We start from the raw sequence: 56245 nt of genomic DNA on the forward strand, positions 1-56245 counted from the left end.
GTGCGTAACGCGAAGGCGGCCGTCGAGGAGGGCATCGTGCCCGGCGGTGGTGTGGCGCTGCTGCAGGCCGGTACCAAGGCGTTCGACAAGCTGGAGCTGTCGGGCGATGAGGCGACCGGTGCGGCGATCGTGAAGAAGGCGCTGGAGGAGCCGCTGAAGCAGATCGCGGTCAACGCCGGTCTCGAAGGCGGCGTCGTGGTCGAGCGCGTGCGCAACCTCACCCCCGGTGAGGGCCTGAACGCGGCCAGCGGCGAGTACGTCAACATGTTCGACGCGGGCATCCTCGACCCGGCCAAGGTCACCCGCTCGGCGCTGCAGAACGCCGCCTCCATCGCGGCGCTGTTCCTGACCACCGAGGCCGTCATCGCCGAGAAGCCGGAGAAGAACCCGGCCGCCCCGGCTGGTGGCATGCCCGGCGGCGACATGGACTTCTAAGTCCAGCCATTTCGCAAAGAGGGCGTCTCCCGGTTCGGGGGCGCCCTTTTCGCGTACGCGGGGCAAGGTGCTCCGCTTCGCGCTCCTTCCTTTCGAGCTCGCGCCCACGGAAGGCGGGTGTCCGGCCTTGACCCAGGCTGAGATCCTGGAACGGTGAACGAGCCGATCAGCCAGGCACTGGTCGTCTACCTGGGCGGCGGCGCCGCCTGGCCACGTAAGGACCCGGCCGCCCTGGCGGGGGCCCTGGGCTCGGAGCAGGCGGCCGAGATGCTCCCCACCCTGGACGCACTGGCCGACGAGATGCTGCGCGTCCCGGTGGACTGGACCGGCCACACCCTCCAGTCAGGCACCGCCGCGGCCGTGGCCGAGATGCGGGCCCGCCACCCCGGTCTCACCGACGCGGCCCTCAGGCAACTGGGCAGGTACTTCGGCTACACCTGGAAGTAGGTGTTTCACCCAGCGTCCCCACTCGGGCTGACGGGTGTAGCCGGCGGCCGACCAGGCGTGGTGGGCGAGGGTGTTGTCGTGCAGGACCATGGCGTCGGCGCGGAAGGCACCGAAGGCGGCGAAGCGGGCCTCGGCGGCGGCGAGCAGCGTGGTGCCGATCCCCCTGCGGCGGTAGGACGGGTGCACGGCCAGCCGGTACAGATGGGCGCGCCAGCCGTCCCATCCGGCGATGAGGGTGCCGACCAGCTTGCCGTCCAGCTCGGCCAGCAGCAGGGACTCGGGGTCGCGGGCGATCAGGGCTCCGACCTTGGCGGGGGAGTCGTGGCGGTCGGTGCCTTCCGCGGCCTCTACCCAGAAGCCCAGGACATCCTTGATGTCTGATTTATTGCCGTTTCTTACTTTTACCCCGAATTCGGCCATGGCTCTGGAAGATATCAGGCGCGCAGGCCCGACAGCAGGGTGGCCGCGATGGCGTCAGCCTCGGCGCGGGCGGCGGCGGGGTCGCCGGCCTCCGCGACGGCCAGGGCCAGCTCGGTGATGGCGCCGAACAGGGCGCGGCCGAGCATCTCCACGGGGCGGCGGGTGAGGTAGCCCTCGTCCATCAGCGTGGTCAGCGCGTCGCGGAGCAGGCCGCCGAAGTGGCGTACGTCGAGCTCCTGCCAGCGTTCGTGGCCCAGGGCGATCGGGCCCTGCTTCAGCACGATCTCCCGGAACTCGGGCTGCCCGCAGGCGTCCAGGTAGGCGGCCAGCCCGGCCCGCGCGCGGGTGGCGGGGTCGCCGGCTGCCATCGCCGTGGTGACCGCGCGGGCGGCGGCGTCCTCCAGCTCTTCGAAGACGGCCTCGAACAGGCCCTGCTTGCCGTCGAAGTGGTGGTACAGGGCGCCGCGGGTCAGGCCGGCCTGGCGTACCAGCTCCTCTGCCGAGACGGCGGTGTAGCCGCGTTCGGCGAAGACGCGGCGGCCGACGTCGATGAGCGCCTGGCGGGTGGTCTCCGCGTAGAGCTCGCGCCGGGTCTTGACGGATGCCATGCGTCATGGATATCACATACAGCATGAATGTCAGATACAGCGTGGATGTGGCTGTCGTCGGCGCCGGGCTGGCGGGGCTGGTGGCCGCGCGGGATCTGGTGCGCGCCGGGCACGACGTGGTGGTGCTGGAAGCGCGGGAGCGGGTCGGCGGGCGTACCCTCAACGGCGAACTGCCGGGCGGCGCGGCGATCGAGCTCGGCGGGCAGTGGGTGGGGCCCGGGCAGGACCGGGTGCTCGCGCTCATCGCCGAGCTCGGGCTGACCACCTTCCCCACCCATCACCAGGGCCGGCGGGTGGCCGAGCTGGTGGGGCGGCGTGTGGAGTACACGGGGCGCGTTCCGCGGATCGGGACGCTGGCGCTGGCCGACCTCGGGCGGGCACAGCTCGCCCTGGACCGGGCGGCCCGCCGTATCCCGCTGGAGGCGCCCTGGACGGCGCCCGGCGCCCGCGAGCTCGACGCGCAGACGTTCGAGGCCTGGATGCGCGCCCGCACCCGCACCAAGGGCGGCCGGGCGATGGTCAGGCTGGTCACCGAGGCGATCTTCTCGGCCGAGCCGGAGGAGATCTCAGCCCTGTGGGCGCTGTACTACTTCGGCTCGGGCGGCGGCTTCGACGCGCTGACCGAGGTCAGGGGCGGGGCGCAACAGGACCGCGTCGCGGGCGGCTCGCAGCGCGTCGCGCTCGCCGTCGCCGCGGAACTCGGCGACCGGGTACGGCGGGCGCAACCCGTCACCGACATCGCCTGGGACGACGACCAGGTCGTGCTCCGCACCCCTGGCACCGAGACCCGCGCCAGGCGCGCGATCGTCGCGGTGCCGCCGCCGCTCGCCGGCCGGATCAGGTACAACCCCGGGCTGCCCGGCGACCGTGACCAGCTCACCCAGCGGATGCCGATGGGCCGGGTCATCAAGGTGCATCTCGTCTACGGGGACCCGTTCTGGCGCGAGGCGGGTTACTCCGGGGAGGCCAACAGCGACGTCCGCGCGCTGGGCACCGTCCTGGACAGTACCCCGAGGGAGGAAGGCGGCCCCGGGGTGCTCACGGGCTTCTTCGAGGGCGCGCACGCCGACGCGGCGGCCCGCCTGAGCGTCGCCGAGCGGCGCGGCCGGGCCGTGGACGACCTGACCGTCTACTTCGGCCCCGTGGCCCGCTACGCGATCGACTACATCGAGCTCGACTGGGCCGCGGAGGAGTGGAGCCGGGGGTGTTACGGCGCCTTCGCCGCACCCGGGACCCTGACCCGGTTCGGCCCCGCCCTGCGCACGCCCGTGGGGCCGCTGCACTGGGCGGGGACCGAGACCGCCGTCCGCTGGGCGGGCTACATGGATGGTGCCGTCGAGTCGGGTCACCGGGCCGCGGCGGAGGTCGCCAAGGCCCTGGGCGGCGACCAGGTCGCCTGAGCGGCGGGAGGGGCTAGATCGCCAGAGCGGCGGGGAGCGGCTTGTCGTGCAGGACGGTCAGCGAGGTGACCGCGCGGGTGAGCACGACGTACAGGCGGGCCAGGCCCCTGGGCTCGGCGGCGACGATGTCCGCCGGCTCGACCACGATCACGTGGTCGTACTCCAGGCCCTTGGCCAGGGTCGCGGGGATGATGAGCAGCCGGTGTTCCTGGTCGGCGGCGTCGGGGTCGAGGACGGCGTGGGCGATGCCCTCCAGCGAACCGGAGACCCGCCGCACCAGCGCGTCCGGCACGATCACGCCGATCGAGCCCTCCCTGGACAGGGCCGCGCCGACCGCCTCGGCGAGCGCGGCGCCCGGCCGGACCGACAGCGAGCCGAGCCCGGGGCGCAGCGAGCGCGGCGGGGCCAGCCCGGGGGCGATGGACGGCAGCAGGCGGGCGGCGTAGTCGAGCACCTCGCGCGGCACACGGAAGCCGAGGGTCAGCTCGGTGACCTCGCCGGAGTCCTGGCCGAGGTGCCGGAGGACGGCTTCCCACGAGGTGGTGGACCAGGGCGTGGTGCCCTGCGCGAGGTCGCCCAGGACGGTGGCCGAGCCGTTGCGGCAGCGGCGGCCGAGGGCGCGCAACTGCATCTCCGACAGGTCCTGCGCCTCGTCCACGACGAGGTGGCCGAGCGAGGAGGTGCGTTCGATGAGGTCGCCGAGCTCGTCGAGGAGCGCGGCATCGGCCGCCGACCACTTCGCGGACTTCCATCCACGGTACGGCTTCCGCCAAAGCAGCATTTCCTGCTCGTCAGGCGAGATATCGGACTTGGCGCAGGCCTTGGCCAGGAACCCGGCGTCCGACAGCAGCCTGAACAGCACCTGGGCGGGCGTCACCTTGGGCCAGACGGCGTCCACGAGCTGCTTGACCGGCTTGGACCGCGCGACCGCGTCCTGCACCCGGTCGTCGGGGGAGTCGCCGCGCTGCTCCATGCGGACGAGCACCTGGTGGGCGAGGCGCTGCGCGAGCGCCGCGCGGCCGGGGCCGTAGCGGGTGGTGCCGCGCAGGGAGGCGACGATCTCGCGCACCTCGTAGTCGGCCACGCGGAAGCGGTGGACGCCGCGGGTGTAGACGAGGCCCTCCTCCGGCTTGCTGATGTGCAGCCAGAGCGCCCGCTCCAGCACCGCTGCCATCCGGGCGTCGCCCTTGATCGCGGCGACCTCCGGCTCCTCCGGGGTGTCGTAGGCGCCCAGCAGGTCGGCGACGGTGGTCTGGTCGACCTTGACCTCGCCGAGGGCGGGAAGGACGGAGGAGATGTAGGACAGGAACGCGCGGTTCGGCCCGACGATCATGACGCCGGAGCGGGCCAGCCGCTCGCGATGGGTGAACAGCAGGTAGGCGGCCCGGTGCAGGCCCACCGCGGTCTTCCCGGTGCCGGGCGCCCCCTGCACGCACACGGTCTGGGTCAGCGCGGCACGGACGATCTCGTCCTGGTCGGGCTGGATGGTGGCGACGATGTCGCGCATCGGGCCGGTGCGCGGGCGCTCGATCTCGTCGGTGAGGATCTTCGAGGGGCCCAGCTCGCCGCCCTGGTCGAGCGGCTCGTCCTCGTAGGCGGTCAGCGCGCCGCCGTGGTAGCCGAAGCGGCGGCGCCGTACGACGTCCATGGGGTCTGACGGGCTGGCCTGGTAGAACGGGCGCGAGACCGGAGCGCGCCAGTCGATCACCAGCGCGCGGCTGGCGCCGTCGTGGACGTGCCTGCGCCCGACGTAGATGATGCCGGGCAGATCGTCGTGTTCATGGTCGTGACCGCTGCGCTCCTCGTCGGCATCGCTCCGCTCGCTCTCTCGTCGCGCGACCCTTCGCTCGGGGGCGCTCCGGTCGAGACGGCCGAAGAACAGCGGCGTGTCCGGATGGTCGGCGAGGGCCGCGACGCGCTGGTCGAGCAGCGACTGGAGGACCTGCCGCGAGACCCAGTCGCCGGCCGCGTCGGCCGACAGCGACTGCGCGTGCGCGCGCATCGCCTGCAGGGCCTTGCGGGATTCGGCCAGGTGGGACTGCTCGGCGGACAGAACGTCGGCTGGGTCGTCGGATATGTCGGGTGCCAGCTGGTGTGCGGGCATGCGAAAGCGCCCCCTGTCGGAGTGGTAACCGGTAGCGAATCGGCCAGTCTAATCGGGGAAGCGGGAGGCATCCAAAGCATTTACGCGGGGTAGAGGGAGACCGTGGCACGTGTGCGGTTCGGCGTCTCCCCGATCGTCCCCACCATCGCGAGCTTCCTGCTCGCTGCGCTGTGGGGCCTGTCGGTCTTCGCGGGCTGGGGGACCGCGGCCTTCTGCGCGAACGGCGACGCCACGCAGTGCGGCCAGCGCCTGGACGCCGTCGCGGGATTGTCCGGGTTGTTCGCGATGCTCGCGGCGATCTGCACGGCCGCCGCCTGGATCCTGCCCGCCGCCAGGAAGGACCAGCGGACCTTCAACCTGTACATGGGCTCGGCCGTGGCCGCATGGGTGGTCGCCGAGGGTGTGCTCTTCCTGGGCGGCCTTCTCGTTGGCTAACTAAATCGCCAAAAATTCGGGCATTTCAGGTGGGAATGGGGGATCATCGGGTATGTCGCAGCTGGCGTGAAGTAGGCGACAGCGCGCAGGTGAGGGGGGTGGTTCGATTGTCGACGGCCCGCGGAGTTTCGTGGACCTGAGGTTTTGGGCAAGGCCCGGCTGCCGGAGCGGCCGGGCCTTCATACCTCCAGGACGTCGTCGGCGTCGATGATCTGGTACGCGTAGCCCTGCTCGGCCAGGAACCGCTGGCGGTGCGCCGCGAACTCCTGGTCGACGGTGTCCCGGCTGACCACGGTGTAGAAGCGGGCGCCGCCCCCGTCGGCCTTGGGCCGCAGCACGCGGCCGAGCCGCTGCGCCTCCTCCTGCCGCGAGCCGAACGTGCCCGACACCTGGATGGCGATCGCCGCCTCCGGCAGGTCGATGGAGAAGTTTGCCACCTTGGAGACCACGAGGACCTGGATCTCCTTGTCGCGGAAGGCCTGGTAGAGGCGCTCGCGCTCCTTCACCCGGGTCTCGCCCTTGATGACCGGCGCGTTGAGGTGCTCGCCCAGCTCGTCGAGCTGGTCGATGTACTGGCCGATGACCAGCACCTGCTCGCCCAGATGCTTCCTGACCAGCGCCTCGGTGACGGTCGTCTTGGACGGCGTGGTGGCGGCGAAGCGGTATTTCTCGTCGGACTCGGCCATCGCGTAGGCCAGCCGTTCCTCGTCGGAGAGCGTGACCCGGACCTCGACGCAGTCGGCGGGCGCGATCCAGCCCTGGTTCTCCATCTCCTTCCAGGGCGCGTCATAACGCTTGGGCCCGATGAGGGAGAACACGTCGCCCTCGCGGCCGTCCTCGCGCACCAGCGTCGCGGTCAGCCCCACGCGGCGGCGGGCCTGCAGGTCGGCGGTCATGCGGAAGATGGGCGCGGGCAGCAGGTGCACCTCGTCGTAGACGATCAGGCCCCAGTCGCGCGCGTCGAACAGCTCCAGGTGGGCGTAGACGCCCTTCCGCTTGGTCGTCATCACCTGGTAGGTGGCGATGGTGACGGGGCGGATCTCCTTCTTGGTGCCGGAGTACTCGCCGATCTCGTTCTCGGTCAGCGACGTGCGCTTGATCAGCTCGGTCTTCCACTGGTGGGCGCTGACCGTGTTGGTGACCAGGATCAGCGTGGTCGCCTGGGCCTGGGCCATCGCGGCCGCCCCGACGATCGTCTTGCCGGCGCCGCAGGGCAGCACGACCACCCCGGAGCCGCCGTGCCAGAAGGCCTCGGCCGCGTCCTTCTGGTAGGTGCGCAGTGACCAGCCGTCCTCCAGCAGCGAGATCGGGTGCGCCTCGCCGTCGACGTAGCCCGCGAGGTCCTCGGCCGGCCAGCCCAGCTTGAGCAGCGCCTGCTTCACGTTGCCGCGGTCGCTCGGGTGCACCACGACCGAGTCGGCGCCCAAGCGTTCGCCCAGCATCGGCTGGATCTTCGTCGAGCGCAGCACCTCTTCGAGCACGGCCCGGTCGGTCGAGGTCAGGACCAGGCCGTTGACCGGGTCCTTCTCCAGCCGGAGCCGGCCGTAGCGAGCCATGGTCTCGGCGACGTCGACCAGCAGCGCGTGGGGGACCGGGTAGCGGCTGTGGCTGATGAGCGCGTCGATGACCTGCTCGGCGTCGTGACCGGCGGCCCGCGCGTTCCACAGCGCCAGCGGCGTGACGCGGTAGGTGTGCACGTGCTCGGGCGCGCGCTCCAGCTCGGCGAACGGCGCGATGGCCTTGCGACACGCGTCCGCGTTGGCGTGGTCGACCTCGAGCAGCAGCGTCTTGTCGGATTGGACGATGAGCGGGCCGTCGTTCACTGGTCCCCCTTCGATGGCTACCGCCTATCCAACACAAAGAAGCGGCGGAACAGTCCCCGAACTGGGAATCAGTCGTTGTCGTCCAGGTATCCGGCGAAGCCCAGGAACAGGAAGCCGCCGATCGTCACCAGGAATCCCGCGCCGAACAGGACCCACGCCCAGACCAGCTTGCTCCGGGCGTTCTCCGGCTCGGTGTCCACCTTGCTCAGGCCCAGGCCGGCCATGACGGCGCCGGCGATGGCCACGAAGTTGCAGCAGGCGACGATCGAGATGAGGTTGAGGACGAGCGCGACGATGGCGTTGGTACGCAGGCCGTCGTTGCGCGGCTGATGGGGCGGCGGGTAACCGGGTCCGTACCCGTAGCCGGGAGGTGGCTGTTCGCCGTATGGCGCGCCGTACGGCTGATAGGGATCGCTCATAGCACTCCAGATTTATCACGATGTCGCCATAGATCTGGTCCCTTGGACGCATCTAGAGAGGCGAGACATGAGGAGGGCAGGTGCATCCGGATGATCGCCGAGGCTTCACCCAGTTCGTCGCAGCACGCTCCGACAGCCTGATCCGGCTGGCCTACGTGCTCACCGGCGACCAGCACTCCGCCGAGGACCTCCTGCAGACGGCGCTGATCAAGACGGCCGGCCGGTGGCGCGGCATCCGCGGCGACCCGGAGGCGTACGTCCGCCGGGTGATGTACCGCGAACAGGTGAGCGTCTGGCGCAGCGCGCGCTGGGGACGCGAGCGCGTGGTCGAGAAGCCGCCGGAACGCGCGAGCGGCGACGCCACCGCCGAGGTGGACGAACGGCTCGCGCTGGAGCACGCCTTACGGCAACTGCCGCCGCGCAAGCGCGTGGTCCTGGTGCTGCGCTACTTCGAGGACCTGCCCGAGTCGGAGGTCGCGCGGATCATGGGCTGCTCGGTGGGCACCGTGCGCAGCCAGTCGCACCAGGCCGTCAAGCGCCTGCGGGCCCTCGTCGGCGACCGTGTCAACCAGGAGGCCTGAACGATGGCAGTGGACGAACGCACGATCGGCGAGGGCCTGCGCCGCATGGCCGGGCGGGCGGAGCCGGTGGACGGGGAGATGGTGGCCGCCCTGGTGCTGCGCTCGGCGGGGCGGCGGCGCCGTACCGGATGGGCGGTGGGGGTCGCCGGGACGGCGGCGGCGCTCGCCTTCGGCGCGGTGGCGGTGACGAACCTCCCCGATCCGGGCGACCGGACGGCCGCCGAGGTCGACCCGACCTTCACCGGGCTGACCCTGCCGCCCACACCGCCCCTGCCCACGGCGCCGCCGATCGAGGGGCTGCCGGCCAACACGCCCGAGCAGTTCCGCCAGGTGCGCGACTGCATGCCGCAGGGCGGGCCCGTGCACGGCATGGACGGCGAGCGGCGCATCCCGCACCACGGGGTCGCCGAGGACTTCAGGCTGCTGGCCGAGTCGCGCGACAAGCTGGGCGTGACCCAGCTCATGGGCAGCAGGAAGGGGCTGGTGCTGTGCACGCCGGGCGTGCTCGACGTCAGCTACCCCGAGCGGCCGATCTTCACCTACTGGGGGCGTGAGGAGCCGGGGAGCCTGGCCTTCGACGGGCCGCTGTCGGTGGACGTCCACGACACGCAGACGCAGTCGGAGGTGAATCCGGGCACGGACGGCGACCCGTTCTTCATGGTGGTGGCCGGGCGGGCGGCCCAGCAGGTACGCCGGGTCGAGATCGCCTGGGCCAGCGGGCAGCGGATGGAGGCGAGCCTCACCGGCGGCTTCTTCATCGCCAGGACGCGGGTTGCGGCAAAGGGGTTCAAGCTCCCGAAGGTGGACGTCACGGCCTACGACGCCGACGGGAAGGTGCTCGCCGAGCGGAAAGGGCTGGAGAACCTGTTCGCCGGCGCCCTCGACGTGGACGACTAGAGCCTGGTCCGCAGCTCCTTCCGGTCGATCTTGAGCACGCTGGTGACCGGGATCGTGTCGACGAAGTGCACCTCGCGCGGGTACTTCACCCGGCCGACCCGGTCGCGTACCCACGCGATGAGCTCCTCCTCCGCGATCTCGGCGCCGGGACGGAGCTGGACGAACGCGACGACCTCCTCGCCGTGGCGCGGGTCGGGGCGGCCGACCACCCCGGACATGACCACGTCCGGGTGCCGGTTGAGCGTGTCCTCGACGTCGCGCGGGAAGACGTTGAAGCCGCCGCGGATGATGAGGTCCTTCTTACGGTCCACGACGTAGAGGTAGCCGTCGTCGTCGAGGCAGCCGATGTCGCCGGTACGCAGTTCGCCGTCCACGATCGGGGAGCTGAGGCCGCCCCAGTAGCCGAGCATCAGCGACGTGCCGCGGATGCAGATCTCGCCGATGTCGCCGGGCTCGATGGATTCGCCGGAGTTGTCGCGGATGGTGAGCGTGTAGCCGGGCAGTGGCAGGCCCACGCTGCCGATCCGGCGCCTGCCCGGCGGGTTGAAGGTGGTGACCGCGCTGGTCTCGGTCATGCCGTAGCCCTCCAGGATCTGCGTGCCCGGCATCCGGCGCTCGAACTCCACCAGCGTCTCGCGCCCGAGCGGCGCCGCGCCGCAGGTGAGGAAGGCCAGGTCGGGCAGCGGGTGCTCCTCGAGCGGCTCGGCCAGCAGCATCTGGATCATCGAGGGCACGACGGTGCCGAACTGGGCGCGCTGCCCGGCGGCCAGGGCCAGGAACGGCTTGGGCTCGAACCAGCGCATCAGCACGGCCTGCTGCGGCTCCTCGGCGTGCATCTCGGCGACGGTGATGATCAGGCCGTAGGCGTGCGAGAGCGGGACGGGCACGATCGCGCGGTTGAGCCCCTCCTGGTGGGACATGGCGAACGCGTCCTTGGCGACCTGCCACAGGCCGCGATGGCTGAGCTTGACGCCCTTGGCCCGCCCGGTGGTGCCGCCCGTGTACATCAGCGCCGCGAGATCCCCGGCGTCCACGGTGACGGGGCCATGCTCGGGGGCCTCCTCAAGCTCCCCGGTGTCCAGGAAGACCCGCACTTCATCCGGTACGGCCAGCCGTACCGTCTCCACCAGCTCCGGCGACGTCACCACCGCCACGGCGCCGCTGTCGGCCAGGATGTGGCGCAGCTCCTCCGGGCCCACCAGGAACACGATCGGCGTGACCACCGCGCCGGCCGCCCATAACGCCTGGTAGACGATGGCGACGTCGGGACTGGTCGCCATCATCACGGCCACGCGGTCGCCGGGCCGTACCCCCGCGGCCACGAACCCGCCGCAGACCCGCCTGGCCCGCGCGGCGAGCGTGTGACGGCGGTGCCACGCACCGTCGTAGAACACCGAGTCGTAGTCGCCGAAGCGCTCCCACGACTCCTCTGCCAGCCTGCCCAGCGTCTGCTCGGTCACAGGATCAAGCTGATGCGGTCAACGGCCGGTAGTCAAGTCTTCATTGCAGGCCGGCGACTCCGGTGATGCGGTGGAGGGCGAAGCGGTGGACGGCGGCGCGGGTCTCGTCGTAGGCGGTCAGGTAGCCGCCCTCCATCCTGGCCGGCTCCAGGATGCGGGAGGTGGCGTTGCCCTGGGAGTCGAGGTAGCCGATCCACACGCGTACGCCCTGGCGGATGGCCTCCTGCAGCGCGGAGATCGTCGCGGTGGCCGGGCCGCGCGGCACCTGGCCGTCGGGCGCCTCCACGGGGTCGCGGCGGGCCAGGTGGGCGGCGTCGCCGGCCCGCAGCGCGCGTACGGCCGCCGCCGCCACCCCGGAATCCAGCCCCGTCGCCGAGGCCACCGAGCGGACCGGCGCGAGGCCCTCGGTACGACGGCTGTCGAGCTGGCTGATGATGACGTCGCCGTCCAGCGACTCGGCGACCGGCGCGTACCCCATGGCGCGCAGCGAGTCGACCAGCACCGCCCGCGAGGAGCGGGAGGCGATCACGGTGGGCGCGAGCCTGCGCAGCCTGAGCTGGGCGGCGCGGCGGTCGGCGGTGATCTGGTCGAGCAGGGCCGGGTCGTCGCAGCGGATGTACGCGCTCGCGGTGCCGACGCGCATGCGGCCGTGGCGGCGGGCGACGTCGGCCACCAGGTAGGACAGGGCCTGCGGCACCGGCGTGGCCGAGTGGCGGGCCAGCATGGCGAGCAGTTCCTCGGCACCGTGGCCGGCGTCGAGCGCGCGGCGGACGGAGGACTCGGCGAAGCGGTAGACGGTCGCGCCGCCCTTGGACTCGATGTCGGCGGTCAGCGTCATCCAGCGGTTGAGCTCGCTGGTCAGCGGGCCCGGCGCGACGGCGGTCAGGTCGGCCTGCAGCAGCACGTGGTCGACCGGCTCCGGCAGCAGCGGCTCCAGGACGGCGGCGGCGTCCAGGCCGTCGCGTAGTGCCCTGGCGTGCCCGGACAGTACGCCGAGCCCGGTGACGCCCACCTGCTCGGCCTCGCGCAGCGCGAACTCCATGAGCTGCTCGCGCAGCGCCCCCCGGCGTCTCGGCTGCTCCCAGGCCAGCCGTTCCGCGATGGACTCGCGCGTCGGCGCGAGCCCCGAGGCTGCCGCCAGCACGCCCAAGGTCGCGGCCCGCACGCCGGGCGCGGCCGAGCGGCGCAGGTCGGTGTGCAGCGCGTTGAGCGGCCGGTCGCGCTCGTCACGCTCGCCGACCAGACCCGGTACACGATCCATCTGCAGCCACGTCGTGGCCAGCACCACCCAGCGGGCGGCGGTCGGCTTGACCCGCCACAGGTCGTAGCCGGTCGTGGGCAGCCACTCGCCGTCCACGGCGCCGCCGGCGGCGATCAGCCCGGCCGCGTGGGTCACCTCGACGACCAGCGCCGCCGCCCACTCGGGCAGGTCGAGGTCGGTGGCGGCGCGCTTGAGGTCGCGCACGCCCAGCCCGCCGGTGCGCAGCACGCCCGGCGGGTCGACGCTCCACCGCTCGCACAGCTCCTCCACCGAGCGCACGAACGCGAACGCCTGCCCGGCGGCGGTCCGGTCGGCCATCTTCTGGTCGCGCTCGGAGCCCTCCAGCGCGGGCGCGGTGGCCCGCAGGTCGCGGTGGACGCGCCCGTCGCGCAGGTACAGGCCGACCTCCCGGGGGAGCGTCACGCTCTCCTCGCCGGTGGCGGCCAGCAGGGCGCGGGCCAGCAACTGCTCGATGGGCGAGCGGGCCGACTCGACGCGTACCTCGCGCCGGGCGTTGGGCACCCGGCCGGTGGGCGGGCCCCAGGCCAGTTGCTCCAGCGCCGCCTGCGCCTCGCCGGAGACGTCCTCGATCAGCTTGCCGGGCTCGGCGAGGGCGGCGGCCAGGCGTTCCTTGCCGGTGCCCGCGGTGCCGGGCGCGATCTCGTCGGCCATGTCCGCGAGCTGCTCGGGCGGATGGTGACGGAACGCCTCGGCCGCCGGTGGCCCCAGCCCCGCGGGGTCGTCGAGCACCTTGCGCACGCCGGGCGCCAGGTCGAGCGCGCTGTCCGGGCCGTAGACGAGCGCGAGCTCGCGCAGCCGTTCGAGCGCGGCGGAAAGCTCGGGCTCGGGCTTGCCCTCCGCCAGCGCCCGGCCGACCACGGCGCGCAGGCGCGCCTTCGAGATCGGCTTCTCCTGAACGGCCAGCGTCTCGACGACCGCCAGCGTGAACCGGTCGAGCCGGTCGAGAACCCTGCCGATCGCCGAGGGACTGCCCGCCCGTGAGGCGAGGCCTTCCAGATGGGCGGGCACCGGGGTGATCAGCTCGGGGCGCGCCGAGACGAGCGCCCTCAGCTGTTCGTCGGTGCGCCCCCTGATCCACTCCGTGAACTCCATCGATGCCATGGTATGTCGCACGTGATTCCGGCAGCATGGCTCCCGTGACAGAGCGGGCAGATCAGCTGATTCTTAACTACGTGAGCGCGGCTGCCGACGCCGCTCACGGCGTGCTCAGAGCAGATCAGCGGCTCGACTTCTCCCGGCGGCTGCGCGCGAGGATCGAGCAGGAGCGCCAGGGCAGCCAGAGCGCCCGTGAGGTGGCGAAGGTGCTGGCCCGCTTCGGCGACCCGGAGGCGCTCGTGGCCCGCGAGGCCCGCAGGCTGGCCGAGGGGCGGCCCGGGGAGCAGAAGCCCGAGTCAACCGCCGCGTTCCCGAAGATCCGCGACGACCCCGGGCTGCCTCCCGGCGCCGCCAAGAGCGTCAAGCTCGCCCAGGATCGGCTCTCCCGGCGGCCGGGGCGCGGCATGCCGCTGGCGGGGCTGCGCAGGGCGGTGATGTCCAGCGCCAACCCGATGACCACCGAGGGCCGCGACGCGGGCACCATCGTCAAGGAGCACCCGCGCGAGACGATGGCGATGGCGCTGCTGCTGTTGGCGGCGCTGATGGTGCCGTTCAACCTGCCGTCGGTGGCCATCTTCACGGTCCCGATCATCATCTGGGCGATCGGCACCGTGATCGTGCTGCTCAGCGAAAGCTGGACGTGGCGCGACCGGCTGCTCGGGACCAGCGCGCCCATCCTCGGCTACTCGGTCGGCGGGGTGCTCATCGGCGGGCTGCGGGTGGGGGCCACGGCCGGGTTCGAGCGGTTCTTCGCGGAGTTCTTCAGCGTCAGCGGGATCATGTTCATGATCGGCGCGGGGCTCGGGGTGGTCCTGCTCGCCTACCGCCTCTTCAACGTCAGCTGACCGGCGCGGGGCTCGGCAGGAGGCCCACGGCCAGGCGCACCCACGCCGCCACGAACTGCTCCTTCTCCGCGTGCCCCGGTGTCTCGCCCACGGTCTCCTGGAAGAGCCGGTAGTGCACCACGGCGCCGCCGAGCACCGCCGCGATCGCCGGCCAGTCGACCTTGGCGTCGGCGTACTCGGGCTGGGTGGTGAACCAGGTGGTGATCGCGTCGAACATGGGCTGCAGCAGGCCCTCCCTGACCACCGTTACCAGTTCGGGGAACTGGCTGAGGTCGCGGAAGAAGACCCGGGTCAGCTCACTCTCCTCGCGTACCTTGGCCAGGCCGGCGCGGCACACGTGCGACAGCCGCAGCTCCAGCTCGGCCGACTCCATGCCGCCGAGTTCGGCCAGGCTCTCGGCCACCTGGGCCTTGGTGCGGTTGGCGTGCTCGTTGATCGCCGCGGCGAGCACCTCGTACTTCGACTTGAAGTGCCGGTAGAGGCCCCCGGCGCCCGGCGAGAGCCCGGAGGCGGCCTCGATCTCGGCAACGGACGTGGCGGAGTAGCCCCGCTGCGCGAACAACCGCAGGGACTCGTCGATGATCCGCTCACGCGTGCTGGTGCTCGGCGATCTTGTCATGTCTTACCCGTTACCTCCGCAAGGAGCGTAGCCGTCATGGAGCCAAGCGCCGGACAAGGCCCGCGGCCACGGAGCCGAGGATGAGCCACACCACGGCGGCCAGACCGTAGTTGACCAGGGTTTCCCAGCGGGCATCGGTCATCTGGAAGAGGTTGGACAGGCCCAGCGAGAGCCAGGAGGCGAGGGATTCGACCAGTTGGTACCAGGTGTTGGCCGGGTTCGCCCGGAAGACGGTGAACACGGCGTAAAGGACGGCCACGAGCGCGGCCAGGCGGGAGGCGACCTTGATCACCCAGACGGCGAACGTCACCGTCCGCTGCCACACACCGGGCTTCCTGACGGCCGAGGGTCTGGCGGGGCGGTGGGGGCGGGTCTGCTCCAGCGGGGCCGCCACCAGCTTGTCACCCGGCTCCGGCGGCTTGGGGGTCTCCGACATGGGCACTCCCTCGATAAGTAATTCCTTTCTGCCCACTCCACGGTCCCACAATTACCCTCGTTACGCTTCCTTTGGCATGCTGCTGGCGTGACCACTTCTGTTGGCCTCGATGTGGGCTTCGACCTGGATATGACACTTGCCGATACCCGATCGGGCATTGCCGCCGTCTATGACGAGCTCGCCAGGCGGCTCGACGTGGAGATCGACAGCCGGGCCATCATCGCCAGGCTCGGGCCGCCGCTGGAACTGGAGATGGCCAACTGGGTGCCCGAGGAGCAGGTCGCGGCGGCGGTGACGTTGTTCCGCCAGATCTATCCCGACCTCGCCGTCCCCGCCACCACCCCCATGGCCGGCGCGCACCAGGCCGTGGAGGCGGTCAGGGCCGCGGGCGGACGCGTCATCGTGGTCACCGGCAAGAACGTCCACGACGCCCGCCGTACCGTGAGCTGGCTCGGGCTGAAGGTCGACGAGGTGGTCGGATCGGTGTTCGGGGCGGCCAAGGGGGCGGCGCTCACCTCGTTCGGCGCCGCCGCCTACGTGGGGGACCACGTGGCCGACATCGAGGCCGCCAGAGCGGGCGGAGCGGTCAGCGTGACGGTCGCCACCGGCCCGTACACCGTGGGCGAGCTGCGTGATCACGGAGCGGATGTGGCGCTGGGCGACCTGACGGAATTCGCGACCTGGTTTGGCGATTGGCGTCAGGTGTAATTCGGAGCCAAATACCCGGTCGCTACGGGGCTCTCCGGGGCATAACCTACATCCATCCTTTTTCCAACGTTCCGAACGAGGTCCCTCCTGTGCCGAGTGGCAAGGTCAAGTGGTACGACGCCGACAAGGGTTTCGGCTTCCTCACCCGCGACGACGGCGGTGAGGTATTCGTTCATTCCTCCGCGCTTCCCACTGGTTCTGCCCCGCTGAAGCCCGGCCAGAAGGTCGAGTTCGGCGTGGCGGAGGGCCGACGCGGCCAGCAGGCGCTGTCGGTGCGGATCCTCGATCAGCCGCCGACGCTCGCCAAGGTCAAACCCAAGGGCAAGCGGAAGAAGCCCGACGAGCTGGTCGTCATCGTCGAAGACCTGATCAAACTGCTCGACGACCTGTCCACGTCCTACCAGCGGGGCAAGCATCCCGACGCGGCCCACTCCAAGAAGATCGCGGCCGTGCTCCGGGCGGTCGCCGACGACGTGGACGCCTAGCCGTAGGGGTTGGTGAGCGGCTTGGTCCGGTCGAGCTGACCGGGACCGGGCTGCTCGTCCGGCGTGGGCGGCTCCTCGTGCGCCCACGCCTGCTCCGGCTCCCGCGGGACCGGCGCCGTCGGCGGCTGCCGCTCCTCCTGGATCTGGGCGTTGACCGCCTTGATCCGCCGCCTGCGCCGGATCAGCAGCCAGACCAGCCAGGCGAACAGCACCACCGACAGCGTGATGAAGCCGGGCGGGCCGTTCTCGGCCAGGGACAGCAGCAGGCCGACCAGCCCGCCGAACACCCATGCCATCTGCAGCAGCGCCTCGACCACGCCGAAGGTGGACGAACGCACCTCCTCGCCGATCTCGCGCTGCACGATCGCGTCGAGCGCCAGCTTGCCGAGCTCCTGCGCGAAGGCGGTGATGAGCGCGACGGCGATGGCCGTCCACAGGTTGAAGAAGATCGCGGTGGCCACGGTCATCGCGACCGTCAGCCCCAGCGTGAGCAGCACGATGAGCTGCGGCGAGTGGTTACGCGCCCAGTTGGCCACGGCGGCGCCGACCAGGCCGCCCAGCCCGGCGGCCAGGGCGAGCACGCCGATCGTCTTGGGCACGTCGAAGAAGGTGTCCTTCACCTGCAGCCACGGCGCGCCCAGGTCCTGGACCAAAAACAGCATGAAGAACAGCAGAAACCCGGAGAACAGGCGGACGCCCACGTTGGCCAGCATCGCCTCGGTCACCGCCGGGCCCACGTTGAGCAGGCTGCGCCAGCGCTCGGCCCTGCCGCCCTCCTCCGGGGCCTCCTCCTCCAGGTCGGGGGAGTCGACGTGGCGCGGCAGCCGTACCGCGAAGACGCCGACCAGGAGGAAGGCCACCATCGCGACGCGCAGCATCACCGCGCTGCCCAGCCACGCCGTCAGACCCGCACCAATGGGTACGGCGATGCCCGCCGTCACCAGCGAGAACAACGCCACGCGCGCGTTGGCGGAGACGAGCGTGATGTCGGCGGGCAGCACGCTCGGCATGATCGCCGCCCGCGAGACCGTGAACGCCTTCGACAACACCAGCACACCCAGCGCGCCCGCGAACAACGTCGGCAGGTCGCCCGGCCCCACCGCCGCCGCCATCGCGAAGCACAGCAGCCCGCGGCCGAACAGCGTCCCGGCGATCACATAGCGGCGGCCCGAGCGGAACTTGTCAAGGATCGGCCCGACGAAGGGCGCCACCAGAGCGAACGGAATCATGGTGATCACGAGGTAGAGCGCCACGGAGCCGCGCGCCTCGCCGACCGGGACGCCGAAGAAGACCGTGCTGGCCAGCGCCACCGTCACGAACGCGTCGGCCGCGCTGTTGCCGATCGACAGCTCGATCAGCCGCCCCAGACCGGTACGCCCGGCGCCGTTGGCATGGGTGAGGCGGCGCGTGGCCTGCCCCATCTTGTGCGCGCCCCGCGCGGTGGCGACCCCGGCCCGCTTGGTACCCGTGGCGGTGGCCCGGCCGGCGCGCCAGGAAGCACGGCCCGCCTGGGCCGCGCCCTTCCCGACACGCCGCGAGATCTCTCGCGCCTTGTTCCAGCCTTCCGCCACGTCTACCAGTCTTACCCGATTTGCGGTCGCTCTCGGACCTGGATTCTCTGTGAGGGCGCTGTCAGGTCCGCCCATGGGTGAGAATGAAGTGTGAGCGAACAGCACCTTTCGGCGGAGGCGGTCCGATGACCCGCACCAGGACACGCGTGGCCCCGCCCGACCAGGCCTGCGTCGCCGCGGTCGATCTGGCCCGCGCGGCCGCGCTCGAGCTCGCCCGGCCCGGCGAGCCCGGCGATCACCTGGGCGTCGAGAGCGAGGGCGACCGGGTCGTCACCCATTACTTCGCCTGCCAGGACCGGGCGTACCGGGGCTGGCGCTGGGCCATCACCGTCACCCGCGCCTCACGCGCGAAGATCGTGACGGTCAGCGAGGCCGTGCTGCTGCCCGGCGCGGGCGCGCTGCTCGCGCCCGAGTGGCTGCCGTGGAGCGAGCGGCTGCGCCCCGGCGACCTCGGCGTGGGCGACCTGCTGCCCACGGCCGACGACGACGACCGCCTTGAGCCCGGTTTCGCCGAGACCAGCGACGACGGCGACACCCAGATGATTTTCGAATACGGCCTGGGCCGGGCCCGTGTGCTCTCGGCCGCGGGCAGGGACCGGGCCGCCAGACGCTGGCACTCCGGCGAGCACGGACCGCACACGCCGATCGCACACGCCGCGCCCGCTCAGTGCTCCACCTGTGGCTTCTTCTTGCCGCTCGCGGGTGTGATGCGGCTGGAGTTCGGGGTGTGCGCGAATGAGTACGCGCCGGACGACGGCAAGGTGGTCTCCGCCGACCACGGCTGCGGCGCCCACTCCGAGGCCGCGGTCATGCCGCCCCCGGTGGAGCAGGCCTCGCCCATCCTCGACGACATGGGCTTCGACCTGATCGAGGACGAGGCGGGCTCGGTCGACGAATCGGCCTCCGAGGAGCTCGGCCACTCCTGACTTCACTGTCGGTCGGGGCCGCTAATCTTCGGGGACCCCTACCCGCATTGGAGGATCGTGGACAGCTTCGGCACCGACCGGATGCGCGCGGCGGTCCTCACGGCCTGGACGGCCTCGCCCGCCCGTTTCCGTGAGGACGCCAACGCCGAGGAAGACTTCGCCCTCGGCGGTTATCGAGATCGGCTCATCGTCGAGCTCGCGCAGAACGCCGCCGACGCCGCCCTGCGCGCCGGAGTGCCGGGGGTGCTGCGGCTCAGCCTCGACGGCGACGTGCTCACCGCCGCCAACACCGGCGCACCGCTCGACGCGACCGGCGTCGAGGGCCTGTCCACGCTGCGCGTGTCCGGCAAACGCGACGAGGCGGGCGCCGCCGGGCGCTTCGGCGTCGGGTTCGCCGCCGTCGTCTCGGTGACCGACGAGCCGTCCATCGGATCACGCGAGTCCGGCGCGGTGCGCTGGTCGCGTGCGGAGACCACCGCTCTGGTCGCCGGTGTCCCGGTCCTGGCTGGTGAATTGTCCGGGCGTTCCGGGCACGTCCCGCTGCTGCGCCTGCCGTTCGCGGCCGACCCGCTCACGGTGCCCGGCGGTTTCGACTCTCTGGTACGGCTGCCGCTGCGCGACAAGACGGCGACCGAGGCGGTCCGGCGGATGCTGGCCGAGACCAGCCCGGCGCTCCTGCTCGGCCTGCCCGCGCTCGAAGCCATCGAGATCGAGCTCGACGGCGCGTTGCGCCGGGTGGACGCCGACGGGTGGCATCTGGTGGCCGACTCCGGCGAGTTCACCGCCGAGCAGGTGGCCGAGCTGTTCGCCGACCGGCCCACCGAGGAACGGGCCCGGCCCTACTGGTCGGTGCGCTGGGCCGTACCCGTGGACGGGGTTGTCACGGAAGGGGCCGCGCGCGAGCCGCGGCCGCTGCCGGCCGGTGTGCCCGCGGTCGTGCACGCGCCCACGCCCAGCGACGAGGCGCTCGACCTGCCCGCGCTGCTCATCGCCTCCTTCCCGATGGCCACCGACCGGCGGCACGTGGCCAAGGGCCCGCTGACCGACTTCCTCATCGACAAGGCCGCCGAGTCCTACCTGCGCCTGCTCAAGGAGCTGCCGCGCACGCCCAAGCTGCTCGACCTGGTGCCCGCGCTCATGGGCAAGGGCGAGCTCGACGCCCGCATCCGCCGCGCGATCCTGCGCCGCCTGCCCGCGACCCCGCTGCTGCCCGCGCTGTCGGCGCCCGCTCCGGCCGTGGAGACCGCGTCGTTCAGCGAGGCCGCCGTCTACGAGCCCGACGCCCAATGGCACGTCGAACACCCCGCCCCCGACAAGGGACCCGACGGCTGGGTCGTCGCGGGCCGCGAGGCGGCGGTGGTCGCGGGGGCGAGTGACCTGCTGGAGGCGGTCGCCGGGTTCGTTCCCGGCCTGCTGCCCGCGGGCTGGCCGGCGCGGCATCCGGCGATGGCCTCGCTCGGCGTACGCAGGGTCGAGCTGGCGGACGTGATCGACCTGCTGTCCGGCGAGGGCGTCGAGGGCCGCGACCCCGCCTGGTGGCACGCGCTCTACGACGTGCTGCCCTACGACGACCCCGAGTCGCTCGGGGCGCTGCCGGTCCCGCTGGCCGACGGGCGGCTGGTGCGCGGGCCGCGCGGCACGCTCATGCTGACCGGGGCCTCGCTCGACCTGGAGGCCCTGGGCCTGCGGATCGTCCACCCCGACGCGGCGCACCCGCTGCTGCTGCGCCTCGGCGCCGCCGAAGCCACCCCGCGCACCGTGCTCGAAGACACGCTCACCCGCACCGCCATCTCCGAGTCGCTCGACAGCGACGACCCGGAACCGATAGCGCGGGCCGTACTCTCCCTGGTCGACGCCGCCGCGCTCGCGCCCGGAGAGGTCCCCTGGCTGGCCGAGCTGGCGCTGCGCGGCGCCGACGGCGAACGTTACGCCGCCGGTGAGCTGCTGCTGCCCGGCGGGGTCCTGGCGGGGCTCCTGGAAGAGGGGCCCCTGGTCGCCGACGAGCTCGTCAGCGCGTACGGCTCGCGCGTCCTGGTCGCCGCCGGGGTGCTCGACGGGTTCGCCGTGGTCAACGACGCCGACGTCCTGCTCGACCACGACGAGTGCGACCACGACCTCGACGGCGAGGAGGCCTGGCTCGACCACGTGCACGACCTGCTGCCCGACCTTGAGGTGCCGCTGGTCGTGGCCGAGTTCACCGCCGTACGCGACCTGGAGCTCGTCGCCGACTGGCCCGCCGCCCTGCCGCTCCTCACCCGGCCACCGCTGCGTGGCGCGCTGCATCCGCTGCGAATCGACGGGGTGGAGGTGCCCTCGTACACGGCGTGGTGGCTGGCCGGGCACCCCGTGCTCGACGGCCGCCGTCCGCGCGAACTGCGCCTGCCCGGCGCCGACCCGCTGCTGCAGGGCCTCTACACCGACGCGCCCGCCGGACTCGACGAGAGCGCGCTGTCGATGCTCGGCGTACGCACCACGCTGGCCGACCTCCTCGCCTCCCACGGCGGGCCTGAGGAACTGCTCGACCTGATGGCCGACGCCTCGATCGTGGTCGACCGGGCCCAGTTGCGGGCCCTGTGGATCGCGCTGGCCGGAGTCGAACCGTCGCGGGTGGCGCCGCCGTCCCGGGTCCGCGCGGTGCTCGACGGCGAGATCGTGGTGGCCGCGGCCGACGACGCCGTGGTGGTGGAGGCGCCCGACCTCCTGCAACTGGTGGCGGCGCGGCCGCTGGTGCTGGCGTCCTATGACCTGGCGGAGTCGTTGTCGGAGCTGCTCGACCTGCCGTTGGCGGGGGAGCTGGTGAGCGGCGAGGTGACGTCGGAGGGCCAGGTCAGGCCGGTGCCGCCGGAGGTGCGGTCGCTGCTTCCCACCGCGCCCGAGACGTACGTGGAGCACGAGAAGTTGCTGGTGGACGGGGTGCCGTGCGCGTGGCGGTACTTCGACGGCTCGATCCACTGCACGGGGGTGGACGGGTTGGCGAGGGGGCTGGCTTGGGCCGTGGGCCAGTGGTCCGACCGTCTGGCGGTGGCGGCCCTCTTGCGCGACCCCGCCGCCGTCCCCCTCCTCCTGGCCGAGGCCGACCTCTCCTAAGGGCGTGGTCCTCGCCTGGGGCTCGGGCTGTGACAGCGGGAGCAGGCCCCCGGGCCTGAAGGCGTGGTCCTCGCCTGGGGCGCTTCGCGCTCTGGGGCTTGGGCTGTGACTGTGGGGGCAAGCCCCCGCGCCCCCGGCGAGGGGCCTTCCGGTCGTGGGCCGGATCCGGCCGTACCCGGGTCTGCCCTTGTGAAACCTGTATCAGGCCTGACCCTGGTCGAACGACAAGCAAGTCGATTCGGCGGTGGCGCGCCTAGGTTGGTTGTTGGGAGGCGAGGATCGTGCAGACGCGATCAGGAGAGCAGCCGGCCGGGTCGGTTTCCCATGCGCGTTGCCGGAGGGCGTGCAGGGTTGAGCGGGCCGAGATGAGTTCGGCGATACGCGCGTTCACCTGGGCCAGGTGTGCTTCGATCAGTTCGCCCACGTGCTCGCAGGGCGCCTGCCCCGCATCGCGGATGAAGGCCAGGCGGTCGGCGGTGGTGGCCGGGTAGTCACGGTAGCCGCCGCCGGTGCGCGGAGGTTCGGGCAACAGCCCCGCCTGCTCGTAGAAGCGCGCGGAGGACCGGCCGCGCTCCCGGGGAGCGGGAAGGCGCCCGCTCCGCCGCGGGTGATCAGGGCCGCCCACCAGCCGACACCACCCGAACAGGACCCACGCCCGCGATGAGCCGGACCACCCGCACCCTGCCCGCCCGCATGGAAGATCACCAGATCGCCATCTACCTGGCCGCGATCGCCGCCGGGGCGCTGCTGGGGTGGGCGCTGCCCGGTCAGGGGGCGGGCCTGGCCGGGGCGATCAATCCGGTGCTTGGCGCGCTGCTGTACGTGACCTTTCTGCAGGTCCCGGCCGCCGGCCTGGTGCGGGCGCTGCGCCAGGGGCGGTTCCTGGCCGCCGTCCTGGTGGTCAACTTCGCCGTGGTGCCGCTCGTGGTCGCGGTGATGCTGGCGCTGCTGCCCGCCGACCAGGCCATCCGCATCGGCGTACTGCTGGTGCTGCTCACCCCGTGCGTGGACTACGTGATCGTCTTCAGCGGCCTGGCCGGCGCCGCCGCCGACCGGCTGCTGGCCACCACCCCGATCCTGCTGCTGGCCCAGATGCTCGCCCTGCCGGCGCTGCTGTGGCTCTTCCTCGGCCCCGGTCTGGCCGCGACGGTGCGCCCCGGCCCCTTCATCGAGGCGTTCGTCGTGCTCATCGTCATCCCGCTCGCGCTGGCCTGGGCCACCCAGGCCTGGGCCGCGCGCGCCCGGCCCGGCCACGTGCTCGCCGCCGCCGCTGGCTCCACGATGGTGCCGTTGATGGCCGCCACCCTCCTGGTCGTGGTCGCCTCCCAGGTGCCCGCCCTCACCGCCGACCCGGCCGACCTGGCCGACCTGGCGGGTGTGGTGCCCTTCTACGCTGCCTTCCTGGTCGTCATGGCCTTCGCCGGGCTCGGCGTCGCCCGCCTGTTCCGGCTCGGCACGCGTGACGGGCGCGCGATCGTCTTCACCGGTGCCACCCGCAACTCCCTGGTCGTGCTCCCGCTGGCCTTGGCCCTGCCCGCCCACCTCGCCCTGGCCGCCGCCGTCGTGGTCACCCAGACCCTCGTCGAAGTCATCGGCATGCTCATCTACATGCGGGCCGTACCCCGCCTCCTGCCCGGCCCCGGCCGGCCCACCACGACGGAGACAGGCCCTTGAGCCGGCACGACAGATCCTCTGGCCGGGCAGCGCCGCCCACCCGCTACCGCGACACGGCAGATGCCCCTCCCTGGATGGGAGGGGCGCGGGCCGAGCGGCCGCCCCCGTTGGGCCGCCGGCCGGGTCAGACGGCGGGGCAGGTGGCGTCCTTCTGGGGAAGGGTGCCCTTGAGGAGGTAGGTGTCGATGGTGCGGGTGACGCAGCTGCTGCCGCTCAGGTACGCGCCGTGCCCCTCGCCCTCATAGGTGAGCATGACGCCGGTCTTGAGGCCGGCGGCCAGGCGCGGCGCCCACTCGTACGGCGTGGCCGGGTCGCCCTTGCCGCCCACCACCACGATCGGGGCCGAACCGGTGGCGTCGACGCGCTTGGCGTCGTCGTTGGTGGCGCGCACCGGCCAGTAGCGGCAGATGGAGGCGAGCCCGCCGTTCTCCATCATCGGGTTCACCGCGAGGGTCGCCTTCTTCACGTCCTCGATGTCGGCGTCGGTGGGGCGTTCGCTGCTGTCGACGCAGTTGATGGCCTGGAGGCTGGTCATCATGGTGTTGTACGTGCCGTCGGGCCTGCGGCCGGTGTAGAGGTCGGCCATGCTCAGGAGCGCCTGGCCGTTGCCCTTCTTGGCCGCCGCGACGGCCTGCTCAAGCACGGGCCAGCTCATCTTGGAGTAGAGGGCGGCGATGACGCCGGTGTGGGCCAGGCCGCCGGTCAGTTCGCGGTCGCCCACCTTGACGGGCTTGTCGTCCAGGGACTTCAGGAAGGTCTGGAGGTCCTTCTGGACGGCGGCGGGTGTGGCGCCGAGGTCGCAGGTCTGGGCGACGCAGTCCTTGGCGAAGGCCTCGAAGGCCTGCTTGAAGCCCTTGGCCTGGGTGACGGCCCGCTCCTTGAAGCTGACCGAGGGGTCGAGGGCGGCGTCCAGGACGAAGCGGCCGACGTTCTTGGGGTGTTTGGTGGCGTAGACGGCGCCGAGCTGCGTGCCGTACGAGAGGCCGAAGTAATTGAGCTTGTCGTCGCCGACGGCGACGCGGATGCGGTCGAGGTCCTCGGCGGCGTTGGCGGTGCCCACGTGCGGGAGGATCTTGCCGGACTGCTCCTCGCAGGTCGCGGCGAACTCCTTCATCATGCGCTCGAAGTCGGGGGACTGCGGGGAGACGGCGGCGAACTTGTCGATGTCGCCGCACTTGACGCCGGAGCTGCGGTCGACGCCGCGCGGGTCGAAGCTGACCAGGTCGTAGCGGGTGCCGAGGCTGGCGAACGCCTTCCCGGCGAGGGCGAGGGTGTCGACGCCGGAGCCGCCGGGTCCGCCGAAGTTGAAGACGAGGGAGCCGAGCCGGTCACCGGTGGCCTTGATGCGGATGAGAGCCAGGTCGAGCTTCTCGCCGTCCGGCTTCGCGTAGTCGAGCGGGACGGGGAGCTTGCCGCACTCCAGGGAGGCGTCCTTCAGGGGCTTGCCGTCGGGCCCGGTCAGGTCGGTGCAAGGGGCCCAGACGACGGCCCCGGTCTCCTTCTTCTTCGCGACGGGGGCCGGGTCCGGCTTGGCCGCGGTGCTGCATGCGGTGAGCGCCGTCGCGAGCAGAAGGGTCGTCGTCAAGGTCTTCTTCATGCCTTCAAGCATGGTCAGACCGGATTTGCCCAGGTAGTGGGAGATGACAGCAGTTGCGGGTGACTTATGTCAGCGCCTGCGTCTGACAAACCAGATTCCGAACAGGCCGAAGCCGGCGCCGGTCAGGCAGGTCCAGATCCACCAGGTGTTCTCGGGCGCGGGCCGGAAGATCAGCAGAACGACGAGTGCGACCACCCAGAGCGCGGTGCCCACGGCGATGGCGGCCGGATCGTTGGTCTTGATCGGTTCCGGTTCTGGTCGCCATTCACGTGTCACATTGTCCAGGGTAGCTTCCAATACCATCTCGATACGATCACCTACGCTTTTCATGTGTTGCGACGGCTGTCACCCTTCGCGCGTGAACAGCACTCTTGACCGGTTCTTCAGCATCACCGCACGAGGTTCGACGCTCTCCCGTGAGGTCCGCGGCGGCCTCGCCACCTTCTTCACGATGGCCTACATCGTGGTACTCAATCCCTTCATCATCGCCACCAAGCCGGACGCCGACGGACAGTTCATCGGCGACGGAACCAGCCCCAACATCGCGCTGGTCGCGGCCGGAACCGCGTTCGTGGCCGGTGTCCTGACCATCCTCATGGGCGTCGTCGGCAGGGTGCCGTTCGCCATGGCCGCCGGGCTCGGCCTCAACGCCTTCGTCACCTTCGGCATCGCCACCCAGATGAGCTGGGAAGAGGCGATGGGCCTGGTCTTCGTCGAGGGTGTGATCATCGGCATCCTGGTGCTGACCGGGTTCCGCGTGGCGGTGTTCAACGCGATCCCCACGCAGTTGAAGACCGCGATCAGCGTGGGCATCGGCTTGTTCATCGCGCTCATCGGCTTCGTGGACTCCGGCTTCGTCCGCGGCAACGCGGTGCCGCCGCTGACCCTGGGCATCGCCGGGGAGCTGACCTCCTGGCCGGTCCTGGTGTTCATCGTCGGCCTGCTGGCCACCGCGGCGCTCGTGGCGCGCAAGGTCAAGGGCGCGATCCTGATCGGGATCGTCGGCACGACCGTGCTGGCCGCGGTCATCGAGCTGCTCTTCCGTCCGGGTGCGTTCTCCAAGGACAACCCCGGCGGGTGGATGCTGAACGTCCCGCACATCACCTCCGACATGTTCGGGATCACGAATCCGCTGGTGCTGTTCACGGAGTTCGACCCCATCGGGGGTTTCACCCGGGTGTCGGTACTGCTGGCCGTACTGCTGGTGTTCACCCTGCTCGTGACGGACTTCTTCGACACGATGGGCACCATCGTCGGCGTCGGCCGCCAGGCCGACCTGATCGGCCCGGACGGGCAGCTGCCCAGGACCAAGGAGATCCTGCTGGTCGACTCGATCGGCGCGGCGGCGGGTGGCGCGGGCTCGGTGTCCTCCAACACCACCTATGTCGAGTCGGCCTCCGGTGTGGCGGAAGGCGCCCGTACGGGCCTGGCCAGCGTCGTGACCGGCGTGCTCTTCCTGGTCGCGATCTTCCTGGCGCCGCTGGTCAAGGTGGTGCCGTACGAGGCGGCCGCGCCGGCGCTGGTCATCGTGGGCTTCCTGATGATGAGCGCGATCAAGGACATCGACTTCAGCGACTACGAGGTCTCGATTCCGGCGTTCCTCACGATCGTGCTCATGCCGTTCACCTACTCGGTCTCCAACGGCATCGGTGCCGGGTTCGTCAGCTACGTGCTGATCAAGGTGCTGAAGGGCAAGGGCCGCGAGGTGCACCCGCTGATGTGGGGCGTCTCCCTCCTGTTCGTCGTGTACTTCGCCCTGGGGCCGATCAGGGACCTCATCGGTTTGTAGCGCCCGCGACCAGCTCGGCCACCTTCGCCCTGGAGGTCAGGCCGAGCTTGGCCAGGATGTGCTCGACGTGCGTGTCGGCGGTCCGCTTGGAGATGTGCAGCCGCTCGGCGATCACCCGGTTGGACAGGCCCTCGCGCAGCAGCACGGCCACCTCCCGTTCCCTGCGGGTCAGCAGCTCCATCGCCGGCCCGCCGGGCATGGGGGCGCAGCCCGGCAGCCGGTCGGCGTCGGCGAGCGCGGCGCCGACCACCTTCTCCAGCGGCGTGCGGGCGCCGTGCTCGCGTTGTTCGGCGAAGCGCTTCTCGCCGAGCGCGGCCAGCGCGGCGCTCGTGGCGCTCTGGTGGAACTCCTCCATCACGACCGTGCCGCTCAGCCGCAGCCCGGTCATCCGCCAGAGCCGGTCGGCCGCGCCCAGCAGCCAGGCCGCCCGCTGCGCGCGACCGCGTACGGCGGCCAGCCAGGCGTGTGTCTCCAGGCAGTAGGCCGTGCCGATCATGTCGCCCAGTTCCGTCTTGATCCCGATCGCGGTACGGCCCGCCGTCTCGCACCCCTCGTAGTCGCCCTTGCCGAACAGGGCGGCACTGGTGATGTAGTACAGGTATCCGCGCAGCCACTGCTCGCCGGTGCCGTGCCCCAGCCGCAGCAGCCCGTGCTCGCACAGCCGCCGCGCCTCCTCCGGCTCGCCGGCCAGGTGGTGGCGGTAGCCGTCCTGGGCGTCGAGTGCGACCAGCCCGATCCGGTCGTCGACCTCCTCCATGATCTTCAGCGCCGTCTCGGCGGCCTCGGCCGCCTCCCCGAGCCGTCCGGCGAAGCAGAGCGCCAGGTGCCGGTAAAGCAGGATGCGCCCGGCCAGCAGCCGTTCGCCGAGTTCCTCGGCCATGGGCAGGGCCTCGTCGCAGTCGGACAGGGCGGTGTCGAGGTCGCCCTGGAAGGCGATCAGGTACGCGCGCACGCCGAGCGCCCTGGCCCGCTGGCGGGAGGGCGCGGTGCACCGGTGCAGCACCTGGCCCAGCCAGTAGCGGCTCTCGGTGTACAGGCACGAGATCTGCCAGTAGCCCCAGAGCGCGTTGATCAGGTCGGCGGCCACGTTCGGGTCGGGCAGGAGCATGGCGTGCTCCATGGCGGCGCGCAGGTTGGCGTGGTCGCGCCGCAGCGCCCGGTAGCGCTCCACCTGGTCGTCGTCGATGAAGTGCTCGTCGAAGTAGGCGGCCAGGCGGTGGAAGCGGGCGATCTGCCTGCCGCGTACGGCGGCCTGCTCGCCGCTGCGGGCGAGCTGGTCGGCGCCGTACTCGCGGATGGTGTCGAGCTGGCGGTAGCGGGCGCCCGGTTCGTCGGCGAGCAGGACGAGTGATTTGTCGACCAGGCCGATCAGCGTCTCCATGACGGTCTCGACGGGCAGCCGGTCGTCGGCGCAGACCTCCTCGACGGCCTCCATGTCGAAGGATCCGGCGAACACCGAGAGCCTGGCCCAGAGCAGCCGCTCCTGCGGGGTGCACAGGTCGTGGCTCCAGTCGATGGTGGTGCGCAGGGTCTGGTGCCGTGGCAGCGCCGTACGCCGGCCGCCCGTCAGTAACCGGAAGCGGTCCTCAAGGCGCTCGATGAGCTGCTCCAGCGGTACGGCCCGCAGCCGCACGGTGGCCAGCTCGATCGCCAGCGGCATCCCGTCGAGGCGGCGGCACAGCGCGACCACCTGGTCGCCGTTGGCCTCGGTGAGCTGGAAGCCGGGCACGACGGTGGCGGCGCGCAGGGCGAACAGCTCGATGGCGTTCCCGCTCCCGGCGGCGAGGGCGACGGAGTCGGGCACGGGAAGCGGCGCGATCATATACGTATGCTCGCCGGGAACGTCGAGCGGCTGGCGGCTCGTGGCCAGTACGCATACCCGGGGCGTCTCGCGCATGAGGATGTCGGCCAGGCCCGCGCAGGCGTCGATGAGGTGCTCGCAGGTGTCCAGGATGAGCAGGATGTCGCGCTCCTGGAGGTGGTCCAGGAGCGTGTCGAGCTGGGTCTGCCCGGCTTTCTCCGGAAGTCCGAGCGCCGTGCACGCGGTGTGGGGCAGGAGCTCGGGATCGCGCAATGCGGACAGCTCGACGAGGCAGATTCCGTCGGCGAAGCGCTCCTTGACGGCGTCGGCGACCCGCAGGGACAGGCGGGTCTTGCCGACGCCGCCCGGTCCGGTGACCGTCACCAGGCGTTCGCCGGTGAGGAGGGCGGCGAGCTCGGACTGCTCGGTCCGGCGCCCGATGAACGCGGTGACGTCGCGGGGGAGCTCTCCTGGCCGTCTGCGGAACGTGCCTAGTGTCATGTTCGGATCGTATTCATTGCGTAACGATCAGTTATGGGATTCCGCGCAATCCGTGGAGTACGTATGCCGAGACGGCAGGTCGCCGGGAAATCCGTAGGGGGTACCGATAGCCGGGACGCGGGCCGTACCGGCACCCTGTGGGAGTGTGACCTCCGCTCCGCGCAGGAGCATGGATGTCTCAGCGGGCGGTGATCCGGCGTGGCCTCTGGAGGGGTGAGCCACCCCGGGTCACCGCCCCTTTTTCATGCTCGGCCAGGTCTGCTGTATCAATGGGTGAGATCTTCGGCCTGGAGGGAATGTGTTGGGTACCCATATAGTTAGCAAAGGTAATGACTCATGCTAACGAACACCCAAAAGATGGACCTGCGGAGCGACGCAGGCCTGGCTTCAGCTCTGCGCGTGTCACTGGCGCGGCTGACCAGGCGGCTACGACGACAGGCGACGGCGTCCTCGCTGACACCCACACAGGTCGCGACGCTCGCCGCCGTGGAACGGCATTCCGCGATAACCCCCGGCGAATTGGCCGAGCTCGAGAAGGTGCAGCCGCCCTCGATGACCCGCGTGATCGCCGGGCTCGTGGAGCGAGGATTGCTCGCGCGTACGCCGCACCCGACCGACCGGCGGCAAGTGACCGTGAGCGTGACCGAAGCCGCCTTGAAGCTCCTGAAGGAGGAGCGCAGGCAGAAAGAGGCCTGGCTGACGCAACGGCTGAAGGAGCTGACGCCGGAGGAACGGGCGGTGCTCAGGCAGGCGGCCCCGATTCTGGAGAAGCTCAGCAAGATCTAGAACCTGAGGAACGCAGGACCGGGATGTTCCGGTCGCTCAGGAATCACAACTACCGGCTGTTCGCCTCCGGCAGCGCCGTCTCCAACCTCGGCGGTTGGATGCAGCGCACCGCCCAGGACTGGCTGGTGCTCGACCTCACGCACGGCAGCGCGGCGGCCCTCGGTACGGCCACCGCGCTCCAGTTCCTCCCGATGTTGCTGTTCGGCCTCTTCGGCGGCGTGCTCGCCGACCGCTACCCGAAGCGGCCCATCCTGGTCGTCGCGCAGTCGATCATGGCGCTGCTCGCGCTCGCCATCGGCATCCTGACCGTCACCGGCACCGCGCAGGTCTGGCACGTCTACGTGATGGCTTTCGCGCTGGGCCTCGTGTCCTGCGTCGAGGTGCCGACCCGGCAGACGTTCGTGGTCGAGATGGTCGGCCGCAAGGACCTGTCCAACGCCATCGCGCTCAACGCCTCGATCTTCAACCTGGCCCGCGTGGTCGGCCCGGCCGTCGCCGGTGTGCTGATCTTCATGCTGGGCGGGACCGGACCGATCTTCCTGCTCAACGCGCTGACGTTCGCCGCGGTGATCTCCAGCCTGATCTTCATGCGGAAGGCGGAGCTGAACCTCGCCGAGCCGGTCCCCAGGGCCAAGGGCCAGTTGCGCGAGGGACTGCGCTACGTGCTGGGCAAGCAGGAACTGCTGATGCCGATCCTGCTGATCGGGTTCGTGTCGATGTTCTCGCAGTCGTTCTCGATGTCGATCGCGCTGATGGCCCGAGAGGTGTTCAGCGCGGGCGCCTCGTCGTTCGGGCTGGCCTCCAGCATGTTCGCGGTCGGCGCGCTCGGCGGCGGACTGCTGGCCGCGCGCCGTGCCAAGCCCAGCAGGAAGGTGCTGCTCACCGGCGCGATCAGTTTCGGGTTGTTCCTGGTCGCGGTCGGCGTGGCGCCTGTCTACCCGGTCTACCTGGCGCTGCTGGTCCCGGCCGGCATCGCGCTGATCACCGTCAACACCGCCGCCAACGCCAGCGTCCAGCTCGCCACCTCACCGGAGATGCGCGGCCGGGTCATGGGCATCTACCTGCTCGTGTTCACCGGTGGCGCGCCGCTGGGGGCACCGCTGGTCGGCCTGCTGTCGGAGTTCGGCGGCCCGAGAGCCGGAGTCATGCTCTCGGGTGCGCTGGTGCTGGCCGGCACCGGCATGGCGCTGCTCATGACACGCATGATCGGCGCGCGCCGCAGGGTGGCGCTCGCCACGGCATGATGCCCGCATGAGGTTGTTCGCGGCTCTGGTACCGCCCGACGAGGTTCTCGACGAGATCGAGACGGCGATCGCTCCGCACGCCGGGCACGTACCGGGCCTGCGCTGGCCGGCCCGCGCCACCTGGCACATCACGCTCGCGTTCTTCGGCGAGGTGCCCGAGCGCGTCCTGCCCGGCCTCCAGGTACGGCTGGCGCGCGCCGTAGCCCGCCACCCCGCCGTCGACCTGGCCTTCGACGGCTTCGGAGCCTTCTCCTCGGTACGCCGGGCCCGGGTCTTCTGGGCAGGGGTGACCGGCGGCTCGATGGCCCGACTGGCCGACTCGGTCAAGGCCGGAGCCCGCCGGGCGGGCGCGGTGGAGACCGACGAGAAGCGCTTCCACCCGCACCTCACGCTCGCCCGTGCCAAGCACGAGCAGGACCTGAGCGCGCTGGTGGAGTCGCTGGCCGGATTCACCGGCTCGCCGTGGCGGGCCGAGTCGGTCCGGCTGGTCAGCTCGACCCTCGGCGCCCAGGTGAGGTACGAGTCACTGGCCGAGTGGGCGCTCGCACCTCCGGAGCCCGGCTAGGCTCCACAGTCGTGGACCGTCCCCGTTTCTGGCTCCTGCCCATCGTGCTCGGCCTTCTGCTGCTGATCGTCGTCGTCGGCGCGCTGGTCACCTGACCTACCAGGCGTAGTCCTCCGGCGCGGTCCTGTGCCCGGGGAAGATCTCGTCCAGCCTGGTCAGCGCCGCCTCGTCGAGCGTGACCTCCAGGGCGGGCAGGCTGCTCTCGAACTGCTCCATCGTGCGCGGGCCGATGATCGGCGCGGCCACCGCGCGCTGCTTGAGCAGCCACGCCAGCGCCACGTGCGCGGGGTCGGCGCCCAGTTCGTCGCAGAGCTTCTCGTAGGCCTCGATCTTCTCGCGGTGCTTGTCGAGCTCGACGAGCATCCGCTCGGAGGACGAGCGGCCCTTGTCCATCTTGCGCAGGATGCCGCCGAGCAGGCCGCCGCCCAGCGGGCTCCACGGGATCACGCCGATGCCGTAGTCCTCGGCCGCGGGCAGCACCTCCAGCTCGACCGCCCGGTTCAGCAGGTTGTAGTGGCTCTGCTCGCTGACCAGGCCCACGGAGTTTCTGCGCCGGGCGGCCTCCTGGGCCTTGGCCAGGTGCCAGCCGGCGAAGTTCGACGAGCCGACGTAGACGATCTTGCCCTGCTGCCGCAGGACGTCCATCGCCTCCCAGAACTCCTCCCACGGAGTCCCGCGGTCGACGTGATGGGCCTGGTAGATGTCGATGTAGTCCGTCCGCAGGCGCTTCAGCGAGGCGTCGCAGGCCTTCCTGATGTTCAGGGCCGACAGCAGGCCGTCGTTGGGCCAGTCGGTCATGCCGCCGTAGAGCTTGGTCGCGATGACGGTCTTCTCCCGGCGGCCGCCGCCCTGGGCGAACCAGTTGCCGACGATGGTCTCGGTCGCGCCCCGGCCGGCCGACTGGCCGTACACGTTGGCGGAGTCGAAGAAGTTGACGCCCGCCTCAAGGGCGCGGTCCATGATCGCGAAGGAGTCTTCCTCGGAGGTGAACGGGCCGAAGTTCATGGTGCCGAGGCACAGCGGGCTGACCTTGAGGCCGGTGCGTCCCAGGTTCACGTATTCCATGGACATCACCCTAGGTAGCTGGAGTGCACTCCAGGCTAGGATGACTTTCCGTCGTGATGGTGCTGCTTCGGTCCGCTGTCCCCCTGTTTCTGTCCATGGTGACCGGGATGGTGGGTTCCCTGGTCGTCGCCGGCGCGCTCGGGCGGCACGCGCCCGTCACGCTGGCCGCCTTCGCCGTCATGACCGCCGTGCTCAATCCCGCCGCCACCGCCGTGGCCGGGGCGCTGCGCGGGCTGATGCCGTTCGTCGCCCCGCACAAGGACGATCCGGTACGGGCGGTGCCGATCCTGCGCGACGCCCGCTGGCTGACGCTGGCCGTCGGCCTCGCCGGAGCGCTGGCGGTGCTCGGGGTGCCGTTGCTCGCCGGGGCCGCAGGGGTGCCGCGGGAGATCGTGGCCGAGCTGGGGCCGCTGCCGTACCTGCTGGCGCTCGATCTGCTTGTGCTGGCGTCGAACGGCGGCGCCAACACGGTGCTCATCGCGCTCGGACGTGCGCGGCAGGTGCTCTGGTCCGGCCTGGCCAACACCGCGACGGTGATCGTGCTGACGCTGGTCCTGGTGCCGCGCTGGGGGCTCGACGGGATGGGCGTGGCGTGGCTCGCGGCCGGGCTGGCCGGCGTGCTCGTCTCGAACGTCTGCCTGCGCCGCGCGCTCGGCCGCCCCGTCGGGCAGGCGCGCCCCCGGGTGGCGGAGATCCTCGCGCTGGCGCGGGTCAGCCTGCCGCTCGCGGGGACGGTGCTGGTCAAGTTCGGGGCGCTCGGGGTGGTGGCGTTCGCCGCGACGCTGACGACCGTGCGCGAGGCCGCCGCGCACGCGGTGCTCGGGACGCTCACCGGGTTCACGTTCCTGGCGTCGCTGGCGGTGGCGCAGGCGGCGGTGCCGGAGATGGCGCGGGCCACCACCTCGGCCGAGGTGCGGCGGGTCAACCGGCGCGCGGCGGTGCTGGCCGTGAGCGCCTCGGCCGCGGGCGGGCTTGCGCTGCTGGTCTCCGGGCCGGCGCTGGCCGGCCTGTTCAGCGACGACCCGGGAGTGCGGGCGGCGGTGCTCGCGCTGGTGCCGTTGATGCTGCTGTCGTCGATGGCGGACGCGGCGCAGGCCGTGCGGGGTTTCGGGCTGTCGGCGCTCAAGCGGGCCGGCGCCTCGCTGGCCTACTTCGCGATCGGGTACGGCCTGCTCGTCGCCGCGGCGATACCGGTGGCGCGGGTGTGGGGGATCACCGGGTTGTGGGTGGCCATGTTGGCGGTGAACGTCCTGCTTTATGCGTTGCAGAGCTGGGGGTTCCGCAAGCACAGCGCCCGGGTGGGGATGGCCGAGGCCGTGGAGCGGGCATGATGTCAGGGTGGGGGATGTCTGGATTAAGGCGATTGCCGTGACCGTGCTGGCCTGTGCGCTGCCTGCGGCGCCGGCGATGGCGCTGGCCGATGAGGCGGAAGAGAAGCTGTTCAGCTTCCGCGACGCGCGGATCACGGAGTCGAGCGGGCTGGCCATCTCGCCCACGCACGCCGGGATCTACTACACGCACAACGACAGCTCGGCCGCGGCGGAGTTCTTCGCGGTCGACGGGGCGGGCCGTACCAAAGCGGCCTTCAGGGTGTCGGGGGCGCAGGCGCGCGACTGGGAGGCGATGGCGGCCTCCAAGGACCCCGCGACCGGGCGGGGCGTGCTGTGGTTCGCCGACATCGGGGACAACCTGGACGGCGCCTGGCCGGACATCTCCATCTACAAGGTGATGGAACCCACCTCGCTGAGGGACGCCACGGTGCCCGCGGTGCGCTACCGGTTCCGGTACGCCGACGGGGCGCGCAACGCCGAGGGGATCATGGTGAACCCCAGGACCGGGCGGTTGTCGGTGGTGTCCAAGGAGTTCTCGGGGGCGGTGTACGAGGCGCCGGCGAAACTGCGGACCGGGCGCGTGAACATCCTGCGCAAGACCGCCGCCGCGCCCATGATGGCCACCGACGCGGCCTACGCGCCCGACGGGTCCTCCTATGTCGTGCGGACGTACTTCTCCGCCACGCTTTTCCGGCCTTCCGGCGACATCATCACCAAGATCTCGATGCCGCCGCTGGATCAGGCCGAGTCGATCGCGTACACGGCGGACGGCAAGGCGCTGCTGACCGGGTCCGAGGGGGTGCGCAGCCCGCTCTACCGGGTGCCGCTGCCGGAGCGGGCGCTGGCCTCGGCCGGCTCCAGGCCGACGCCGTCGAAGAGCGAACCGTCGAAGAAGGCGTCGGTGGCGGCGGCCGAGACCGCCCAGGACGAACGCGGGCTGAGCGGCCAGGACATCCTGATCTGGCTGGCCGCGGCGCTCGGGGCCACCGCGGTCATCGCGGTGATCGCGCGCCGTAGCCGCTGATCTGAGCAGGACCACCCAGGTACGTCTGAGTACGTTCGCCCAGGTGCGGGGTTGACGGGCAGCGGCATCATTCTCACTATGCATCCTGATAGTGGGAAATTCCGGGTGACGGCGTGCCCCGACTGCGGGGCTCCGCTGCCCGGCACCCCGAGCGCCTGCCCGCGCTGCGCCCTGCCCCTGGCCGGGCCGACAGCGGCCGAGCTGTGGCGGGTCGACTCCGCCCTCGCCGACCTCAGGATGCGTGAGGCCGAACTTCACCGCCGCCGCGGCCATCTCCTCGGGCTGCTCCGCGAAGAGCGGACCAGGGCCCGGCGAGCATCCACGGCCGTCCCGGGCGTCCCAGGCGTCGTGGGTGTGCCGGGTGTGCCGGGTGCGGCGGCTGTTTCGGGCATGGCGGGCGCGCCTGGGGTGCCGGGTGGGGCTGGGGGGCGGGCTGGGTCGGCGGAGGTTTCGCGGCGGACCGCGCAGAACCTGCTGCTGATCCTCGGCGGGCTCCTGCTGACCGTCGCGGCCGTGGTGTTCACGGTGGTCAGCTGGGGATACCTGGGCATCGCCGGGCGGGGCGCGATCCTGGTCGTGGTGACCGGGGTGGCGCTGGCCGTACCGGCGCTGCTGCTCAAGCGGGGGCTGACCGCCACGGCCGAGACCGTCGGGGTGCTGGCGCTGGCGCTGATGGCGCTCGACGGGTACGCGGCGCACCGGGTCGGGCTGCTCGCCGGGCTGTCGTGGGCCGACTACGGCGCGGGTGTGATCGCCGTCGTCGCGGCGGGTGCCGCCGTCTATGGCAGGGTGCTGCCGCTCCGGGTGGCGCCGATCATCGCGATCCTGCTCGCCCAGGTGCCCATGATCATGTGGTTCGGTTCGACCGCGACCGGGACGGCCGCCGCGTTCACCGCCGCGACCCTGCTCGACGCCGCCGTCTGGAGCCGCGCCAAGCGCACCGAGATCCGGGTGACGGCCGCGATCTGCCTGGGGGTCAGCGCGTTGGCGGCGGTGTTCGTGGCCGCCGTGGAGTCGGTGGTGGGCGATCTGGTGTGGGCTCCGGCCGGGCTGCTGGTGGTGCTGGCGGCGGCGGGGGTATACGTCGGGATGCGGGTTGTTCCGCTGATGCGCTGGCTGCCGCTGGGGCTGGCGGGGCTGGCCCTGATGTTCGCGCTGGGCTCGCCGGTGCGGCAGTTGCTGAACTCCTCGTGGCAACTGCTGCCGTACCCGCTGGCGGCGATGGCCGTCATGGCCGCGGCGCTGTGGCTGCCGGTCGTGATCCGGCGGGCCGGGGTGGTGTCCGGTGCGGTCATGGTCGTGCTGGGTGGGCTGCCGCTGGTGCTGGTCGTGCTGAACGCGCTGCTCATGCCGTTCCGCAACGTGTCGGCGGTATGGGCGGGTACGCGGTGGGAGGTCGCCCAGCTCGCCCTCGCGCGTCCGGGTGTCGTGTTCCTGGCGGTGGCGGCCGCGGTGTGCGTGGTGGCCGCTCGCCGGTGGAGTGTGCTGGCGCCGCGGGTAGCGGCTTCCGACCTCTCGGGGCTGGTGTTCGGGTGCGGGCTCGTCCTCGCGCTGTCGGCATTGCTGGTGGTGCCGGCCGCCTTCGGGCTCGGGTACGCGGCCTCGGCCGGGGTTCCGCTGCTGGTCGCGGTGGCGCTCAGCGTGGCCGCGACCAGGTATCCGGCCGCTGCCTGGGGTGCCGGGACGGCGGCCGTGCTCGCGCTGACCGAGGGGCTGGCGGCGGAGGCGGCGACCTACACGGTGCTCGGCGTGCTCCTGGTCACCTGGGCGGTGCTGTACCGGCGCCCGGCCGCGCTGGCCGGCGCCGCGCTGAGCGGCTCGGGGCTGGTGTGGGCGGTCCTCTACGGGCTGGAGGTGGCGGTGCTCGACGCGGCCGCGCTCGGGTTCGCCTCCGGTGCGGTGCTCGCCCTCATCGGCTGGTACGGCACGCCCAAGCCGGCCACGGACACACGACAGGCCGGCCCGAAGGAGGGCGCGGAAGCGCAGCCGGTTGAGGACGTGTGGCAGGGCACGGGTGCGCCGCCGGTTGAGGGTGTGTGGCAGGGCACGGGTGCGCCGCCGGTTGAGGGTGTGTGGCAGGGCACGGGTGCGCCGCCGGTGGCGGGTGCGCGGGGGGCCGGGGGAGTGCGGACGGCCTGGGAGTTCGGGCGGGTCCTGGCCGTGGTGCTCGCGGGTGCGGCGGTGCTGCCGGTGGTGGACGTGGTGGTGCGTGGGGTGGCGAACTTCGCGGGGCTGCTCGACCCCTGGAGCGGGGTGCCGTCGCCGCCGGAGGGCCGGCCGGCGGCGCTGCTGGCGCTGGTGGTGGCCGGGGTGGTGCTTGTCGTGGCGACCCGGCCCGCGGTCGCGGTGGTCGTGGCCGGGGTGCTGGTGGCGGTGGTGCCGGTGACGGTTCGCCTGCCGTACCAGGTGAGCTTGGGGTTGCTCCTGCTGGCCACGGCGGTGGCGGCGGCGCTCGCCGCGCGGCGTGTCACGGCGGGTGGGCAGTGGGCGCGGGCGGGTGACCTCGCGATCGGTGTGGCCGTGTGGCTGGGTGTGCTGGCCGTCGCGGGCGCCGCCGTTACGCAGACCGGGACGATCGTGACGCTGGCGGTCCTGGCCGGGGTGGCGGCGGGCGCGAGTCTCTGGGGGCGTGGCGGGACCGCCGGGGTGACGCTGGCCGGTGTGCTGGCCGTCGCCGAGGTGGGCGCGGTCGCCGCCGCCCACGGCCTGCGTACGGCCAGCCTCGTCTGCGCCGGAGCGGGAGTCGTCGCGGTGGCCGCGGCGGCGTGGAAGCGGGTGCCGGCCATCGGGTATCTGGGGACCGGGTTCCTGCTGGTGTCCTCCTGGATGCGGTTGTGGGCGGAGGAGGTGACGGTCGTCGAGGCGTACACGCTGCCGTTCTCGCTGGTGCTGCTCGCGATCGGCTGGCTGCGGGGGCGGCAGGGGTCGTCGTGGAAGGCCTACGGGGCGGGGCTGGTGTTCACGTTCGGGCCGAGTCTGCTCGCCGAGCCGACGGCCCTGCGGTCGCTGCTGCTCGGGGCGGCGGCGCTCGCGGTCACCGTGGCCGGAGCCCGCTACCGGCTGCAGGCTCCGGCCGTGCTGGGCGCGCTGACGCTGGGAGCGGTGGCCGTCCGGGAGCTGGCGCCGTGGGTCGCCGGGCTGGTCACGGCGCTGCCCCGGTGGGTGCCCATCGCGGTGGGCGGCATGCTGTTGCTGGTGGTCGGCGCCACGTACGAGGCGCGCAAGCGCGACCTCGTCCGGCTGAAGGACGCCGTCGTCAAGCTCAGGTAGGTCGTCAAGCTCAACGAGACGGATCAGGCACGGGCGGCTTCTCGGACGGCGGGGACTCGGGTACGGGTGGCTTCTCGCATGGTGGGGACTCAGGTACGGGTGGCTTCTCGGACGGCGGGGACGATTTCGGTGGCCCAGCGGCTCAGGGCCGTGCTCGCCGGGGTTCCGTCGGGGGTGGGGAAGTAGGTGAAGCCCGCCGCGCCGTACTCCAGGACCGCGCTCGTGAGCTCCTCCACCCACTGCGCGACCGAGCCGCCGCGCCACCGGCCGCTCGCGTCGCGGGTGGCGGGCAGCGGCGCCGTGGTGATGCGGCCGGGCAGGTTGTAGATGGTGGCGATGTCGCGCGGGTCGCGCCCGGCCTTGACGGCGGCCTCGTCGATCAGCGGGCGGGAGGTGGATACACGGTCGCTACGCCAGTCGGCGGCGTGGCCGGGGATCCAGCCGTCGGCCACGCGGCCGGTGACGGCCAGCGACTTCGGCCCCACCGAGCCCGTCCAGATGGGCGGGGCCGGGACGGCCGCCGGGATCAGGTCGTTCACCTGGTAGAACTCGCCGTCGAAGGTGACCGGCCCGCCGCCGCCCGACAGCGCCCGTACCAGCGTGATGGCTTCTTCCAGCGCCCGTACGGCCTGCGCCGGAGACAGCGGCTCGACCCCCAGCTTCTCGATCTCCCGCCACAGGCCACCGGCGCCCATGCCCAGGGCGACCCGCCCGCCGGACAGCGCGGACAGGCTGGTGACGGTCCTGGCCAGCATGGGAGCGGGGCGGGTCGGGACGTTGGTGACGTTGACCGCCGCGGTGATCGTGTTCGTGCGGCCGAGGACCATGCCGATCGCGGCGTAGGCGTCCAGGCGGTCGTGGAGGTAGGGGTGGTCGGAGACGGTGACCAGGTCGAGGCCCTCCCGATCGGCCTGGACGGCCTGACTGAGCACCTGGTCGTCGGCCAGGCCGAAGCCGAACAAGGTCTTCATCGTGCCGCCTCCGCTCCGAGCAGGTCGAGGTAGGTGTCGAGGAACAGTTCGCCCTTGATGCCCACGGTGGCCTCGGCGCCGAGCACGCCCGCCTCGGGGGCGTAGGAGACGCCGCCGCGCGGGCCGAGCGGCAGGACGATGGCGTCCTGGGCGGGTTCGTAGGCGGTGAGGTTGGTCTGTCCCTCGATCAGGGCGCGGATGTTGGCGGCGGCCACCTCGGCGTGCCGCTGGGCGAGGCGGGCCATCTTCATCTCGGGCACGCTGGTGATGTCGCCGATCGCGAAGATCGTGTCGCTGCCGGGCAGGCGCAGCTCGGGGGTGACGTCGAGCCGGCGGCCGGGGACGAGGTAGCCGGTGTTGGGCGTGGCGCCGTAGCAGGCGAACCAGATGTCGGCGCTCAGTTCGGCGCCCGCCCGCGTGGTCGCGGTGAACGGGGCGGCGTGGCCCGGCGCGGTCGGCGGCGGCTCGTTCAGAGAGGTGCCGAGCAGTAGTTCGACGCCGAGCGCGGCGAGCTGGGCATGCAGCTCCGCGCGGAACTCGGCGGGGAACTCTCCGGGAAGCAGCTCCGTGGCCGGGTCCACGACGGTGACGTGCTTGTCCGGCCAGGCGGCCTTGATCTCTCCGGCGAACTCCAGCCCCACGGGCCCGGCGCCGAGCAGCAGCACGCGCGGGGCCCGCGAGAGCGCCTCGTGCGTGGCCCAGAGCTTGGCGCGGGCGTCCACGCTGTCGTCCACGTCGAGCTTGGCCGGGTAGGTGTGGCGCGAGCCGGTCGCCAGCACCACGAAGTCGGACGTGACCCGGTCGCCCGAGCCGAGCTCCACGGCCGATCCGAACATCCTGGCCGCCCGGTCGTGCCGGATCCGGCCCCGGGTCAGCAGGCCCTCGTACGGGATGAAAAGCCGCTCGACCCACACCGGGTCGGTCACCGCGCGCAGTGCCGCGACGTTGTGGACGAAGGTGTCGCGGGGCTCGACGAGGGTGACGTCGGCCACGTCGTCCAGGGCCTTCGCGACGGTGATGCCCGCGTATCCGCCGCCGATCACGGTAACGGTCGCTGTCATGGCTTCCTCCAAATGGTTCAGATTATGAACAGTTCTTATCATGAACCATAGTGGTGCTGGCAAGTGGGCTAGCCTGGGCCTGGAGGCGAGATGACCGAGATCGACGTGACCGAGACCAGGGAGCTGGCCACGGCCCTGGTGGGTCTGTCGCACCATGTGCTGCACATGTTCAACGACATCGGCCGGGGCCACGACCTCACCGCGCAGCAGACCGAGCTGGTGTGCGCCGTGATCGTCCGGGACCGGGTGCGGATGAGCGACCTGGGCAGGATCATGCACCTGGAGAAGTCCAACCTGAGCGGGCTGGTCGACCGTACGGAGAAGCGGGGCCTGATCGTGCGCAGGCGCGACCCCGAGGACCGGCGCGTGACCTACGTCGAGCTCACCGAGGAGGGGCGCCAGGTGGCGGTGAGCACCCACTGCGAGGTCACCAGGCGGCTGAACCAGCTCGTCGCCCAGATTCCCGCCGAGGACCAGCGCAGCCTCACCGCCGTGGTGGAGAAGATCACCGAGTCCTGATATATAACAGTGCTGTTGTACCTTGGGGTGATGTTCCCTGAGATCGAGCCATATGACCACGGCCACCTCGACACCGGCGACGGCGACCTCGTGTACTGGGAGGCCTGCGGGAACCCCGGCGGCAAGCCCGCGCTCGTCGTGCACGGCGGCCCCGGCTCCGGATGCTCACCGGGCATGCGCCGCGGGTTCGATCCGGAGCGCTACAACATCATCCTGTTCGACCAGCGCAACTGCGGGCGCAGCCGTCCCCTCGCCGCCGACCCCGCGACGGACCTGACCGCCAACACCACCCAGAACCTCATCGCGGACATGGAACGGCTGCGCGAGCACCTCGGCGTGGACAAGTGGCTGCTGTACGGCGGTTCGTGGGGATCCACGCTGATCCTCGCCTACGCGCAGGCGCATCCCGAGCGGGTGTCGGCGATCGTCATCGTGAGCGTCACCATGACCCGCCGCTACGAGATCGACTGGCTGTACGACGGCGTCGGCCGGTTCTTCCCCGCCCAGCGGGCCCTCTTCCGCGCGGGCGCGCCGGAAGGCGCCTCCGGCACCGTGCCCGAACTGCTGGCCGCCTACGGACGGCTCATGGCCGACCCCGATCCCGACGTGCGGGCCAAGGCCGCGATCGACTGGACGACGTGGGAGGACTCGGTCATCTCCCTGGAGCCGAACGGCAAGCCGAACGCCTACTCCGACCGGCCGTCCGAGGCGCTGCTGACCTTCGCCCGGATCTGCGCGCACTACTTCTCCAACGGGGCCTGGCTGGAGGAGGGCGCCCTGCTCCGGGACGCGCCCAAGCTGGCCGGGATCCCGGGGGTGCTGATCCACGGACGCTTCGACCTGGGGTCGCCGCTGGAGAACGCCTGGCAGCTGGCCCAGGTCTGGACGGATGCCCGGGTGGTCGTGGTGGAGGACTCCGGTCACACCGGCAGCCCGACCATGCAGGCGGAGGTTCTGGCCGCCCTGAACTCCTTCGCCTCCTGACCCACGCTTCCCGGCCGGCCGCGATTCCGGATGGTCCGTGGCGCGGCCCGCGGAAGGGGTCAGCGGGGGTGGCGCAGGGTGGCGGTGAAGGTTTCGCCGCGCAGCGCCCGTTCCACCGCGTCGATCGCGCGGGACAGCCGGACCAGGCGGGGACCCTCCTCGCGATACACGTCCAGGACGGCCTCCACCGCGTGCGGCGGCAGGTGGCCCTTCAGGTCGACGGCGGCGCCACGGTAGCCGGCGCGGGCCGCTTCGATGGCCGAGTTGACGTGGTGGGCCGCCATCCTGGCCAGCGCGATCGGGTGGCGGCGCAGCACCTCGTGCGCCCGGTAGTCGGGCGGGACGGCGTCGAGCAACCAGGCCACGGCCGAGGTCTCCCAGTCGGGCACGCTGGGCGGTCGGACCTCGGCCGGCCACTCGGGCGGGACATACATACCGCCATCGTACTCATGTTCGAGTGTCCGTCCATGAAGGCGGGGCCTGTACGGCGAACCAAGTAAGCGCTAGCTTGCGAAGCATGCGTGTCTTGGTGACCGGCGCCTCGGGATTCGTCGGCTCGTACGCGGTCGCCGCCCTCCTCGGCGAAGGCCACGAACCCCACATTTTCGTGAGAAATCCGGAAAAGGCGGCGCGTGTCCTCGGCCGCCTCCGTCTCACCCCCGAAACCCCCTTCGAAGGGGGTTTCGAAGCCCCCGAAGCCCCCGAAGCCCCCGAAGCCCCTCAAAACCCCGGCCTTCCCGGCCTCCCTGGCCTTCCCGATCTCCCCGTGCACGTCGGCGACATCCGCGACGCCGGAGCCGTCCGCGCCGCCCTGTCCACCTGCGACGCCGTCCTCCACGCCGCCGCCGACATGGGCGTCACCGGCCACGCCGCCGACCTCGAAGGCGCCAACGTCGTCGGCCTGAGGAACGTCCTGGGCCAGGCCGTGGAGCTCGGCCTGGACCCGGTCGTGCACGTCTCCACGGTCGCCGTCTTCGTCCCGCCCGCCGAGCCCGTCATCACCGCGCACACCCCGCTGGCCGGCCCGCGCAACGGCTACGGCCGTTCCAAGGTGAGCGGCGAGCTCTACGCCCGCGGCCTCGACGGCGTCACGATCGTCTACCCGGGTGGTGTCGCGGGCCCGTACCAGCCGACGGTCGACGCGCTCAACGAGGGGTTCCGCGCCGGCGTGGCTCTGGGCTGGCCGATGGTTCCCGGAGGGGTGATGATCCTGGACGTACGGGATCTGGCGCTCTTGCTCGCCCGCTGCATGGTGCCCGGAAAGGGCGCGCGACGCTACATGATCGGCGGAAACTTCCGGACCTGGCGACAGCTGGCCGACCTCTGCGAGCGGCTCACCGGACGCAAGGCGCGCAGGTTCCCGATCCCCGCCGCCCTCCTGCGTACCGCCGGCTCCGCCCTCGACGTCGTCAAACGCGTCAGGCACGTGCCGTATCCGCTCACCCGCGACGCCGCCGACTTCATGCTCACGCTGGTCCCGACCGACGACCGCCCCGCGCTGAACGAACTCGGCGTCACCCTCCGCCCGGTGGAAGACACCGTTTCGGATACATTGCGCTGGCTGTCGGCCGAAGGCCACCTGAACGCCCGAAGAATCGGCAGACTAGCCCCGTGACGGAGAAGATTGGGGTCGTCGGCGCCGGCATCCTGGGCCTGGCGGTGGCCAGAGAGCTCGCGCTGTCCAGGGGCGCCGAGGTCACCGTGCTCGACAAGGAGCACCAGGTGGGCGTCCATCAGACCGGCCACAACAGCGGCGTCGTGCACGCGGGCATCTACTACCCGCCGGGTTCGCTCAAGGCCCGGCTCTGCCGCGAGGGCGTGGCCATGCTCCGCGCCTACTGCGTCGAGCACGGCCTGCCGTACGAGGAGGTCGGGAAGCTTGTCGTGGCGGCTGGCCGGCACGAGCGGCCGGGACTGGCCGCGCTGGCGGCCCGCGCCAGGGAGAACGGCGTGCCCGGCATCACCGAGCTCGACGCGCTCGCGCTGCGCGAGATCGAGCCGCACGCGGTCGGGGTGGCCGCGATCCACTCGCCGCACACCGCGATCGCCGACTTCCCCGCCGTAGCCCGCCGTCTCGCCCAGGACGTGGCCGAACAAGGAGGTTCGGTACGGCTCGCGCACCCCGTCAAAGCCATCAGGGAACGGGCCGGAAAGGTCGAGGTGCTGGCCGCCAAGCGCGTCTTCGCCTTCGACCGCCTGGTGGTGTGCGCGGGGCTCGGCACCGACGCGGTGGCCGCCATGGCCGGCCGCCGGGGCGACGTGCGCATCGTCCCCTTCCGCGGCGAGTACTACGCGCTGGCCGGATCGGCCAAGGATCTGGTCAGAGGCCTGATCTACCCGGTTCCCGACCCCAGGTACCCGTTTCTCGGCGTCCACCTGACCCGGCACATCGACGGCGAGGTCCTCGTCGGCCCGAACGCCGTGCTGGCCCTGGCCTACGAGGGCTACACGTGGCGCGACGTCCGCGACGCCCGGCGCATCCTCACCTGGCCGGGCACCCTGCGCATGGCCAGAAAGCACTGGCGCACCGGCGTCAAGGAGGTCTACGGCTCACTGGTCAAGCAGGCGTTTCTCGACGCCGCCCGCCGGTACGTCCCCGCGCTGACCGCCGCCGACCTGGAGCGTACGCACGGCGGCGTCCGCGCCCAGGCCGTCGCCCGGGACGGCGCGCTCGTCGATGACTTCGTGGTCGACGTCCATGGAAGAGTGGTTCTGGTGCGTAACGCACCGTCTCCTGCGGCCACGTCGAGTCTGGCCATTGCGCGGCATATCGCGGGAGTTGTTCCAGCACCCATCAGCTGAGTGCATCCTTAGGGGTGATGGAATCACGCTTGCTGATCGTCGAGGACGACCCCAACATCCTCGACCTCCTCGCCGCGAGCCTGAAGTTCGCGGGCTTCGACGTCCTGACCGCCAAAGGCGGCCACGAGGCGGTCGCCGCCGTGCAACGGCACCGCCCCGACCTCATCGTGCTCGACGTCATGCTGCCCGACATGGATGGGTTCGACGTGGTGAAACGGCTGCGGAGCGGGGGCGCGGCCACGCCGGTCGTCTTCCTGACGGCTCGTGACGGCACCGAGGACAAGATCCGCGGGCTGACCCTCGGCGGCGACGACTACGTGACCAAGCCGTTCAGCCTCGAAGAGGTGATCGCGCGCATCCAAGCGGTGCTCAGGCGCACCAGCGCGCAGTCACCGCCGCCGCGGCTCACCTTCGCCGACATCGAACTCGACGAGGAGAGCCACGAGGTGTGGCGCGGCGGGCGGCTGGTGCCGCTGTCGCCGACGGAGTTCAAGCTGCTGCACTACTTCATGACCAACGCCGGACGGGTGCTGTCCAAGCCGCAGATCCTCGACCACGTCTGGGACTACGACTTCCGGGGCGAGGTCGGCATCGTGGAGTCGTACGTGTCGGTGCTCCGGCGCAAGATCGACAAGGGCAACCCGCGGCTCATCCACACCCTGCGCGGGGTCGGCTACGTCCTGCGTCTGCCACCGGGGCCCTGATGCGCGGGCTGCCACTGAGGATAAAGCTGATCGCCGCGATGCTCGCGCTGCTGGGGCTCGGGCTGACGTTCATCGGCGTGATCAGCGTCTCGGTGCTGCACCGCTACCTCATCGACCGGGTCGACGGCCAGATCATCCTGCTCAGCCAGCGGGTCCAGAACAAGCTCCGGCACGACCAGCTGGACAAGGCGCGCAAGGGCCTGCTCATCGAGTCCGACACGATCGTCATGGTCCGGCGGCCGGATGGGCGGCTGGCGCCGCCGTACACCAATGTCAGGGAAGTGGACCTCAAGTCCAAGCCGGGGCCGACGTCGGTCGTGGGCGCGCCCGTCACCGTGCGGGCGATCAGCGGCGACGGCGAGTGGCGGGTGTTGCGCACCAACAGCCCCTACGGCGAGGCGACCGTCGCCGTCGACCTGGCCGAGGTCCGTGACATCACCCGCCGCCTGGTGCTGATCGAGTCGCTCGGCGGCGGCGGCATCCTGCTGATCCTCGCCGTGGTCGGCGTCGCGCTCGTGCGCCGCAGCCTGCGCCAGCTCATCGTCATCGAGCGTACGGCCGGCGCCATCGCGGCAGGCGAGCTGAGCCGCCGCGTGCCCGACGGCGACCCGCGTACCGAGGTCGGCAGGCTCGCCACCGCGATCAACGGCATGCTGGCCCAGATCGAGTCCGCCTTCACCGCCCGCTCCGCCTCCGAGGCCGCCGCCCGGAGCTCGGAGGACCGCATGCGGCAGTTCGTCGGCGACGCCTCCCACGAACTGCGTACGCCGCTGACCTCCATCCTCGGCTACGCCGAGTACTCCAGGCAGAACCCCGGCGCCGACCCGGCCGAGATGATGCGCCGTGTGGAGAAGGCGGCGGGCCGCATGAGCCTGCTCGTCGACGACCTGCTGCTGCTGGCCCGCGTGGACCAGCAGCGGCCGCTGCAGATGCGGCCCGTGGACATGCTCGCGCTGGCCGCCGACGCCGTGCACGACGCCCGCATCCTCGCGCCCGACCGCAACGTCAAGCTCGACGTCGTCGGCGACGCCGCGCTGATCGTCTCCGGCGACGAGGTACGGCTGCGCCAGGTCGTCGCCAACCTCATGTCCAATGCCCTGCACCACACGGAACCCGGCACCCCGGTCGTCGTCAGAGCGGGAGCGGGCAGGAGCATCGCGTTCGTCGAGGTGGCCGACCAGGGCCCCGGGCTCACGCCCGAGCAGGTCGAGCGGGTCTTCGAACGTTTCTACCGGGCCGACTCCGCCCGCTCCCGCCGCTCCGGCGAGGACCGTGGCAGCGGGCTCGGCCTGGCCATCGTCCGCGCGCTCGTGCACGCGCACGGCGGCAATGTGCTGGTGAGCAGCGCTCCTGGCGCCGGCTCGGTCTTCAGGGTGGAACTCCCACTCGACTTGGAGTGACCCTTCAGCTTTCCCTAAGGTCGCTCGGGCACCCTGTGGCTGTGAGTACCCCAGAGGCCCTGATCATGGTGGTGGACGACGAGCCCAGCATCAGGGATCTGCTCTCCGAGAGCCTGCGCTACGCCGGGTTCGAGGTGCTGACCGCCGCCGACGGCAGGGAAGCCGTCGAGATCGCCGAGCGCTCCTCGCCCGACCTCGTCGTGCTGGACGTGATGCTGCCCGACCTCGACGGGTTCGAGGTGGCGCGGCGGATCGAGGCGCCCGTGCTGTTCCTGACCGCCAGGGACGCCACCGACGACAAGATCACCGGACTGGCCGTGGGCGACGACTACGTGACCAAGCCGTTCTCCCTGGAAGAGGTCCAGGCCAGGATCCGGGCGGTGCTGCGCCGTACCCGGGGAGAGATCACGCCGCCCAAGCGGCTGCAGGTCGGCGACCTCGAACTCGACGAGGAGACCCGCGAGGTGTGGCGGGGCGGGCAGAGCGTGCACCTGTCGCCCACGGAGTTCAAGCTGCTGCACTACTTCATGTCCAACGCCGGGCGGGTCGTGTCCAAGGCGCAGATCCTCGACCACGTGTGGAGCTACGACTTCGGTGGTGACACCGGCGTCGTCGAGTCCTACGTTTCCTATCTGCGGCGCAAGATGGATGACACCGAGCCGCGACTCATCCACACGCTGCGCAGCGTCGGTTACGTGCTGAGGGAGCCGTCGGCCGGTTAGCGTGTCCTCATGGAACTGGTGAGCGCATTAGAGTCACTGCGCCGCCGTCTCGACCGCGAGCTCTTCCCGCTCGCGATCGGGCAGGCGGCGGCCGACCGGCTCGCGCTCAAGGAGCTGACCGGCCAGCTTGACGACTACCTGCTGCCGCGGCTGCGTTCGATCGACGCGCCGCTGCTGACCGTCGTCGGCGGCTCCACGGGCGCGGGTAAGTCCACGCTGGTCAACTCCCTGGCCGGCGCCGACGTCGCCGAGCCCGGCGTGCTGCGGCCGACCACGCTCGTGCCCACGCTCGCGGTCAGCCCCGCCGACCACGCCTGGTTCATGGGCCAGAACGTGCTGCCTGGGCTCTCCCGCGCCACCGGCGACAGCCCCGGCGCGCTGCGCGTGGTGACGGTGGACACGCTGGTACCCGGCCTCGCGCTGCTCGACGCGCCCGACATCGACTCCGTGGTCACCGCCAACCGGCAGCTCGCCGCCCAGCTTCTCGCCGCCGCCGACCTCTGGCTCTTCGTCACGACCGCCGCCCGCTACGCCGACGAGGTGCCCTGGAGCTTCCTGCGCTCGGCCCGCGACCGGAGTACGGCTCTCGCCGTCGTCCTCGACCGGGTCCCGCCCGAGGCCATGGCCGCGGTCTCCGCCGACCTGACCCGCCTGCTCGACGTCAACGGGCTCGCCGGTGCCAAGCTCTTCACCGTGCCGGAAGCCGTACTGCCCGACGAGAAGGCCCGGCTGCCACAGGAGTCGGTGCGCCCGATCGTCTTCTGGCTCACCGAATTGGCCGCCGACGCCGCCGAGCGCTCCCGCGTCGTGCGCCAGACGCTCTCCGGCGCGCTCGACAGCCTGGCCGCCCGCGTGCCGGCCCTCGCCGACGCCGTCGAACGCCAGCAGGAGGGCTTCACGGCCCTGCGCTCCATCGTCACCGCCGCCTACGCGGGCGGCATGGCCGACTTCGACGCCGGCATGCGGGACGGTTCACTGCTGCGCGGCGAGGTGATGGCCCGCTGGCAGGACTTCATCGGGACCGGCGACCTGATGCGCTCCCTGGAGAGCCGGGTCGGCCGGCTGCGCGACCGGATCGTCGGCTTCTTCACCGGCAAGGCGCACACCATCCAGCTGCGCGACGCGCTGGAGAGCGGCGTCGAGGCGCTGATCAGGGGCGCCGCCGACGGGTCGGCGGAACGGGCGCTCGAAGGCTGGTCGGCGGCGCCCGGCGGCCCCGGCCTGCTCGACCGGGTCGGGGCGGTCGAGGCCGCCAGGCTGGGACGGGCCTCCTCCGCGCTCGGCGCCGCCGCGGAGAAGGCGGTGCGCGGCTGGCAGGACTACGTCCTCGACCTGGTGCGGCAGGAAGGCGCGGCCAAGCGGACCACCGCGCGGGTCGCCTCCTTCGGCGTCAACGGGGCGGGGGTGCTGCTGATGCTGGCGGTGTTCGCCTCCACCGGAGGGCTGACCGGGATCGAGGTGGGGATCGCCGGAGGGACGAGCGTACTGTCGCAGAAACTGCTGGAGGCCATCTTCGGCGACCAGGCGGTCCGTACCCTGACCACCAAGGCCAGGGAGGACCTCCGCGACCGCGTCCAGGCCCTGCTCGACGCCGAGTCCGCGCGCTTCACCGAGCTCCTGGCCGACGCCGAACCCCCTCCCGACACGGCCGGCGCCCTCAGAACCGCCGCCGCCGACATCACCGCCCACCGCCACGACCTGCCCGCCGCCGGAGGTGAGGAGGGGTGAAACTGCTGCGCCGCGGACCGTCCCTGGACGATCGGCTCAACGCCCTGCTGGAGGCGGCCGACCTGGCCGGGGGACGGCTGCCCGCCGACGTCGTCGCCGCCGCCCGGGAGGTCGCGCATCGGGCCGGCGTACGGCGGAGCCTGTCCGTCGACCACACCGTCGCCGCCCTCGCCGGAGCCACGGGCAGCGGCAAGTCGTCGCTGTTCAACGAGCTGGCCGGCACCGAACTGGCCACCGTCGGCGTCACCCGCCCCACCACCTCCACCGCCCAGGCCGCGTTGTGGGACGGCGAGGGGGCCGGGCCCCTGCTCGACTGGCTGGAGATCCCCCGCCGCCACGCCGTCGCTCCCTCCGACGCCGGTCTGTCCGGGCTCGTCCTTCTCGATCTGCCCGACCACGACTCCATCGAGCTCGGTCACCGGTTGGAGGTCGACCGGCTGGTCGAGGTGGTGGACCTGCTGGTGTGGGTGCTGGATCCGCAGAAGTACGCGGACGCGGCGGTGCACGAGCGCTACCTCAGGCCGCTGGCAAGGCACCGGGAGGTGATGGTCGTGGTCCTGAACCAGATCGACCGGCTACCGCCGGCGGCCGTCTCGCGCTGCCTCGCCGACCTGCGGCGGCTTCTTGCCGATGACGGCCTGGACGGGGTGCCGGTGCTGGGGGTGTCCGCCCGCACCGGGGCCGGACTGCCCGAGCTACGCGGCCTGCTCGGTGAGAAGGTGGCGGCCCGGCTCTCCTGGGCCGGCCGCCTGTCCGCCGACGTCGCCACCGCCGCCGACGCGCTGGCTACGGCGAGCGGAGCCCACTCTGGCGACCCTGTTTCCGGACGGCTCTCCGGCGGGGTGTCCAAGGCGCTCACCGCCGCGCTGAGTACGGCGGCCGGAGTGCCGCTGGTGGTCGACGCGGTGGGGAAGGCACATCGGCATCGGGCCGTGGTGGCGACCGGATGGCCGGTGACGCGATGGGTCCGGCGATTCCGGCCGGATCCGTTGCGGCGGCTGCGGATCGGGGGGACTGCCGCCGCAGGGGAGATCGTGGGGAAGACTTCGCTGCCTGAGGCGTCCGCCGTACAGAAGGCGCAGGTGGAGACCGCGATCAGGGACGTCGGCGAGGCCGCGGCCGACGGGCTGCCCGGAGTCTGGGCGGCGGCGGTACGGCGGGCGGCGCGCTCGCGGGCGGGAGAGCTGGCCGACGCCCTGGACAAGGCGGTGTCCACCACGTCGCTGAGCGCGGCCCGGCGGCCCCGGTGGTGGCGGGCCGTGGGAGTGGTGCAGTGGGTGGTGTTCGCGGCGATGGCGGCCGGGGCGCTGTGGCTGGGCGTTCTCTTCGGGCTCGGCTACCTGCGCCTGCCCGAGCCGCCGACGCCCACGGTGCTGGAGGTGCCGTGGCCAACGGTGCTCCTGGTGGGGGGTGCGCTGGCCGGGGTGCTGGTGGCGTTGCTGTCCCGGGTGGCGGCGTGGACCGGCGGGCGGCGGCGGGCGCGCAGAACCGCCAAGGCGCTGCGCGCGGCGGTGGGAGAGGTGGCCAGGACCGACGTCCTCGACCCGGTGACCACCGAACTCGACCGCTACACCGCCTTCACCACCGCCCTGACCCAAGCCCGCCAGTAAACCCACCCACCCCGACACCCCACCCACCCGGACCACAACACCGCAGTCACCCGGACCACGTGACCGGGCGCCGACTGGGGTCACGCGACAAGCTGCGGGGCCTCGGGTCAGGCGGCTCACCTCGGCCGCTGCCTCCGAGACCCGCCTCACGAGCCCGCCCAGGGGTCGGGTGACCCGGCGCCTTGAGTCCTCTCCCGGATGGTCGGGTGACCCGGGGGCTGGGGTCCTGGCCCGGATGGTCGGGTAACCGGGCCGGGGCGGGGCTGATGACGGGTCGTGGGGTGGCTCTCCCTGGGGCCTAGCGTGGGGTGAAGGCGATGGGCATGTGCTTGATGCCGTTGATGAAGTCCGAGCGCATGCGACGTACCGGGCCCGTGCAGGTGGCGGACGGGAAGCGGCGGACGAGTTCGCGGATCATGCAGGTGATCTGCAGCCTGGCCAGGTTGGCGCCGAGGCAGAAGTGGGGGCCGCCGCCGCCGAACGTCACGTGGTCGTTGGGCGTGCGCCGCAGGTCGAGGAGGTGGGCGTCGGGGAAGACGGCCTCGTCGTGGTTGGCGGAGGCGTAGAAGGTGACGACCTTTTCGCCCTCCCGGATCGGCTGGCCGGAGATCTCGGTGTCGGCGGTGGCGGTGCGGCGGAAGTTGTGGATGGACGAACCCCAGCGCAGGAACTCCTCGGTCGCGCTGCGCCACAACGCCTCGTCGCCCAGTCCGGCGGAGAGTTCGCGGTAGGCGGCGGGGTGGTCGATGAGGGCCTTCATGGCGTGGGAGATGAGGTTGCGGGTGGTCTCGTTGCCCGCGACGCAGAGGATGACGAAGAAGGAGTCGATCTCCTCCCTGGTCAGCCGGTCGCCGTCCACCTCGGCCCGGACCAGCGCGGTCAGGATGTCCTCGCGCGGCCGGGTGCGGCGCTCGTCCACCAGCGCGTCGCAGTAGGCGAAGATCTCGGCCGCCGCGATCTCGCCGTCCTCCGGGCTGGTGCGGAAGTCGGGGTCCTGGAAGCCGACCATGCGGTTCGACCAGTCGAAGATCAGGTGGTGGTCGCTCTCCGGGACGCCGATGAGGTCGCAGATCATCTGCAGCGGCAGATACTCCGCGACGTCGGTGACGAACTCGACCTCGCCGCCGCGTTCCAGCACGTCGTCGGCGATGCGCTCGGCCCTCGCCTGTACGGTCGCGGCCAGCTTGCCGATCATCTTCGGCGTGAACCCCGCGCTGACCAGCCGCCGGTAGCGCGTCTGCTTCGGCGGGTCCATGTTGAGCAGGGTCAGCTTGGCGATCTCGATGAACTCGGGCGTCTGCGTCCTGATGAACGTGGTGCCCAGTTCGGTGGACCACGTCTTGGCGTCGCGGCTGATGGCCTTCACGTCGTGGTAGCGGGTGACCGCCCAGAAGCCGGTGTCGTCGGGGACGTCGTGCCAGTAGACGGGCGCGTTGCGGCGCAGGTGGGCGAACTGGTCGTGGGGGACGTGGCGTTCCCAGGTGTTCTCGAGCAGGTCGATGCGCATCGGGCTCCCTTGTGGCGCGGGGTTCGGGGCCTGGTCTCCGGTACGGCGGAGCCGTACCGGATGAGGGGGTCAGAAGCCGAGCAGGTCACGCAGGGCGAGCACCACGGCCGCCCGCTCCACGGCGGGCGGGTCGAGGCGGTGCTGTACCGCGCAACCGATGAGTAACCCGAGCACGGCCACGGCGGTCTGCTCGGGCGATCGCCTGAGTGGTACGCCGGCGGCCGCCGACCAGTCGGACAGCCCCTCGGCCAGCCGGGTACGGATGTCGGCGTAGCGCCTGGCCAGCGGTTCGCCGATGTGGGGATCGCGCGCGCCGTGCAGCCACAGCTCCAGTTCGAGCAGGAGCCATGCCGCACCGCGATCCGGTTCGTCACGGATGAGGACGTCGAGGAGGGCGGCCAGCCGGTCGTCGAGTTCGGTGATCTCCTCGAATCCGGCGAGCAGGTCGGCCGCGGTCTGGTCCTTCCACACCTCCAGCAGGGCGAGCAGGAGGCCTTCCTTGCCGCCGAAGTGGTTGTAGAGGGCGCCGGTGGTCCGGTCGGCGGCCTCGGCCACCGCTTCGGCGGAGACGGCGTGGAACCCCTTTCTGGCGAAGAGGTCGGCGGCGGCGTCGATCAGCCTGGTACGGGTCTCGGCCCGCCGCTGATCCTGGGTCGCCACGCTGACACCTCCGGTATATCGAGGTTCCGATATATATCTCCTTCCCTATATTTCATGACTTGTCGGGCTGGTCAAGGGGCGGCGCCTGAATGCCCGCGCTCAGCAGTTCTGCCGCGCGAACATGGTGTCCGCTTCTTCCTGCGGCATCGGCTCGGAGTCGGTGAAAAGGCTCACCTTGCCGCCATGGGTCACGTAGCCGCCGGTCACATGCCAGCCGTCGGGCACCGAAGTGCGCTCCTCCGGCTCCTCCTCGCCGGTCAGGACCTGGTAGGTGTCGATGCTCCAGCCGCGCTGGGCGAGCAGGTCGCGTACCTCGGCCACGGTCTTGTTCAGGTACGGCACGCAGTTCATCGGCTCGTCCGGCCCGTCGAAGGGGCCGCCGCTTTCGACAGGCTCACCGGGACGGGCCTCGCGGCCCAGGGCGACGTCGGCGGCGCCGCGGAAGCTCACCGGGATCTTGATGCCGATCGGGCAGCCGTCGAACTTGCGGCACTCGCCGGTGCCCTGGATCTGCTCGAACTCGGTCAGGTAGCGCGGCTCGGGGCCGTCCTTCGTGGTGGGGAAGATCCGGCCGACGCCGCCCGGGGAGGACGGGATGACCCGGAGCGAGATGTTCAGCCCGGCCGCCCGCAACTGCTCCTCGTACTTGCCCGGATCGGCGTACAGGTCCTTGACCTCGATCACGTAGTGGTCGCCTTCGCGCCGGATGTCGAGGGCGGCGGCGGGCTGGGCCGCCGGGCCCAGGAACCAGGCCGCGGCCAGCGCGGCGGCCGCCACCGTGGCGATCCCGGGCAGGGCGATGCGCTTCCTGGCCAGCGTCGCGCGGGCCCTGCTCACCCGGGACCTCGCCGGGGCGGCGGACAGGGTCATGATCTCGTTCATCAGGTCGTGCGCGCCTTCGGTCAGGCCCGGTCCCGCCGGCGGGGCGAGCCGGGTGACGATCTGGTCGATGTCGGTGCTCACGGGCTCTCCTTCGCGAGTGCTACGGCGCGCGGGCCGTAGCGGGTGAGGTCGAGGTCGGCCTGCGCGAGTGCGGCGGCCAGCCGCTTGCGGGCGCGATGCAGCCGCAGGCGTACGGCTCCGCGCGAGGCGCCGACGACCTTGGCGATCTCGGCGCTGTCCAGGCCCTCCCAGCCGACCAGGGACAGCAGTTCCCTGTCCGGCTCCGACAACCGGGCGAACGCCTCGCGGGCCACGTCGGGAGCCTGGTCGGGGCGGGACTCGGCCCAGACGGCCAGCTCCGCGCGCAGGCGCAGGCCGAGGGCTTCGCGGCGGGACTCGGCGCGGTGGTGGTTGGCGAGGATACGGCGGGCGGTGCCGTACAGCCACCATCGGGCCTCGTCGCCGGAGGGGATGTCGTCGATGCGGCGCCAGGCCGTCGTGAACGTCTCGGAGATCACGTCGGCGGCGTCGTCGGGTGATGCGGTACGCCGGGTCACATAGGCGGCCACGGCGGAGTAATGGGTGAGATAGAGCGCCTCGAAGCGTCGGCGAGGCTCGGGTGGTCCCACAGAGCGGGTCCTTCCGATAGGGGAGCTTACGTATCGGTAGATGTCCGCCTTTGTGGGCTTGTTTCAGGTGTGCGGGAAGAGATCGGTGGCCGTGGCGTCCAGGGTGATCAGCAGAGGACGCAGGAGCGGATGGTGCTCGGCACCCCTGCGGACCGCGGCGAACACCCGGCGCTCCGGGCCCGGCGCCTCCCGCACCACCACGCCGGTGAGGTCGAGGTCCCGCAGCGCCAGCCGGGGCACCAGCGCCACTCCGGAACCTGCCCCCACCAGCGCCACCACCGCGCGGAAGTCGTCGGAGGAGTGGGCGAAGTCCGGGGTGAACCCGGCCTGCTCGCAGGCCACGGCGATGACGTCGTGCACCGGGTTGCCCGGGTACGGGCCGATCCAGCTCTCGGCCGCCAGCTCGGCCAGCGCGACGCCGCCCGACTTCGCCAGGAGGTGGCTCGTGGGCAGGACCAGGTCGAACGGCTCGGCGTACAGGGGGACGCGGGTCAGGCGCTGGTCGGCCGGTGCGCCCCGGTACTCGACGGCGATGGCCAGGTCGGCTCCGCCGTCCAGGAGCATGGTGAGGCTGTGGTCGCCTTCCGCGTCGCGCACGCGCACGTCCAGGCCGGGGGAGGTCTCGCGCAGCGTGCGTACGGCGGGGGCCAGGAGGACGGCGATCGCGGTGGCGAACGAGGCCACGGTGACCTCGCCGGCCGCCCCGGTCGTGTAGGCGGCGACCTCGGCTTCCGCGCGTTCGAGCTGGGCCAGGACCTCGTTGGCGTGGGCCAGCATGATGCGGCCGACCGCGGTGAGCCGTACGCCGCGGCCGTCGCGGATGAACAGCCGGTGCCCGACCTCGTGCTCCAGCGCGCCGAGCTGCTGGGACACCGCCGACGGCGTGAGGTGGAGCGCCGCCGCCGCGGCGGTGACCGTACCGTGGTCGGCCACCGCGCGGAGCGTACGCAGGCGCCGCGTCTCTATCACGCGGCCGAGCATAGGGTCTATCCGTTGCGTGCCGTGATGAACGCGTCCACGGCGCGGTCGACGTCCTCGGTGGAATGGGCGGCCGAGAGCTGGACGCGGATGCGCGCCTGCCCGTGCGGCACCACCGGGTAGGAGAAGCCGATCACGTAGATGCCCAGCTCAAGCAGCCGCTCGGCCATGGCTCCGGCCTCGGCCGCGTCACCGATCATGACGGGCGCGATGGGGTGGTCGCCGGGCAGGATGTCGAACCCGGCCTCGGTCATCCGCTCACGGAAGCGCGCGGTGTTGGCGCGTAGCTGGTCGCGGGCGTCGTTGGAGGTCTCCAGCAGGTCGAGGATGCGCAGGGACGCGGCGGCGATGACCGGCG

The 56245-nt window shown here is 71.7% G+C and carries 52 protein-coding genes (1 of these 52 cut by a window edge); 28 read left to right on the forward strand and 24 right to left on the reverse strand.

Going from position 1 to position 56245, the window contains the following annotated elements; genetic code table 11:
• Both ACIBKY_RS20915 and ACIBKY_RS20920 read left to right on the forward strand, forming a co-directional pair.
• On the forward strand, positions 1-435 hold a 435-nt coding region (locus tag ACIBKY_RS20915), incomplete at its 5' end, for a TCP-1/cpn60 chaperonin family protein (protein ID WP_397098438.1).
• Positions 436-588: 153 nt separating this feature from the next.
• The gene (locus ACIBKY_RS20920) at positions 589-882 is read left to right on the forward strand and encodes a hypothetical protein (RefSeq protein ID WP_397098440.1); all 294 of its coding nucleotides are present in this window, start codon (positions 589-591) and stop codon (positions 880-882) included.
• On the opposite strand, the gene ACIBKY_RS20925 is transcribed toward ACIBKY_RS20920, so the two are convergent.
• Both ACIBKY_RS20925 and ACIBKY_RS20930 read right to left on the reverse strand, forming a co-directional pair.
• Entirely contained in the window at positions 778-1302 is a 525-nt protein-coding gene (locus tag ACIBKY_RS20925) for a GNAT family N-acetyltransferase (protein ID WP_397098442.1), read from the reverse strand. The genes ACIBKY_RS20920 and ACIBKY_RS20925 overlap by 105 nt on opposite strands.
• A gap of 14 nt (positions 1303-1316) precedes the next feature.
• Positions 1317-1910: a TetR/AcrR family transcriptional regulator gene (locus ACIBKY_RS20930; RefSeq protein WP_397098444.1), complete on the reverse strand. Its 594-nt coding sequence runs from the start codon at positions 1908-1910 to the stop codon at positions 1317-1319.
• 23 nt (positions 1911-1933) lie between these two features.
• Here ACIBKY_RS20930 and ACIBKY_RS20935 point away from each other — a divergent pair, with 23 nt between their 5' ends.
• On the forward strand, positions 1934-3310 hold the full coding sequence (locus ACIBKY_RS20935; RefSeq protein WP_397098446.1) for a flavin monoamine oxidase family protein: 1377 nt from the start codon (positions 1934-1936) through the stop codon (positions 3308-3310).
• A 13-nt stretch (positions 3311-3323) separates the two neighbouring features.
• Here the strand turns inward: ACIBKY_RS20935 and ACIBKY_RS20940 are convergent, their stop codons facing one another.
• Positions 3324-5414, reverse strand: coding sequence for a HelD family protein (locus tag ACIBKY_RS20940; protein WP_397098448.1), 2091 nt, complete (start codon positions 5412-5414; stop codon positions 3324-3326).
• A 102-nt stretch (positions 5415-5516) separates the two neighbouring features.
• Between ACIBKY_RS20940 and ACIBKY_RS20945 the strand changes: the two genes are divergently transcribed.
• A complete protein-coding gene (locus tag ACIBKY_RS20945; protein WP_397098450.1) occupies positions 5517-5849 on the forward strand; it encodes a hypothetical protein in 333 nt (110 codons plus the stop codon).
• Positions 5850-6028: 179 nt separating this feature from the next.
• On the opposite strand, the gene ACIBKY_RS20950 is transcribed toward ACIBKY_RS20945, so the two are convergent.
• Together ACIBKY_RS20950 and ACIBKY_RS20955 are read right to left on the reverse strand one after the other, a co-directional pair.
• Positions 6029-7672 carry a DNA repair helicase XPB gene (locus ACIBKY_RS20950; protein WP_397098452.1) on the reverse strand — a complete coding sequence of 548 codons (1644 nt, stop codon included), beginning with the start codon at positions 7670-7672 and terminating at the stop codon, positions 6029-6031.
• Between the two features lie 68 nt (positions 7673-7740).
• A complete protein-coding gene (locus ACIBKY_RS20955; protein WP_397098453.1) occupies positions 7741-8091 on the reverse strand; it encodes a hypothetical protein in 351 nt (116 codons plus the stop codon).
• 80 nt (positions 8092-8171) lie between these two features.
• On the opposite strand from ACIBKY_RS20955, the gene ACIBKY_RS20960 reads away from it, so the two are divergent.
• Together ACIBKY_RS20960 and ACIBKY_RS20965 are read left to right on the forward strand one after the other, a co-directional pair.
• Positions 8172-8672 carry a SigE family RNA polymerase sigma factor gene (locus ACIBKY_RS20960; RefSeq protein WP_397098455.1) on the forward strand — a complete coding sequence of 167 codons (501 nt, stop codon included), beginning with the start codon at positions 8172-8174 and terminating at the stop codon, positions 8670-8672.
• A 3-nt stretch (positions 8673-8675) separates the two neighbouring features.
• Entirely contained in the window at positions 8676-9569 is an 894-nt protein-coding gene (locus ACIBKY_RS20965; RefSeq protein ID WP_397098457.1) for a hypothetical protein, read from the forward strand.
• On the opposite strand, the gene ACIBKY_RS20970 is transcribed toward ACIBKY_RS20965, so the two are convergent.
• Both ACIBKY_RS20970 and ACIBKY_RS20975 read right to left on the reverse strand, forming a co-directional pair.
• Positions 9566-11029 carry a class I adenylate-forming enzyme family protein gene (locus ACIBKY_RS20970; protein ID WP_397098459.1) on the reverse strand — a complete coding sequence of 488 codons (1464 nt, stop codon included), beginning with the start codon at positions 11027-11029 and terminating at the stop codon, positions 9566-9568. The two genes, ACIBKY_RS20965 and ACIBKY_RS20970, sit on opposite strands and share 4 nt — an antisense overlap.
• Positions 11030-11069: 40 nt before the next feature.
• Positions 11070-13403, reverse strand: a complete 2334-nt coding sequence (locus ACIBKY_RS20975; RefSeq protein ID WP_397098461.1) for a helicase-associated domain-containing protein — start codon at positions 13401-13403, stop codon at positions 11070-11072.
• Positions 13404-13447: 44 nt separating this feature from the next.
• Between ACIBKY_RS20975 and ACIBKY_RS20980 the strand changes: the two genes are divergently transcribed.
• Positions 13448-14251: a hypothetical protein gene (locus ACIBKY_RS20980; RefSeq protein ID WP_397098463.1), complete on the forward strand. Its 804-nt coding sequence runs from the start codon at positions 13448-13450 to the stop codon at positions 14249-14251.
• Here the strand turns inward: ACIBKY_RS20980 and ACIBKY_RS20985 are convergent.
• Both ACIBKY_RS20985 and ACIBKY_RS20990 read right to left on the reverse strand, forming a co-directional pair.
• Positions 14244-14870 (reverse strand): TetR/AcrR family transcriptional regulator, encoded by a 627-nt coding sequence (locus ACIBKY_RS20985; protein WP_379626999.1) that lies wholly within the window; start codon positions 14868-14870, stop codon positions 14244-14246. The genes ACIBKY_RS20980 and ACIBKY_RS20985 overlap by 8 nt on opposite strands.
• A gap of 34 nt (positions 14871-14904) precedes the next feature.
• Positions 14905-15306: a hypothetical protein gene (locus ACIBKY_RS20990; RefSeq protein ID WP_397098465.1), complete on the reverse strand. Its 402-nt coding sequence runs from the start codon at positions 15304-15306 to the stop codon at positions 14905-14907.
• Positions 15307-15393: 87 nt separating this feature from the next.
• On the opposite strand from ACIBKY_RS20990, the gene ACIBKY_RS20995 reads away from it, so the two are divergent.
• On the forward strand, positions 15394-16014 hold the full coding sequence (locus tag ACIBKY_RS20995; protein WP_397098466.1) for an HAD family hydrolase: 621 nt from the start codon (positions 15394-15396) through the stop codon (positions 16012-16014).
• A gap of 89 nt (positions 16015-16103) precedes the next feature.
• Complete coding sequence (locus tag ACIBKY_RS21000) at positions 16104-16499, forward strand: cold-shock protein (protein ID WP_379626993.1); 396 nt, start codon at positions 16104-16106, stop codon at positions 16497-16499.
• Here ACIBKY_RS21000 and ACIBKY_RS21005 read toward each other — a convergent pair.
• Positions 16496-18070, reverse strand: coding sequence for an MFS transporter (locus ACIBKY_RS21005; RefSeq protein WP_397098469.1), 1575 nt, complete (start codon positions 18068-18070; stop codon positions 16496-16498). The two genes, ACIBKY_RS21000 and ACIBKY_RS21005, sit on opposite strands and share 4 nt — an antisense overlap.
• A gap of 125 nt (positions 18071-18195) precedes the next feature.
• Between ACIBKY_RS21005 and ACIBKY_RS21010 the strand changes: the two genes are divergently transcribed.
• Positions 18196-18996, forward strand: coding sequence for a DUF3027 domain-containing protein (locus ACIBKY_RS21010; protein ID WP_397098471.1), 801 nt, complete (start codon positions 18196-18198; stop codon positions 18994-18996).
• Positions 18997-19050: 54 nt separating this feature from the next.
• Positions 19051-22083: a sacsin N-terminal ATP-binding-like domain-containing protein gene (locus tag ACIBKY_RS21015; RefSeq protein ID WP_397099453.1), complete on the forward strand. Its 3033-nt coding sequence runs from the start codon at positions 19051-19053 to the stop codon at positions 22081-22083.
• A 253-nt stretch (positions 22084-22336) separates the two neighbouring features.
• Here ACIBKY_RS21015 and ACIBKY_RS21020 read toward each other — a convergent pair whose 3' ends face one another.
• Positions 22337-22708 (reverse strand): MerR family DNA-binding transcriptional regulator, encoded by a 372-nt coding sequence (locus ACIBKY_RS21020; protein WP_397098473.1) that lies wholly within the window; start codon positions 22706-22708, stop codon positions 22337-22339.
• A 35-nt stretch (positions 22709-22743) separates the two neighbouring features.
• Between ACIBKY_RS21020 and ACIBKY_RS21025 the strand changes: the two genes are divergently transcribed.
• Positions 22744-23757, forward strand: a complete 1014-nt coding sequence (locus ACIBKY_RS21025; RefSeq protein ID WP_397098475.1) for an arsenic resistance protein — start codon at positions 22744-22746, stop codon at positions 23755-23757.
• Positions 23758-23881: 124 nt separating this feature from the next.
• Here the strand turns inward: ACIBKY_RS21025 and ACIBKY_RS21030 are convergent, their stop codons facing one another.
• Positions 23882-25354 carry an alpha/beta hydrolase gene (locus tag ACIBKY_RS21030; protein ID WP_397098477.1) on the reverse strand — a complete coding sequence of 491 codons (1473 nt, stop codon included), beginning with the start codon at positions 25352-25354 and terminating at the stop codon, positions 23882-23884.
• A gap of 69 nt (positions 25355-25423) precedes the next feature.
• Positions 25424-25630 (reverse strand): DUF2530 domain-containing protein, encoded by a 207-nt coding sequence (locus ACIBKY_RS21035; protein WP_397098479.1) that lies wholly within the window; start codon positions 25628-25630, stop codon positions 25424-25426.
• A 52-nt stretch (positions 25631-25682) separates the two neighbouring features.
• Here ACIBKY_RS21035 and ACIBKY_RS21040 point away from each other — a divergent pair, with 52 nt between their 5' ends.
• Positions 25683-27143: an NCS2 family permease gene (locus tag ACIBKY_RS21040; RefSeq protein WP_397098481.1), complete on the forward strand. Its 1461-nt coding sequence runs from the start codon at positions 25683-25685 to the stop codon at positions 27141-27143.
• Here ACIBKY_RS21040 and ACIBKY_RS21045 read toward each other — a convergent pair.
• Positions 27130-29445, reverse strand: coding sequence for an ATP-binding protein (locus ACIBKY_RS21045; RefSeq protein WP_397098483.1), 2316 nt, complete (start codon positions 29443-29445; stop codon positions 27130-27132). The two genes, ACIBKY_RS21040 and ACIBKY_RS21045, sit on opposite strands and share 14 nt — an antisense overlap.
• A gap of 336 nt (positions 29446-29781) precedes the next feature.
• On the opposite strand from ACIBKY_RS21045, the gene ACIBKY_RS21050 reads away from it, so the two are divergent.
• The 3 genes from ACIBKY_RS21050 to thpR are packed head-to-tail and all read left to right on the forward strand — an operon-like array spanning position 29782 to position 32040.
• A complete protein-coding gene (locus ACIBKY_RS21050) occupies positions 29782-30231 on the forward strand; it encodes a MarR family winged helix-turn-helix transcriptional regulator (protein ID WP_379618280.1) in 450 nt (149 codons plus the stop codon).
• A gap of 23 nt (positions 30232-30254) precedes the next feature.
• A complete protein-coding gene (locus ACIBKY_RS21055; RefSeq protein WP_397098485.1) occupies positions 30255-31475 on the forward strand; it encodes an MFS transporter in 1221 nt (406 codons plus the stop codon).
• Between the two features lie 7 nt (positions 31476-31482).
• Positions 31483-32040: an RNA 2',3'-cyclic phosphodiesterase gene (gene thpR, locus ACIBKY_RS21060; RefSeq protein WP_397098487.1), complete on the forward strand. Its 558-nt coding sequence runs from the start codon at positions 31483-31485 to the stop codon at positions 32038-32040.
• A 96-nt stretch (positions 32041-32136) separates the two neighbouring features.
• Here the strand turns inward: thpR and ACIBKY_RS21065 are convergent, their stop codons facing one another.
• Positions 32137-33105, reverse strand: coding sequence for an aldo/keto reductase (locus tag ACIBKY_RS21065; RefSeq protein WP_397098489.1), 969 nt, complete (start codon positions 33103-33105; stop codon positions 32137-32139).
• 107 nt (positions 33106-33212) lie between these two features.
• On the opposite strand from ACIBKY_RS21065, the gene ACIBKY_RS21070 reads away from it, so the two are divergent.
• The 3 genes from ACIBKY_RS21070 to ACIBKY_RS21080 all read left to right on the forward strand — a co-directional run bounded on the left by ACIBKY_RS21070 (position 33213) and on the right by ACIBKY_RS21080 (position 38730).
• The gene (locus tag ACIBKY_RS21070; protein WP_397098491.1) at positions 33213-34436 is read left to right on the forward strand and encodes a polysaccharide biosynthesis C-terminal domain-containing protein; all 1224 of its coding nucleotides are present in this window, start codon (positions 33213-33215) and stop codon (positions 34434-34436) included.
• Between the two features lie 37 nt (positions 34437-34473).
• A complete protein-coding gene (locus ACIBKY_RS21075; protein ID WP_397098493.1) occupies positions 34474-35460 on the forward strand; it encodes a hypothetical protein in 987 nt (328 codons plus the stop codon).
• Positions 35461-35538: 78 nt separating this feature from the next.
• Positions 35539-38730 (forward strand): SCO7613 C-terminal domain-containing membrane protein, encoded by a 3192-nt coding sequence (locus ACIBKY_RS21080; protein ID WP_397098495.1) that lies wholly within the window; start codon positions 35539-35541, stop codon positions 38728-38730.
• A gap of 89 nt (positions 38731-38819) precedes the next feature.
• Here ACIBKY_RS21080 and ACIBKY_RS21085 read toward each other — a convergent pair whose 3' ends face one another.
• Positions 38820-39701 carry an LLM class flavin-dependent oxidoreductase gene (locus ACIBKY_RS21085; protein ID WP_397098497.1) on the reverse strand — a complete coding sequence of 294 codons (882 nt, stop codon included), beginning with the start codon at positions 39699-39701 and terminating at the stop codon, positions 38820-38822.
• Positions 39698-40762: an NAD(P)/FAD-dependent oxidoreductase gene (locus tag ACIBKY_RS21090; protein WP_397098498.1), complete on the reverse strand. Its 1065-nt coding sequence runs from the start codon at positions 40760-40762 to the stop codon at positions 39698-39700. Before ACIBKY_RS21090 ends, ACIBKY_RS21085 begins: the two co-directional genes overlap by 4 nt.
• A gap of 90 nt (positions 40763-40852) precedes the next feature.
• Here ACIBKY_RS21090 and ACIBKY_RS21095 point away from each other — a divergent pair, with 90 nt between their 5' ends.
• Both ACIBKY_RS21095 and pip read left to right on the forward strand, forming a co-directional pair.
• Complete coding sequence (locus ACIBKY_RS21095) at positions 40853-41281, forward strand: MarR family winged helix-turn-helix transcriptional regulator (RefSeq protein ID WP_397098500.1); 429 nt, start codon at positions 40853-40855, stop codon at positions 41279-41281.
• A gap of 30 nt (positions 41282-41311) precedes the next feature.
• Positions 41312-42265: a prolyl aminopeptidase gene (gene pip / locus ACIBKY_RS21100; RefSeq protein ID WP_397098502.1), complete on the forward strand. Its 954-nt coding sequence runs from the start codon at positions 41312-41314 to the stop codon at positions 42263-42265.
• Between the two features lie 59 nt (positions 42266-42324).
• Here the strand turns inward: pip and ACIBKY_RS21105 are convergent, their stop codons facing one another.
• Positions 42325-42699 (reverse strand): hypothetical protein, encoded by a 375-nt coding sequence (locus ACIBKY_RS21105; protein ID WP_397098504.1) that lies wholly within the window; start codon positions 42697-42699, stop codon positions 42325-42327.
• A gap of 83 nt (positions 42700-42782) precedes the next feature.
• On the opposite strand from ACIBKY_RS21105, the gene ACIBKY_RS21110 reads away from it, so the two are divergent.
• The 7 genes from ACIBKY_RS21110 to ACIBKY_RS21140 all read left to right on the forward strand — a co-directional run bounded on the left by ACIBKY_RS21110 (position 42783) and on the right by ACIBKY_RS21140 (position 51231).
• A complete protein-coding gene (locus ACIBKY_RS21110) occupies positions 42783-43880 on the forward strand; it encodes an NAD-dependent epimerase/dehydratase family protein (RefSeq protein WP_397098506.1) in 1098 nt (365 codons plus the stop codon).
• Positions 43877-45067 (forward strand): L-2-hydroxyglutarate oxidase, encoded by a 1191-nt coding sequence (gene lhgO, locus ACIBKY_RS21115; RefSeq protein WP_397098508.1) that lies wholly within the window; start codon positions 43877-43879, stop codon positions 45065-45067. The genes ACIBKY_RS21110 and lhgO overlap by 4 nt, the downstream gene beginning before the upstream one ends.
• 17 nt (positions 45068-45084) lie before the next feature.
• Positions 45085-45771, forward strand: coding sequence for a response regulator transcription factor (locus ACIBKY_RS21120; RefSeq protein WP_397098510.1), 687 nt, complete (start codon positions 45085-45087; stop codon positions 45769-45771).
• Entirely contained in the window at positions 45771-47171 is a 1401-nt protein-coding gene (locus ACIBKY_RS21125) for a sensor histidine kinase (RefSeq protein ID WP_397098512.1), read from the forward strand. Before ACIBKY_RS21120 ends, ACIBKY_RS21125 begins: the two co-directional genes overlap by 1 nt.
• 65 nt (positions 47172-47236) lie before the next feature.
• Positions 47237-47893 (forward strand): response regulator transcription factor, encoded by a 657-nt coding sequence (locus tag ACIBKY_RS21130; protein ID WP_184972393.1) that lies wholly within the window; start codon positions 47237-47239, stop codon positions 47891-47893.
• Between the two features lie 9 nt (positions 47894-47902).
• Positions 47903-49621, forward strand: a complete 1719-nt coding sequence (locus ACIBKY_RS21135; protein WP_397098514.1) for an ABC transporter — start codon at positions 47903-47905, stop codon at positions 49619-49621.
• Entirely contained in the window at positions 49618-51231 is a 1614-nt protein-coding gene (locus ACIBKY_RS21140) for a GTPase (RefSeq protein ID WP_397098516.1), read from the forward strand. The genes ACIBKY_RS21135 and ACIBKY_RS21140 overlap by 4 nt, the downstream gene beginning before the upstream one ends.
• Positions 51232-51529: 298 nt before the next feature.
• Here ACIBKY_RS21140 and ACIBKY_RS21145 read toward each other — a convergent pair whose 3' ends face one another.
• The 6 genes from ACIBKY_RS21145 to ACIBKY_RS21170 all read right to left on the reverse strand — a co-directional run.
• Positions 51530-52738: a cytochrome P450 gene (locus tag ACIBKY_RS21145; RefSeq protein ID WP_397098518.1), complete on the reverse strand. Its 1209-nt coding sequence runs from the start codon at positions 52736-52738 to the stop codon at positions 51530-51532.
• A gap of 69 nt (positions 52739-52807) precedes the next feature.
• Complete coding sequence (locus tag ACIBKY_RS21150) at positions 52808-53398, reverse strand: TetR/AcrR family transcriptional regulator (protein ID WP_397098520.1); 591 nt, start codon at positions 53396-53398, stop codon at positions 52808-52810.
• 99 nt (positions 53399-53497) lie between these two features.
• Positions 53498-54361: a hypothetical protein gene (locus ACIBKY_RS21155; protein ID WP_397098522.1), complete on the reverse strand. Its 864-nt coding sequence runs from the start codon at positions 54359-54361 to the stop codon at positions 53498-53500.
• Complete coding sequence (locus tag ACIBKY_RS21160) at positions 54358-54909, reverse strand: RNA polymerase sigma factor (RefSeq protein ID WP_397098524.1); 552 nt, start codon at positions 54907-54909, stop codon at positions 54358-54360. The genes ACIBKY_RS21155 and ACIBKY_RS21160 overlap by 4 nt, the downstream gene beginning before the upstream one ends.
• A 63-nt stretch (positions 54910-54972) precedes the next feature.
• The gene (locus ACIBKY_RS21165) at positions 54973-55878 is read right to left on the reverse strand and encodes a LysR family transcriptional regulator (RefSeq protein WP_397098526.1); all 906 of its coding nucleotides are present in this window, start codon (positions 55876-55878) and stop codon (positions 54973-54975) included.
• 17 nt (positions 55879-55895) lie between these two features.
• Positions 55896-56245, reverse strand: partial view of a glycine C-acetyltransferase gene (locus ACIBKY_RS21170; RefSeq protein ID WP_397098528.1) — the end only. The gene runs 823 nt beyond the window's last position; the window shows 350 of its 1173 coding nt (coding positions 824-1173); the start codon falls outside the window, past its right edge — the gene reads right to left on this strand; its stop codon occupies positions 55896-55898.

The sequence above is a fragment of the Nonomuraea sp. NPDC050394 genome (assembly GCF_044459065.1).
Classification (GTDB): domain Bacteria; phylum Actinomycetota; class Actinomycetes; order Streptosporangiales; family Streptosporangiaceae; genus Nonomuraea.

Bases quoted from the DNA above. Each gene is read 5' to 3' on its own strand.
- ACIBKY_RS21135 (WP_397098514.1), top strand. From the start codon at position 47,903: ATGGAACTGGTGAGCGCATTAGAGTCACTGCGCCGCCGTCTCGACCGC.
- ACIBKY_RS20925 (WP_397098442.1), bottom strand. From the start codon at position 1,302: ATGGCCGAATTCGGGGTAAAAGTAAGAAACGGCAATAAATCAGACATC.
- ACIBKY_RS21055 (WP_397098485.1), top strand. From the start codon at position 30,255: ATGTTCCGGTCGCTCAGGAATCACAACTACCGGCTGTTCGCCTCCGGC.
- ACIBKY_RS21010 (WP_397098471.1), top strand. From the start codon at position 18,196: ATGACCCGCACCAGGACACGCGTGGCCCCGCCCGACCAGGCCTGCGTC.
- ACIBKY_RS21095 (WP_397098500.1), top strand. From the start codon at position 40,853: ATGACCGAGATCGACGTGACCGAGACCAGGGAGCTGGCCACGGCCCTG.
- ACIBKY_RS20985 (WP_379626999.1), bottom strand. From the start codon at position 14,870: ATGACAAGATCGCCGAGCACCAGCACGCGTGAGCGGATCATCGACGAG.
- ACIBKY_RS20990 (WP_397098465.1), bottom strand. From the start codon at position 15,306: ATGTCGGAGACCCCCAAGCCGCCGGAGCCGGGTGACAAGCTGGTGGCG.
- ACIBKY_RS21050 (WP_379618280.1), top strand. From the start codon at position 29,782: ATGCTAACGAACACCCAAAAGATGGACCTGCGGAGCGACGCAGGCCTG.
- ACIBKY_RS21120 (WP_397098510.1), top strand. From the start codon at position 45,085: ATGGAATCACGCTTGCTGATCGTCGAGGACGACCCCAACATCCTCGAC.
- ACIBKY_RS21125 (WP_397098512.1), top strand. From the start codon at position 45,771: ATGCGCGGGCTGCCACTGAGGATAAAGCTGATCGCCGCGATGCTCGCG.
- ACIBKY_RS20975 (WP_397098461.1), bottom strand. From the start codon at position 13,403: ATGGAGTTCACGGAGTGGATCAGGGGGCGCACCGACGAACAGCTGAGG.
- ACIBKY_RS20940 (WP_397098448.1), bottom strand. From the start codon at position 5,414: ATGCCCGCACACCAGCTGGCACCCGACATATCCGACGACCCAGCCGAC.
- ACIBKY_RS21105 (WP_397098504.1), bottom strand. From the start codon at position 42,699: ATGTATGTCCCGCCCGAGTGGCCGGCCGAGGTCCGACCGCCCAGCGTG.
- ACIBKY_RS21070 (WP_397098491.1), top strand. From the start codon at position 33,213: ATGGTGGGTTCCCTGGTCGTCGCCGGCGCGCTCGGGCGGCACGCGCCC.
- ACIBKY_RS21145 (WP_397098518.1), bottom strand. From the start codon at position 52,738: ATGCGCATCGACCTGCTCGAGAACACCTGGGAACGCCACGTCCCCCAC.
- ACIBKY_RS20935 (WP_397098446.1), top strand. From the start codon at position 1,934: ATGAATGTCAGATACAGCGTGGATGTGGCTGTCGTCGGCGCCGGGCTG.
- ACIBKY_RS21040 (WP_397098481.1), top strand. From the start codon at position 25,683: ATGTGTTGCGACGGCTGTCACCCTTCGCGCGTGAACAGCACTCTTGAC.
- ACIBKY_RS20955 (WP_397098453.1), bottom strand. From the start codon at position 8,091: ATGAGCGATCCCTATCAGCCGTACGGCGCGCCATACGGCGAACAGCCA.
- ACIBKY_RS20930 (WP_397098444.1), bottom strand. From the start codon at position 1,910: ATGGCATCCGTCAAGACCCGGCGCGAGCTCTACGCGGAGACCACCCGC.
- ACIBKY_RS21025 (WP_397098475.1), top strand. From the start codon at position 22,744: ATGAGCCGGACCACCCGCACCCTGCCCGCCCGCATGGAAGATCACCAG.
- ACIBKY_RS20965 (WP_397098457.1), top strand. From the start codon at position 8,676: ATGGCAGTGGACGAACGCACGATCGGCGAGGGCCTGCGCCGCATGGCC.
- ACIBKY_RS21130 (WP_184972393.1), top strand. From the start codon at position 47,237: ATGGTGGTGGACGACGAGCCCAGCATCAGGGATCTGCTCTCCGAGAGC.
- ACIBKY_RS21080 (WP_397098495.1), top strand. From the start codon at position 35,539: ATGCATCCTGATAGTGGGAAATTCCGGGTGACGGCGTGCCCCGACTGC.
- ACIBKY_RS21110 (WP_397098506.1), top strand. From the start codon at position 42,783: ATGCGTGTCTTGGTGACCGGCGCCTCGGGATTCGTCGGCTCGTACGCG.
- thpR (WP_397098487.1), top strand. From the start codon at position 31,483: ATGAGGTTGTTCGCGGCTCTGGTACCGCCCGACGAGGTTCTCGACGAG.
- ACIBKY_RS21090 (WP_397098498.1), bottom strand. From the start codon at position 40,762: ATGACAGCGACCGTTACCGTGATCGGCGGCGGATACGCGGGCATCACC.
- pip (WP_397098502.1), top strand. From the start codon at position 41,312: ATGTTCCCTGAGATCGAGCCATATGACCACGGCCACCTCGACACCGGC.
- ACIBKY_RS21030 (WP_397098477.1), bottom strand. From the start codon at position 25,354: ATGAAGAAGACCTTGACGACGACCCTTCTGCTCGCGACGGCGCTCACC.
- ACIBKY_RS21085 (WP_397098497.1), bottom strand. From the start codon at position 39,701: ATGAAGACCTTGTTCGGCTTCGGCCTGGCCGACGACCAGGTGCTCAGT.
- ACIBKY_RS21065 (WP_397098489.1), bottom strand. From the start codon at position 33,105: ATGGAATACGTGAACCTGGGACGCACCGGCCTCAAGGTCAGCCCGCTG.
- ACIBKY_RS21045 (WP_397098483.1), bottom strand. From the start codon at position 29,445: ATGACACTAGGCACGTTCCGCAGACGGCCAGGAGAGCTCCCCCGCGAC.